Source organism: Methylobacterium persicinum, from assembly GCF_022179525.1.
In the GTDB taxonomy this organism is placed as follows: Bacteria; Pseudomonadota; Alphaproteobacteria; order Rhizobiales; family Beijerinckiaceae; genus Methylobacterium; species Methylobacterium persicinum.
In genome coordinates, this window is record NZ_BPQX01000056.1 from 1 (window position 1) to 57,671 (window position 57,671).

General features: G+C 66.6%; 42 protein-coding genes and 1 tRNA gene (1 of these 43 running past the window's edge). 7 read left to right on the forward strand and 36 right to left on the reverse strand.

Going from position 1 to position 57,671, the window contains the following annotated elements:
- Positions 1-134 precede the first annotated feature (134 nt).
- Both MFF22_RS21310 and MFF22_RS21315 read left to right on the forward strand, forming a co-directional pair.
- Positions 135-332, forward strand: coding sequence for a hypothetical protein (locus tag MFF22_RS21310; RefSeq protein ID WP_238252553.1), 198 nt, complete (start codon positions 135-137; stop codon positions 330-332).
- 65 nt (positions 333-397) lie between these two features.
- Entirely contained in the window at positions 398-595 is a 198-nt protein-coding gene (locus MFF22_RS21315; protein WP_238252554.1) for a hypothetical protein, read from the forward strand.
- Positions 596-765: 170 nt separating this feature from the next.
- On the opposite strand, the gene MFF22_RS21320 is transcribed toward MFF22_RS21315, so the two are convergent.
- The 8 genes from MFF22_RS21320 to MFF22_RS21355 all read right to left on the reverse strand — a co-directional run bounded on the left by MFF22_RS21320 (position 766) and on the right by MFF22_RS21355 (position 14,740).
- Entirely contained in the window at positions 766-1,734 is a 969-nt protein-coding gene (locus MFF22_RS21320; RefSeq protein WP_238252556.1) for a GHMP family kinase ATP-binding protein, read from the reverse strand.
- A gap of 65 nt (positions 1,735-1,799) precedes the next feature.
- The gene (locus tag MFF22_RS21325) at positions 1,800-3,107 is read right to left on the reverse strand and encodes a protoporphyrinogen/coproporphyrinogen oxidase (protein WP_238252558.1); all 1,308 of its coding nucleotides are present in this window, start codon (positions 3,105-3,107) and stop codon (positions 1,800-1,802) included.
- Between the two features lie 12 nt (positions 3,108-3,119).
- Positions 3,120-4,667, reverse strand: coding sequence for a glycosyltransferase family 4 protein (locus MFF22_RS21330; protein ID WP_238252559.1), 1,548 nt, complete (start codon positions 4,665-4,667; stop codon positions 3,120-3,122).
- Positions 4,664-6,982, reverse strand: a complete 2,319-nt coding sequence (locus MFF22_RS21335; protein ID WP_238252561.1) for a glycosyltransferase family 2 protein — start codon at positions 6,980-6,982, stop codon at positions 4,664-4,666. Before MFF22_RS21335 ends, MFF22_RS21330 begins: the two co-directional genes overlap by 4 nt.
- Positions 6,983-7,346: 364 nt before the next feature.
- The gene (locus MFF22_RS21340) at positions 7,347-7,913 is read right to left on the reverse strand and encodes an SIS domain-containing protein (RefSeq protein ID WP_238252563.1); all 567 of its coding nucleotides are present in this window, start codon (positions 7,911-7,913) and stop codon (positions 7,347-7,349) included.
- Between the two features lie 31 nt (positions 7,914-7,944).
- Positions 7,945-9,882, reverse strand: coding sequence for an HAD-IIIA family hydrolase (locus MFF22_RS21345; RefSeq protein WP_238252564.1), 1,938 nt, complete (start codon positions 9,880-9,882; stop codon positions 7,945-7,947).
- A complete protein-coding gene (locus MFF22_RS21350; RefSeq protein WP_238252565.1) occupies positions 9,882-10,841 on the reverse strand; it encodes an NAD-dependent epimerase/dehydratase family protein in 960 nt (319 codons plus the stop codon). Before MFF22_RS21350 ends, MFF22_RS21345 begins: the two co-directional genes overlap by 1 nt.
- Positions 10,842-11,644: 803 nt before the next feature.
- A complete protein-coding gene (locus MFF22_RS21355; RefSeq protein ID WP_238252566.1) occupies positions 11,645-14,740 on the reverse strand; it encodes a rhamnosyltransferase WsaF family glycosyltransferase in 3,096 nt (1,031 codons plus the stop codon).
- 384 nt (positions 14,741-15,124) lie between these two features.
- Between MFF22_RS21355 and MFF22_RS21360 the strand changes: the two genes are divergently transcribed.
- Positions 15,125-15,307: a hypothetical protein gene (locus tag MFF22_RS21360; protein ID WP_238252567.1), complete on the forward strand. Its 183-nt coding sequence runs from the start codon at positions 15,125-15,127 to the stop codon at positions 15,305-15,307.
- A 331-nt stretch (positions 15,308-15,638) separates the two neighbouring features.
- Here the strand turns inward: MFF22_RS21360 and MFF22_RS21365 are convergent, their stop codons facing one another.
- The 7 genes from MFF22_RS21365 to MFF22_RS21395 all read right to left on the reverse strand — a co-directional run bounded on the left by MFF22_RS21365 (position 15,639) and on the right by MFF22_RS21395 (position 25,118).
- Positions 15,639-18,578 carry a bifunctional [glutamine synthetase] adenylyltransferase/[glutamine synthetase]-adenylyl-L-tyrosine phosphorylase gene (locus MFF22_RS21365; protein WP_238252568.1) on the reverse strand — a complete coding sequence of 980 codons (2,940 nt, stop codon included), beginning with the start codon at positions 18,576-18,578 and terminating at the stop codon, positions 15,639-15,641.
- A 104-nt stretch (positions 18,579-18,682) separates the two neighbouring features.
- Complete coding sequence (locus MFF22_RS21370; RefSeq protein WP_238252570.1) at positions 18,683-19,225, reverse strand: DUF2721 domain-containing protein; 543 nt, start codon at positions 19,223-19,225, stop codon at positions 18,683-18,685.
- A 272-nt stretch (positions 19,226-19,497) separates the two neighbouring features.
- Positions 19,498-19,647 carry a hypothetical protein gene (locus tag MFF22_RS21375; RefSeq protein ID WP_238252572.1) on the reverse strand — a complete coding sequence of 50 codons (150 nt, stop codon included), beginning with the start codon at positions 19,645-19,647 and terminating at the stop codon, positions 19,498-19,500.
- Positions 19,648-19,878: 231 nt separating this feature from the next.
- On the reverse strand, positions 19,879-20,112 hold the full coding sequence (locus tag MFF22_RS21380) for a hypothetical protein (protein ID WP_238252573.1): 234 nt from the start codon (positions 20,110-20,112) through the stop codon (positions 19,879-19,881).
- A gap of 169 nt (positions 20,113-20,281) precedes the next feature.
- Positions 20,282-21,613, reverse strand: a complete 1,332-nt coding sequence (locus tag MFF22_RS21385) for an NCS2 family permease (RefSeq protein WP_238252575.1) — start codon at positions 21,611-21,613, stop codon at positions 20,282-20,284.
- Entirely contained in the window at positions 21,613-24,297 is a 2,685-nt protein-coding gene (locus tag MFF22_RS21390; RefSeq protein ID WP_238252577.1) for a molybdopterin-dependent oxidoreductase, read from the reverse strand. The genes MFF22_RS21385 and MFF22_RS21390 overlap by 1 nt, the downstream gene beginning before the upstream one ends.
- On the reverse strand, positions 24,294-25,118 hold the full coding sequence (locus MFF22_RS21395; protein ID WP_238252578.1) for an FAD binding domain-containing protein: 825 nt from the start codon (positions 25,116-25,118) through the stop codon (positions 24,294-24,296). Before MFF22_RS21395 ends, MFF22_RS21390 begins: the two co-directional genes overlap by 4 nt.
- A gap of 196 nt (positions 25,119-25,314) precedes the next feature.
- Here MFF22_RS21395 and MFF22_RS21400 point away from each other — a divergent pair, with 196 nt between their 5' ends.
- Positions 25,315-25,710, forward strand: a complete 396-nt coding sequence (locus MFF22_RS21400) for a hypothetical protein (RefSeq protein ID WP_238252579.1) — start codon at positions 25,315-25,317, stop codon at positions 25,708-25,710.
- Between the two features lie 55 nt (positions 25,711-25,765).
- Here the strand turns inward: MFF22_RS21400 and MFF22_RS21405 are convergent, their stop codons facing one another.
- From MFF22_RS21405 to MFF22_RS21425, 5 genes are all read right to left on the reverse strand, one after another.
- Positions 25,766-26,479, reverse strand: coding sequence for a hypothetical protein (locus tag MFF22_RS21405; protein ID WP_238252580.1), 714 nt, complete (start codon positions 26,477-26,479; stop codon positions 25,766-25,768).
- A 160-nt stretch (positions 26,480-26,639) separates the two neighbouring features.
- On the reverse strand, positions 26,640-28,910 hold the full coding sequence (katG, locus tag MFF22_RS21410) for a catalase/peroxidase HPI (protein WP_238252588.1): 2,271 nt from the start codon (positions 28,908-28,910) through the stop codon (positions 26,640-26,642).
- Positions 28,911-29,135: 225 nt separating this feature from the next.
- Entirely contained in the window at positions 29,136-29,603 is a 468-nt protein-coding gene (locus MFF22_RS21415; RefSeq protein ID WP_238252589.1) for a YaiI/YqxD family protein, read from the reverse strand.
- Between the two features lie 302 nt (positions 29,604-29,905).
- Complete coding sequence (locus tag MFF22_RS21420; protein ID WP_238252591.1) at positions 29,906-30,985, reverse strand: matrixin family metalloprotease; 1,080 nt, start codon at positions 30,983-30,985, stop codon at positions 29,906-29,908.
- Positions 30,986-31,319: 334 nt separating this feature from the next.
- A tRNA-Phe gene (locus MFF22_RS21425) sits at positions 31,320-31,395 on the reverse strand.
- A gap of 204 nt (positions 31,396-31,599) precedes the next feature.
- On the opposite strand from MFF22_RS21425, the gene MFF22_RS21430 reads away from it, so the two are divergent.
- From MFF22_RS21430 to MFF22_RS21440, 3 genes are read left to right on the forward strand one after another with little or no spacing between them, the layout of a single operon-like run.
- Positions 31,600-32,940, forward strand: a complete 1,341-nt coding sequence (locus MFF22_RS21430) for an MFS transporter (RefSeq protein WP_238252592.1) — start codon at positions 31,600-31,602, stop codon at positions 32,938-32,940.
- A gap of 42 nt (positions 32,941-32,982) precedes the next feature.
- A complete protein-coding gene (locus MFF22_RS21435) occupies positions 32,983-33,948 on the forward strand; it encodes a DUF6925 family protein (protein WP_238252594.1) in 966 nt (321 codons plus the stop codon).
- Positions 33,949-33,959: 11 nt separating this feature from the next.
- Complete coding sequence (locus MFF22_RS21440) at positions 33,960-35,006, forward strand: HoxN/HupN/NixA family nickel/cobalt transporter (RefSeq protein ID WP_238252596.1); 1,047 nt, start codon at positions 33,960-33,962, stop codon at positions 35,004-35,006.
- A gap of 4 nt (positions 35,007-35,010) precedes the next feature.
- Here MFF22_RS21440 and MFF22_RS21445 read toward each other — a convergent pair whose 3' ends face one another.
- The 16 genes from MFF22_RS21445 to icmH all read right to left on the reverse strand — a co-directional run.
- Entirely contained in the window at positions 35,011-35,790 is a 780-nt protein-coding gene (locus MFF22_RS21445) for a hypothetical protein (RefSeq protein ID WP_238252604.1), read from the reverse strand.
- A gap of 227 nt (positions 35,791-36,017) precedes the next feature.
- A complete protein-coding gene (locus MFF22_RS21450; RefSeq protein ID WP_238252605.1) occupies positions 36,018-36,524 on the reverse strand; it encodes a copper chaperone PCu(A)C in 507 nt (168 codons plus the stop codon).
- Between the two features lie 94 nt (positions 36,525-36,618).
- Entirely contained in the window at positions 36,619-38,430 is a 1,812-nt protein-coding gene (locus MFF22_RS21455; RefSeq protein ID WP_238252606.1) for a tetratricopeptide repeat protein, read from the reverse strand.
- A 3-nt stretch (positions 38,431-38,433) separates the two neighbouring features.
- Positions 38,434-39,075, reverse strand: coding sequence for a DUF3540 domain-containing protein (locus tag MFF22_RS21460; RefSeq protein ID WP_238252607.1), 642 nt, complete (start codon positions 39,073-39,075; stop codon positions 38,434-38,436).
- A gap of 2 nt (positions 39,076-39,077) precedes the next feature.
- Entirely contained in the window at positions 39,078-40,460 is a 1,383-nt protein-coding gene (locus tag MFF22_RS21465; RefSeq protein WP_238252608.1) for a hypothetical protein, read from the reverse strand.
- Positions 40,461-40,556: 96 nt separating this feature from the next.
- Positions 40,557-40,928, reverse strand: a complete 372-nt coding sequence (locus tag MFF22_RS21470; RefSeq protein WP_238252609.1) for a DUF4150 domain-containing protein — start codon at positions 40,926-40,928, stop codon at positions 40,557-40,559.
- Between the two features lie 37 nt (positions 40,929-40,965).
- Positions 40,966-42,039 carry a pentapeptide repeat-containing protein gene (locus MFF22_RS21475; protein WP_238252611.1) on the reverse strand — a complete coding sequence of 358 codons (1,074 nt, stop codon included), beginning with the start codon at positions 42,037-42,039 and terminating at the stop codon, positions 40,966-40,968.
- Complete coding sequence (locus tag MFF22_RS21480) at positions 42,032-45,190, reverse strand: DUF2169 family type VI secretion system accessory protein (protein WP_238252613.1); 3,159 nt, start codon at positions 45,188-45,190, stop codon at positions 42,032-42,034. Before MFF22_RS21480 ends, MFF22_RS21475 begins: the two co-directional genes overlap by 8 nt.
- A gap of 17 nt (positions 45,191-45,207) precedes the next feature.
- On the reverse strand, positions 45,208-46,848 hold the full coding sequence (locus MFF22_RS21485) for a sigma-54 interaction domain-containing protein (RefSeq protein WP_238252615.1): 1,641 nt from the start codon (positions 46,846-46,848) through the stop codon (positions 45,208-45,210).
- 7 nt (positions 46,849-46,855) lie between these two features.
- A complete protein-coding gene (gene tssH, locus MFF22_RS21490; protein ID WP_238252617.1) occupies positions 46,856-49,585 on the reverse strand; it encodes a type VI secretion system ATPase TssH in 2,730 nt (909 codons plus the stop codon).
- A 157-nt stretch (positions 49,586-49,742) separates the two neighbouring features.
- A complete protein-coding gene (locus MFF22_RS21495) occupies positions 49,743-50,261 on the reverse strand; it encodes an Hcp family type VI secretion system effector (RefSeq protein WP_238252618.1) in 519 nt (172 codons plus the stop codon).
- A 177-nt stretch (positions 50,262-50,438) separates the two neighbouring features.
- Entirely contained in the window at positions 50,439-50,789 is a 351-nt protein-coding gene (locus tag MFF22_RS21500; protein WP_238252619.1) for a hypothetical protein, read from the reverse strand.
- 37 nt (positions 50,790-50,826) lie between these two features.
- Positions 50,827-52,488 (reverse strand): type VI secretion system Vgr family protein, encoded by a 1,662-nt coding sequence (locus tag MFF22_RS21505; protein WP_238252620.1) that lies wholly within the window; start codon positions 52,486-52,488, stop codon positions 50,827-50,829.
- 195 nt (positions 52,489-52,683) lie between these two features.
- Positions 52,684-53,700 (reverse strand): serine/threonine-protein kinase, encoded by a 1,017-nt coding sequence (locus tag MFF22_RS21510; RefSeq protein ID WP_238252621.1) that lies wholly within the window; start codon positions 53,698-53,700, stop codon positions 52,684-52,686.
- Complete coding sequence (gene tssM / locus MFF22_RS21515) at positions 53,697-57,272, reverse strand: type VI secretion system membrane subunit TssM (RefSeq protein WP_238252622.1); 3,576 nt, start codon at positions 57,270-57,272, stop codon at positions 53,697-53,699. The genes MFF22_RS21510 and tssM overlap by 4 nt, the downstream gene beginning before the upstream one ends.
- Positions 57,269-57,671 carry the 3' end of a type IVB secretion system protein IcmH/DotU gene (gene icmH, locus MFF22_RS21520; protein WP_238252623.1) on the reverse strand. It continues 623 nt past the right edge of the window, so the window shows 403 of its 1,026 coding nt (coding positions 624-1,026); its start codon lies off the right edge, out of view; it ends in the stop codon at positions 57,269-57,271. Before icmH ends, tssM begins: the two co-directional genes overlap by 4 nt.

A 57,671-nucleotide genomic window follows, 5' to 3' on the forward strand; every position in this document is an offset into this window, starting at 1 on the left:
AAACAAGGCGGCCTTCGCCGGATGCGCACCGTGCTCAGTGGCCACCAGCCAGACAAAAAGCAAAATCAATTGACAGTTAGACCAGTTCGATTTGGTCAATCGAAGCGCAATAAGCAGTAATGCGGAGTTCAATCATGAAGGCCATCATTGAGACGGCGGGTTCTGGCGTAACCTTGAACCTGAACGGCGAGGCGAAAGGCTCGATGAGCCTGGAAGACGCCTTGGCTGCCATTCGTGCGGCGAACCAAAGCGCTCGAGATGAGTTCGACGGAGCGATTCAGGATGCCGGCTTGGATGATGGGATCGGCGTCGGGTTAAGGGAACGACTTTGAGCACCGGAACTGCACCCGGGCAATCCCGTTATCTGAACGGATGAGTCTGACCGACAGGTGGAGTGATGAAGGTCGAGGATCTGCTCAAGATGCCCCTGGGCGGGCGCGTCACTGTCACCGCAGATGCCCAAGCGATGGACTGGCTCGAATGGGCAGGGTTCTTTCCCGAACGCGTTGACGGCGACCTCTACGTCATGCGCAGGGATCACCCAGTCGGCGTGCTGTTCGCCTCTGAACCAAGCCGCCCCACCACAATAGGTTGAGCTGCGGCGTCGCCCCACAACCAGCAAGCGCTGCGAGGTGCGACGCCCGCCCTTGGCCTCCGTCCTCTCGAAGGCCAACGCCATGGGAAATCCATCAAGTCTAACACTGAGACGAGGCGTGGAGCGCAGCAACTGCGCGAAGCTCCGCAGTCACCTCGTTTTCCCTTCGCTTAGGAGAGGGCGGTGGGATTGTAGAAAATAATGCGACTTCCGAGGGCATCGAACCGGAATTGGCAGCTACGCAGCATATGCAGCGATTGCTTGATAGCCGAGTGGTGCTCCGGGGGCGCGTAGAACATCAGAAACCCGCCGGAGCCCGCACCGAGAATTTTGCCGCCGACCGCGCCTGCTCTTCTGCCAGTCTCGTACCAATCATCGATTTCTGCGGAACTCACGCCGTTCGACAGCGTTTTCTTCAAGTTCCAATTGTCATGAAGAATGTCACCAAAACTCTCAAGGTTTCCGGCCTGCAGTTCGTCTCTCAAATGGTAGGCTAACTCTACCATCCGGATCAACGTGCTACGCTTTGCGTGATCGCTGACGACGGCGTCGGATTGTTCTTTGAGAATCTTCGATGCACTGCGTGTGATGCCAGTGTAGAAGACCAGAATGCTCTCTTCCAGTTTCGTCCGAACGTCCCGTGGCATAATGACGGGCGTAACGAGGACGCTTTCGTCGGCTTTGAACTCGATCAGGTTGAAGCCACCATAGGCTGCCGCATATTGGTCCTGCTTTCCGATCGGCTCGCCGCAGCGATCAATCTCAATCTCGCAGCTCATCCGCCCGAGATCGTCTGCCGAAATGTGGCGTCCCTGATAGGCCGAAACCGCGTTCAGAAGGCCCACGGTGAACGAGCTGGACGAGCCCAGTCCCGTCCCGCGGGAGGGAATGTCGGCGATGGTCGTGATCTCGACGCCGCCTTTGATATTGAGGCACTCGAAGGCCGCACGAACGAGGCGATGTTCGATCTGATCGACCGAATCCACCTCCTCGTTCTTGGAGTATCCCAGCCGGATGCCGCCATCGAACTTCTGATTGATGTTGACGTAGATGTACTTGTCGATGGCCGTGCTGAGAACTGCGCCCCCGTGGCGACGGTAGAACTCTGGCATATCGCTACCGCCGCCGACGAAGCTCATCCTCAATGGGGTCCGGCTAATGATCATTGCGGATGTGTCTCGCTCAAAGGATGGAGGCGCTGCGGTTAATCGGCCGGAGTGGATGCATTCAGGGACCGGGCCAGCTTAAGTGTCCGCTCCACGACGCCGTCCGTATTGAGATACTCGAACTCTGCGAAGCGGCCCGCCGATCGAATCCCCTGCTCTTCCAAGTAGGATAGCAGCACATCCACGTTCTTACGGTGGTCGAGGTCGTAGATGACATACGCATACCGCTCAACCTTCACCTGAGTGTCGAGGATATCCTCCCGCTCGATGAACCCAACCTTGACAAGCCCGTCGATAACTTGATCGACGATATCGGCCTCCGACAAAGTTGCCAGGTAGCTGTTTGGACGGAATGTCACCTCTGCCATTAGGGTGCTGCCCCCATCAGGAAGACAGTAGCTCTCACCCAAGTAATTCAGCTTGGACAGACGGTGAAACACCACGTCTTTATCCGGGACATACAGCGCGAAGTGCTCTCCGATCGTATCCTTCTTCACCTGCACCATAACGATATAGATAGAATTGTAGAGGAGACGGTCCAGGGTGCTCTTAATCTCGGCCGGAGGTGAGAGCAGCTTGAACAGCTCGTGGATCGGGATGCAATTGATAAGTTGCTTGGCGTAGACCTCGTCGGTATCTGTCGTGATCTTCCAACCATTTGGTTGCTTCTCCAGGCTGCGCACGTTGACGCTGGTGCGCACATCCTGTCCTTTGGCCTCAGCTCGATCCTTATACTCGTTTACAAGGGTCTGGAATCCGCCCTTCGCTGGATAATGGTAGTAGAGCTGGTGGGTATACCCCTCCGTCGCGACGCCTTGGGCCGATGCGATCACATCCTCGCGCGGCGGCTTCGGAATACGCTCGACCATCTGCGTATCCATGCAAGAAGGATCGAATTTCCAGATCTTTTCATTGTAAGGCTGGAGATAAAGGTGCGTGATACCTTCGCCGAATACGCTCAGGAAAAACTGCAGCATATTGCTGCCATGATAATTTTCGTACGGATTATTGAGAAATTCCTGCAGACAGTAATCGCGATCCGTCGGCTCAAGTGCTGCCAGATCGTTCTCGAACGGGTACTTTACATATCGTCCCTTGAAAACGATCTGATTGGACCTGCGGATTTTATTGGTCTCCACCATCGTCGAGTGGAGATCGAGCACTTCTTTGTTCTTCGAAAATATGATGTGGGGGCCGATATCATAGTCTACACCATTCATGCTGTAGCTACGGCTCAGTCCGCCGACAGTGTCCTGACGTTCGAGGACGACGGCCTTTCCATCGAGAAAGCTGGATAGCGATAGGCCAGCAACGCCTCCGCCAAGAATTGCATACTCGAAAGTCATGTTGCCTCAACTTCAATGGATATCAGATGGTGTGCAGATCGGCCGTCCCGCAGGGATGCGAATCGCATCTAGATCGCTCACATCGACGTACCCGTAACCACGCTCAATCAAAAGCGGAATGAGATCGCCTTCGGTGACGTGATGGCGCACCCCGTCCTTGAAGAGGAACAACGCGCCATGGTTCCAGTATAAGCCTTCTCGGTGGTCAGTGATATCGAGCGGCGCCCTCTCGAAAGCGATGCCGTTGACATCGGCGAGGCCGGCGCTGATGCCCTGGTTCGGATTATAGGCAATTCGACCTTCGTGGATGTCCAACAAGAGCGCCTCGCGCTCTGAAGCGGCTCGGCTCCACGTATAGCGTTCAGCGGTCTTGCGTCCGTTGGTGGCCAATTTGCTCCGGAGCGACGGATCGGTGGCGAGGCGGCAGATCGCATCGGCCATCGCCGTGGTATCTCGCGAACCGACGACCCAGGCATTGTCTCCATCGAACGCATAGTCTTCCGTGCCAGCCCCGGTGGTGATCGTCGCTGTCCCACTGGCCATGGCCTCGAGCGGAGGCAGGGGGAAACTCTCGTACCACGAGGGGCAGAGCGCGATGTCACTGGTGGCATAGAGATCCGCCAGTGCCGCGAATGACAGCTTGGGGTGGTAGACGTAAGGCGCGTAGGCGTTCTGTTCCGTGAGAACCGGATGCTTGTATCCAAACACGTTCCATTGCAACTTGCCGCCCAGCCGAGACCGGGCCTGTGAGACTGCCGCCACGGCGTCGGCGAAGCCCTTCCAATCTTCCGGCCGGGCATACGTCACGAGCCGGATTACGCCATCCGTCTCGCTCGTCTTCGGACGCGGGTTGAAATCCCCAATCTCAATGGCGTTGGTCGAGAACGGCACATTCTGCCCGTAGCGCAACTTGATCTGGTCACGAAGCCAAGACGAATTGGCGATCTTAAACAGTGGCAATGAATAGGCACTTCGAGCCAAAATTTTGTTCAAAAGGAGGTCATTCTGTATCGGATAAAAGACCTCTTCGAGGTGCTGCATGAAGAATACTGGCTTGCCCTTCCCGGAGAAGTATACGGGGAAAGCCGTGCTCCAGAATGTCGCGATGTTGATGTCGCAGTCCGGCATGACCTCCATCGTATAAAGCCAGTTCAGGGCTTCATCGACCACGGTCGAGAGGGCCATTTTGTTGGGTACGTTGGCAGAGCTTGAGAGGACAAGCTCCCGGAGCGCTGAAGGCCCAAGAGTGATCGAAATCGCATCCGAGAGCCGCTGGAGGTCGGAACGATCAATCTTGCTCAGGTCGAGACCTTGTTCCGGACCAAGCTGTAGACCGCGAAGCCGCTTGTAGTGAAGTTCGCCCTTGAATTTGAACCAGGGGTAGGGATTGTCACCGCTCCAGTTCGTATCCGGATAGGTTGTGATACTCACAACATGTCCTGCTTCCAGGAAGCGGTTGGCATATTCCAGGATTGCCAAAGGCCCGCCCGATATGGAGGCGATTGGCGGCATCACGAAGTTAATTTTCATAGCGGCGGCAATCCCGGTGGGAACACTCAAGCGACGTTGCTTGGACTAGAAACGAGATGCGGGTAAGACCGACTAAAGTTCGGATTATAGTAGCGGTCTTTTTTAGCGTCATCTCCAAAGCGCTTTTGTAGAATGTTCTGAAGATCCGTCGGGGTATCAATTCGAGCGCGGTCTACGACGCGGCTCCATGGATTGTAGACGACACGCAAGCCATGTTTTCTGAGTTCGAGGCAGAAAGCGAGACCGGCCGCATCACCGAAATCAAATACGGGCAGGCCGCCCGCACGACGGAAAACATCTGTGCGTGTTGCCAGCAAGGCGGAGGAAACGGCCTCGACATTCGAGGCGATCCAATTGGTAAACCAATATCCCCCTCGGCAGTCGGCCTCGTCCCGATCCATCGTCATCGGTTTGTCCAGCAGGACCGTCGCACCAGCCTTGACCTTGAGCCTGTCGCTCAAGATCTTCCCACCCACGGCGCCGATATCTTCGCTGAGGGAGAGATAGCCAACGAGCTCTTTCAGCCAATCGGCCGTCATCGGACGGGCCTCGGGGCGTATGAAGACGAGGTGCTCGGCATCCGTCTCTAGGATTGTTGCATGGAGCGCGGCCTGATTGTTCACGCTGCTCGCCCGTACGGTGCTCCCTGCCACGGAAGCCGGAACAGGCTTTCCAAGGAAAATGACATGTAGCTCCGTGCCGGGGCCTTCAGCCAAGCCCTGGAGACGCGCAAGATCGATTTCATCGTCACGGCACAGCACGATGATGTCGCAGCGCTCGGTGAAATCCGGAAAACGAAGCTTGTACCCGCCCACCCGTATCTGTTGGAACGGTATTGGCCATTCGGCCCGGGCCAGTAAGCCCCGGCGGGTCAGATGCTCATCATAGATCCGGAGAGCTAGCTTCTCGATCGCAGGCTTGGCAGTCGTCCCGGAGGCGACAGAACCGGCATGCTCTCGCCAGAAGTAAAGAATTTGTGGGATGTGCCGAATTTTGGCCCCCGCCTCGTACAGACGTAGGCTTACGTCCAGATCTTGGATCACGGACGTCGATGCCCGGAACCCGCCGATCGTCCGCATCATCTCAGTGCGGACAACCTTGAAGTGAACAATATAGTTCGTCACCAGAAACAATTCCGGAGACCAGCCGGGCTTGTATGCTGGATGCAAAAAGCGGCTTCTGCCATTGATCATGGCGTGATCGGTATAGACGAAATCGGTATCGCGGTGGTCCGAGAGGAGTTCCGTCACCTCTTGCAGGGCATTCTGAGCGAGGACGTCGTCGTGGTCGAGGAATCCGACGTATTCGCCTTGTGCCATCTTCAGCGCTTGGTTCGACGCCTCGGCAATGCCACCGTTCTTGTCTGCGAAAACAATTGTGATGCGTGGGTCGGTACCGTTGTAGCCGGCAAGAACCTCTTTGCATGCCGTTTCGGTCGAACCATCATCGACGATGCAGAGCTGCCACTTCCAGTACGTCTGATTCAGGACAGATTCGATCGCCTCCCTGAGGAATCGCGGGTGCGAATTGTAAGTTGGCAGAATGATAGATATCGTCGGTTCATATGCAGCAAAGGCGACGCCCTTCGCAATCTGTCCGACCGTCTGTGGCGGAGTGAGCGTGTGGGCTGCGGCAGTCAACGCCGCGAGCTTGGCCGCCGGCGACTGCTTCAGCAGAAAAGTAAGCGCCAGCGGGGCGCCTCCATCGACAGCTCGAAAGTCGTTCAACTCTTCCGGGGTCACATGGGGGCTCGGCGCGCGGCCTTCACGCTCTCCGAAGTTGATGTAATGGACCAGCGGATTGACGCCGGCTGCTGCGACGTCCGGGTTCTGCGAGAGATACCACGAAGTCGAAAACAGGGGATTCGGATCTCTGCCCTCGCGCGCGCCGTATTCGAGATAATGCAGTATGCAATCGACTTTGGCGTGCAGAACATCTTGATATTGCGTTAAATACCAACGAGTATCGAACAAGTCGGACGCTGCAATGAGGGCATGGTCTTCAGCAAAGCGTGTGCGTTGGGTCCGGCTGTGTCCGTTGCGCCGGAGCGGTCCCTGCCATCTGGAGGGGAGGCTTGGTGTAGCAGGGTGCGGAAGATCGGCCCTGGTTTCGAGCAACGTCTCCAGTAGGTTTGCGGCATGCGCGCTGCGGCGCGCCAATTCAGCGGACAACCTGTTGACTTCACCAGCAAGTGTCGCCCGAGTTTGAATTAGGTCGTCGATCTGTCGGCGGTCGGCTTGTTTTTGATCGACGAAATCTTTCTCAAGACGCTGCCGCTTCCGCTCTGAACGGTCCAGATCTCTCTTTAATTCTCGCCAGTCGGTTCTCGTATTGTAGTCTGCCATCCGAAACCCCTCGTAGCCTCTAACGCCCTTGGTCGCCGCGCAACACCGAGAGGAGTGCTATGCCATCGGCAGCCTCCCCCCCCCAGCTCCAGGCTGTTCATAGGAAAGGGGAAAGGGCGTAATCCTTCAGCCGCTGCTGTCGTTTATTGAGAATGCGAAGCAATGTCGTTCTTGTGACGAATTGCTTCGATCTCGCGTAAGTTGCCGCTTTTCTTTGGCGCTGTTGAGCAGCCGCTTCACAGGAGCGTAGGAGTTCTTCCGGTGCCCATATCCTCCATTGAGATACGCCCCCGTCATCTCCAATTTCCCGCGTGCGGCTCAGGTCTTTAGCATATAATCCTGGCGCATATCAGAACGTGAAGGTCTACTGTAATGCCTCTGCATGACAAAGAGCCTGCATGACGATATGGCCGAACACGGAATGAACGTCTTCGACGAGCTGCATGTCGTTGGAATTGACCCAAATGACGTTTGCCGCTCGTTCCTTGAGCCGGCCGCCGCTGAACCCACAGAGGCCAAGGGTTTGGCATCCCATCTCATTCGCGACATCGATTGCGCGGATGACGTTCTCGGAATTACCGCTCCCAGAAATCGCGATCACGAGGTCGTTCTTCGCAGCGATATTGCGCAACTGCGCGCTGAACACGTCTTGATAAGATAAGTCGTTGGCATAGGCGGTGATCAGGCCCATGTTATCGACAAGGCTGCGGCCGAGAAACGGCTTGCCGTGGGCAAGGAACGTCATCTTCGTCCAGTCAGTCATAAAATGAAGTGCCGTCATGGCACTTCCCCCGTTGCCGAGGGTGATGATTTGTCGGCCCGAGATCCAAGCGTCACGCACAAGGGCAACGCCGCGGTCGAACTCCGAACGATCGACTTGTGCGAGCAGCGCCGTCAGCCGAGTAAGATAATCAGACGATTGCATCAGCATGTCGAGAATCCCGTAGAATGTTGGGTTTCGTTTAGTTTTTCGGCATCTCGACTAGAAATAAATGGTCGAGTGTGAGTTGGTGTTCAGCCTGCGCTTCACCATTGTTTATTATGGAATCCTCATCGGCCTTGCGTCTTTCGTATGTTGTTTCCGCCTGTTCGGGGCTATCGCCGCGCGCGATCATCGCCGCTATCACGCGCTTCCGACGCTCCGCCTCGTCGCCGGTCACCCAGATCCGATGGATCGTATGCCGGTCCGGTCGGTCATTGGGGATCGGCAGCGCCAGGGCTGGGACCCCTTCGATGATGAGCGCTGTTTCAGGAGTGAGCGTCATCGAATCGTTGGCTGGATGTTGTTCCTGCGAGAACCGATCGTAATAGGGTAGCGTGACGGTTGTGGTGGCCCGTTGGTCAAACCAAGGCTGCATCAAGGCGCCAGCGTGAGTGAGGTCGTATCGGCTCAGCACATTGCCGGTGCCTCGATCCGACGCGCTGCGGATGAACCGATCCAACTGGAGGATTGCAGGGGTCACGCCTTGGTTGGCAAGCGTCCACGCCAGCACGTGGGCTATGGTCGACTTGCCCAGTCCTGCCCGGCCGCCGATCACGACGATATCTCCCGGCCTGATCCGGGTGGCGAGTGGGCTCAGGCGCTCCTGCAGCGCCGGGCAGACGTCGAGGATGAAGCGGACGGCTTCCGGAACATCGGCAACGATAATGTTGGCGCTGGCACGCACACGTCCGTCACGTCCCCCTTCGCCGGTTCGAACAAGGATGGATCGCAGGCCGGCGCGCTGGGCGGTCTGCATGTCGACCGTCGAGTCCCCCACAAACCAGGACTTGGACATGTCGGCATTCAGCCTGATTTGTCCTTCGTCCACCAAGCCGGTTCCGGGCTTGCGACAATTGCAGTCGATCTTAAGTTCGGCCACCTCACCCGGGAAACCGGCATGAGGGTGGTGGGGGCAAAACAAGATCAGGTCGAGCCATGCCCGGTGCCGGCCAAGCTCGGTCTCCAGCTTGTTATGGATCGCACGCAAATCGTCCAGTGTCGCTTCACCGCGGGCGATAACGGGTTGATTGGTCGCAATGGCAACGCGGTATTCGGCATCGTTGAGGCGTCGGATTGCGTCGGCGACGCCCGGCAGGAGGCGAAGGCTGGCATGATTGCGGATGTAGCCCGACAATTCGTTCAGCGTCCCGTCGCGGTCGAAGAAGACCACTCGCTGCGCGTGTGATAGGCGCGCCCGTTCGACGGCCCCGGTCCGCAGGTGCTTCACCGCCTTGTCGAGCCTCGCCGGCGTCCCAATGTCCTTAATGTATTCGTAGGAGATGTAGCCGCGCAGACGCTCGCCTTTCTCCACCATCCGAGGAAAAAGATCTTTTGCGAAATCCAGAGGCGGGGCTGCCCCGACCCAGCCTTCGAGCGCATCCCGGCGGACGACATAGAGCGCCGCGTTCACGAGATTGGGAAGAATGGCGTCGGCAGGGTGGGGGTAGGCGTGAAAGCCGATGATGTCACCGGATCCGTCAACCTCGACCAAGTCCGAGTCATAGGGATGGTCGTTGGGATGGAGGAACAGGGTCGCCGTCGCCTTCCCTTGTTCGTGGAAGGCCCAGAAACGCGCCAGATCGACGTCGAGCAGCGTGTCGCCGTAGACGACAAGGAACTCCGGCTGGAGTGAATCCATGGCGGCGAGGACGGCGCCGGCCGTGCCCTTGGCCTCGCCATCATCCAAAGTCTTCACTGAAATGCCGAAGTCGCCCCTGCGGCAGAAATCTTCGATCTGATCCGCGGCATGATTGACGAGGATCAACGCCTCGCTGAACCCGTTCTGCGCCAGGAGGCGCAACTGCCTTTCCAGCAGCGGAATACCGTCGACGTCCACCAGCGGTTTCGGGCGGCCATGAAGACGCTCGCGGAGGCGAGTACCCTTCCCGCCTGCGAGGATGACCGCTTGTAGAGACATCAAAGCCCTTCCTGCTTTGCGATATCCCGAACGGCCTTTTCAATGGCTTCGGACGAACCCATGCTGGGAGCCCATCCCAGGGCCGCTAAACGATCGACACAGTAGCGGAAGCGCGGCACATCGCCGATCCAACCCTGGTTGCCCTCGCCGTATTGAATGGCAGCCTTCGGGTTCACCACATCGCGGACAGTTTCCGCGATATGGCGGACAGTAACCCCGTCGTCACTCGGCCCAATATTGAAGATGTTTAGTTTGTCCGGGCCCTTTTCTGCAATGAACAGCATAGCCTCAACAAGGTCTCCGACATGCAGATAGGCCTTTTGCTGTGTTCCGTTTCCAAGCACATCCAATCGGTCTGGGGTTTTGCGGAGCTTCTGGATGAAGTCGAGCATGACGCCGTGTGTTGCGGGCACGCCGACGACGTTCGGGAACCGGAAGACATTCGCCCGCTCGAGGAAGTTCTCAGCTGCCGCTGAGATTTGTGCTTCCGACGCCAGCTTCATCGCCCCATAGTTCGAGATCGGCCGGTAGGGCGCGGTATCCTCAGCGATGCGAGCGTCCTTGAAGTCGCCGTAAATCGCCGAACTCGATGCGAAGTGGATCCTTTTGATGCCAAGTTCCTTCATCACGACGAGCGTGGAGAAGGTGGTCATGAAGGTGTGCTGAAGGTCCACATAGGGGTCTGCAACCCCCGCGGGAATATCCGAATTGGCGGCGAGGTGCCAAACGTCAGTAAGCCCTTCCTCGGCGGACGGAAGCAGTGCCGTCCGCAGCGCCTCGACGTCAGAACAGTCGGCTTCGACGAACGTCACGGACCCAGAGGAGATGAATGGCTCCAGGAACTTGCGCTGTCCACGGATCAGGTTGTCGACGGCGATGACCCGATGACCCAGCTCCAACAGGCGCGGGATCAGGTTTGCCGCGACGAAACCAGCGCCGCCTGTCACGACATGAGGCATGAGGCTGTCTGTCCAAATGGGGTTTGACGTGCCCCCCATTATGGCCATCGCGGTGCAAAAACAACCCTCAGGACGGTCCCTATACGGCCCCTCCGATGCTCGCTAGGGCTAGCCCCTACGTGGGGACGAAGGGGCAATGTGCTGTCGATCGCCCTGTAGTTAAATGGAAGACCGTCACGGAATATTGGAAAGAAGAGTCTGTTATAGATTGGGCCACCCTGCGGACCGATCGTCCTCCACCGGACGGTCGCTGCCTTCGTCACCGGCGCTCAAGAGCGAGTGATCGGCAGGTCGCCGCCCTGTCGCCGAAGGGATTTTTCGAGCCGCAGCGGGGCGAGAGGCCTCGGCTTTTGGTTGTCCGGGGGTAGCCGGGGGGCCGCCCAACTGGCGACATTTAGGTCATTCTGACGGAATACGATTTTTGACAAGCTTCACCGCCTGCAAAGACCTTAGGGCGCTTTCCTGGAAACTTAGTTCACGCCATCACCACGGTCATTGCGAGCGAAGCGAAGCAATCGAGGGATCCGCTCAGTTCTGAGATGTTCCGCTACCCTGGATTGCTTCGCTCCGCTCGCAAAGATGAAATGCGCGCGATCCAACGACTTCCGAAGCCGCTTTAAGATTGTTGTATTTGGAATTAATGTAGCATAGCTATCGTGTTAGCGCGGGGCGTGATAGTCATAATGATCGATACAAAGCGTAATGCGGCAAAAATTTCTCTGACTTTGATATATTTCGGAATTCCGGAAAAAGTTCGTATTTTTGATCCTAGAAACGGCTCTCCTGAATAGCGATCGGTCATCTCAAGTCTGAGAGGCCCGGTATCCCGCAATGCGGCCGTTGACCGTCGCTCGATTGAGTAACTGACGGTGTTCGAGTGCGGTGGCGTCAGCGCCTGCCCGGATGGCATACGCCCGGTCCCGGGCATCCATGGCGGCGATGGCTGCTGTGGCATCGGGATGAAGGTCGAATCCGAAATACTGGCCCCAGAACTGGCCCTCAGTTGTGGCCGTCTTGGTGTGGTTTTCCAGGTCGAAGGCGTGGGAGTGGAAGACAATGGCGTCGTCCACGTAGGCTTTCTGGAATCCGACCCTCAGCATCTCGTCGGCCCAGACCTGATCCTCGCCCCAGGCGATCTCCGGATAGGGGATGATCTTCCACGCCTCACGCCATATGGCTGAGTTATTGTCGGAGTAGAACTGCATCAGCATGCGCCACATGCGCCCGCCTGGATAGATGTAACTTGGCAGTCCGATCTCGCGGTCGGTCACCGCCGGAAGCAGGGCGAGACCGTCGAACATCTCCGTCATGTCGCGCTTGGTGAAGACGTCGTGCGCGGGATAGGCCTCGTGCCGCCCGATGACGCCGGCCACCTTCGGGCCCCTGTTGAACCCGGCGATCAGGTTGGCAAGCCAGCGCTCATCCTTCGGGCATGCGTCCTGCGTGAGGATCGCCACGTACTCGCCGTCGGATTGGGCGATGCCGCGGTTGCGCGTCCGGCCGTGCTGGAATTCAGCGTTGGGGATCGTCTCGACGTGCAGGTTGTGGCTCGTGAATGGGCGCGCCCGGTCCAGGGTATCGTCGGAGGAGCCGCTGTCGATGATCAGGACATCGTAGGCGAAGTCGCAGACCTGCCGCGTGACGGCGTTCAGGACCCCCTGGAAATCCGGCCCGGCATTGTAGGTCGGGATGAAGACGGTCGCCTTCCGCGGCGCATGGACCGCCGGCTTGGCGAGGGCGTCGAGCGGGATCCGGGTGCAGCCGATCTCGTCGAGCCGTTCGAGAAGGCCGGCCTCGATCGCCCGGGCGCTGGTCTCCCACGAGGTGCGATCGACGAAGGCGCGCCCCTGCCGAACCTGCCGCGCCTGACGCTCCGGATCCGCGATGAGCGACTGGATGGCGTCTGCGATCTGGTAGGGCGCCTGCTTGGTGAAGGTGACTTCCCCGCCCCTGAAGATCGCCCGGGTGCTCGGCGCGTCGATCTCCACCACCGGCAGGTTGCAGGCCATCATCTCAAGGGGGATGAGCGAGTAGTTCGTCGTCGAGAACACCACGCCGAGGTCACTCTCGCGATACAGATCGGCGAGTTCGGCGGGCGTGAGTATGCCGTGCTGCGTGTGGGGGAAGGCGAAGTCGAACTTGAGGTTCGCCTCACCGAACAGCTCGACGTGGAGCCGGACCCCGCGGCGGTGCAACTCTTCGAACGCTGCGAAGCCGAGGGCGACTGCCCTGCGCGGCGTATACGGACGGGCATAGAAGGCGATCCGCACCGGGTCGTCGCCCCTCGCCCGCGGCGTGCCAGGATAATAGACGTCGTGATCGGCGCAGAGGTCCCAGCTGCGGGCCCAGAGCCCGCGATCGCGCATCAGCCCCTCGAGCCACCTCCCGGCGCAGAGGGTCGGGAAGCCGAATTCGTATGTGCTCTCGGCGATGAGCTGCATCTCACCGGTCGGGTGGAAGCTCGGCTCGTGATCCTGAACGAAGTAAAATCGTTCCTTGAAGTTGGTGGTCTGAGCCGCCGGAAACGCCGTCCAGCAATCCGTCGCGATCAGGACGTCTCCCGCCAGTTCCCGGACGTCCTCCGGCAGGAAGCGCACATGCAGGCGGTCGCTGACCGGCCGGTACCATTGCTGGATCCGCCTTTTGGCCTCGGCTTGGTCTCTGAACTGAACCGCATTCTGCAGCCACAGGGTCTGCCGGTGTCCGAAGCGTTCGAGGAGCTCTACGATCCGGAAGATCGTCATGTGGCCCCCGGCGCCGGGGCCGAAGGAGGGCAGGATCCAGTGGATGTCGAGGGCTCGCGGATTGAAGGTCCGGAAGAGAGGAGCGAGCGGTTTGGGCGCTTGCCGGGCGATCCACGGCGTATCCCGGTGCCACCGGGCGGGTACGGCGGCAGCGCTATCCTCGCGCTCAGGCAAACCCGTCAATGAGGCCGGTCCGACGCGGACCGGCGTCACGTAGCTCACCACCCGGCTGCCGGCGGCCCTGACCGCGAGGGGCAATCCGCGCTCGAGAGCGTGGGCGAAGGTCGCGTCGACCTGTTGCGCCTCGTCCTCGAAGTGCGCCAGGGAGCCGAAGGCTTCCACGAAGGGCCTGAGCGGCGCTGTGCGGTACCACGCCATCGATCCGGCGGGGTATTCGGTCGCCCCACTGCCGGGCATCCCTTGACCAAGGTGGCTCAAGATGAGCCCGATCCCTGATTGGTCGAACGCCTTGAGCGTGTGACGCCGGATTGCACAGTAGTTCCGCGGGTAGAGGCAGCCGAGGTCCGGCTCCGCCGTGAACCGGCGCAGGACGGCGTCGACGAGCCCCCGCGATCCCATCGTCTGATCGAGGAGATAGCGCCGCCACGCATCGCCCCAGGAGATGTGCGGGCTCCTCTTGGTATGGACATGCAGCAGCAGGTCGCAATCGAGCCAGAGGTCGCGGCAGCCGACGATGAACGGCGCAAGATCCCGCCCCCGGTTCGGGACGACCCGCACGTCGAGGGGGAAGGGAAAGGCCTCGCGCTTGCAAACCTGCTCGATGAAGCCGCGATCCGCTTCGGAAACCACCGTGGCGACGAAGCGGGTGCGAGGCGGGAAGGAGAGGAAGCGCGGGAGCAGCTCGGTGATGAGCTCGGGATAGTAGCAATGCGCATGGACGCCGAGCGTCAGCTGCGGCAGCTCTTCGCGATGGCCCGGGGTGGAATCGAGGACGATCGCATCCGCGGGCAGTGTCTGTACGCCCTGTCCAAGCCCGACCTTGACGAAGTGGTAGATCGGATTGGCGAGCAGTCCCGTCTGCGCGGCGATCTTGCCGCGGTATGCATGGATGTCGAAGCCGGGGGCCGGATCCCGGTTTTCGTACTGGCCTCGTTTGATGAAGTGATCGTAGCAGTCGTTTTCCTTGCCGAGCACGTCGGCATTGAACGACTTGTAGAATGCTTCATCGAAATATGGCCGGAAGGCCTCGACGACCGCCCTGGGAAGGGACGTCAGGATCGGAAGGAAGTCTTTCCAGTCGTAAGTTCCATAGCGGGCGATGCAGGCTTCAGCCGGGTTATCATGCTCGTGTTCGGGGTGAGCGGCCTTAAAGGCAAGACCATCGAATTCCGCGACCGGACGCCTCCCTTCCTTCGCGCCGTCAGTTAAATAATGGACTAAAGGATTGACACCCCTGGCTCCGACATCGGAATAAGTGGCGAGATAGAACTCGACATCGAAATGTCGTGATGGATTTAAGAGATTTCGCCATCCGATCGTACAGAAGTGCTTGGCAGTATCAACGGCGCCTTTTAGTCCATGCTGTTTCTTGTAATACGCGGCATCGAACAAGATACTATTTTTGACGATGCGTTTTTCGCGTGCGATCCGTTTCTGGCGCTTGAAGAGCTCGATTTTCCCAAGCACGTCGCGTTCCTTGAAGAGGAAAAGGACCATATTGTAAGCGAATACATGGTTTTGACGGGTGAGGCAGCGGTTTAAAAGCCTTAAAGCGTGCCAACCGTGCTCACACCGCTCCCCTCACAGCCGGAGATGCAGGACGCATAGCCAATGCCCTCCCCGTTGAAAAGGCGCAGCGATGCAACCTTAGGCTTGGGCTTCGCGGTTGTGGGGCGCAAAGTGGTCAGCCTGTAATACACGGTTCGGCGGATGTGAGGTGGGGAACACGAGCCGTGTTCAGCGTCCCCTGGGCCTTCCTCACTTGAGTATGATCCAACAGGATCTCGAGCAATTCTCAGCGATCTGCTCCGCCATGCCAACCCTGCGCAAGGGCCTGTTTGCGGGGGAACGAGACCGGGGAAGCGACTTCAACCTACTCGTGCGGCCTCCCAGATCGCGGCATCACCGCCGCCCTGATCGCGACCAGCGAGGACCTTGTCATCCGGCGGAGCTGGCGAAGCTCGGCGGCGAGGGTGCGGGCGTCGGGTAGGCCCATCGCCCGGGCGATCTGCCGCGCCGCGTTCGGTGACGGCGGCTTGGCCGGGTCATCGAGGGTCAGGCGCTGCCAATGCGAGACGGCGTCGAGGGTCTCGTAGGCCTCGGCCAGGGGCGCGGCGAGATCCTGCGGGATCAACCCGCCCTCCCCCGCCCTGCGCAGCACCGTGCCGCCGTCGCGCCCGATCCAGTCGGTCTGGCCGGCGGCCAGGACGATCGCTTGGGCCAGGAAATCGAGGTCGAAGAGCCCGCCCGGTGCGAACTTCAAGTCGTGGGGGCCGGCAATGCCCCGCTCTCGCGCCACGAGGCTGCGCATCGCGCCGGCTTCGGCGCAGACCGCGGCCGGATCGCGCGGCGAAGCGATCTGCGCCGCGATGGCCGCGGTCACCTCGGCCATGAGGGTGGCGTCTCCAGCCACGGCCCGCGCCCGGGTCAGCGCCATGTGCTCCCAGGGCTCGGCCTCGTCGCGGTGGTAGGCGACGAAACCCCGCAGTTGCACGGCGGGGGGCGAATGGCTGCCGTGGGGGCGCAATCGCTGGTCGACCCGATACAGCCGGCCGCGCCGGGTCGGGACGGTCAGTGCCGCGACGAGGCGCTGGGCGAGGCGGTTATAGGCGATGACGGCATCCACGGGTTGGCGGCCGTCGCTGGTCCGGTCCTCGGGGTCGAAATCGTAGAGGACGACGAGGTCGAGGTCCGAGGAGGCCGTGAGCTGGCGCGAACCCAGCCGCCCGAGGGCGAGGACGCAGCACCGGCCCCGCGGCACCTGCCCGTGATCCTCCGCGAAGCGCCGCAGTTCCCGATCGAGGATCAGGCCAATCGCGGCCTCGGCGATGGCGGTGTAGGATTCCCCGGCCTGCCGCGGCGTGATCAGGCCGGAGACGAGGCGTGCGCCGGTGACGAAGGTCATGCGCCGGGTCGCGTCCCGGCAATGGTCGAGGAATTCCTCGTAGGTCCCGCTGTCGCCGACGAGCGGCCGGTATTGCCCGCGCACGGTATCGGGATCGGACGCCGGCGCCACGAAATCCGGCTCCAGCACCGCGTCGAGGATGTGCGGGCTGTGCCCCACAGCCTCGGCGAGGCGTGGGGATGCGCCGAGCAGGTCGGCGAAGAGGATGCGCAGGCGCTCGTGCGAGCGCAGGATCGCGAGAAGTTCCCCCGCGGCGGGCATGCGGGAGAAGGCCCTGTCGAGGGTGAGCAGGGCCGCGTCGGGTTCCGGGGTCCCGCCCAGCGCCCGCAGCAGGCCCGGCAGGAACTCGGCCAGGATGGAGCGGGCGCGTCCGCCGCGAAGGGCGGGGTGACGGCCGAGATGCCAGTCCCGGACGATCCCGTAGGCCCGGACGGGCTCCCGGAAGCCGAGCCCGGTCAAGGCCGTGAGGGTCGCCGGCTCGGCCTCGATCGGGCCGAAGGCGAGCGACCCGTCGGCCGCGACCGCATCCCCTCCCCGCTCGAACAGCAAGGCGTAATGGGCCTGGACGCGGCGGGCATGAACGATCAGCGCCTCTTCGAACGCGGTGCCCGTGGGAAAGCCGCAGAAGCGCGCGAATGCGGCCAGCGCGTCCGCCTCGGCGGGCAGGCGCTGCGTCTGCTCGTCCCGCATCATCTGCAGCCGGTGTTCCACGGTGCGGAGGAAGGTGTAGGCGGCCTTCATTTCGTCCCGGGCTGCCCCGTCGATCCACCCTGCCCCGTGCAGCCCGTCCAGGGTCTCCAGGGTCCGGCGGCTGCGCAGGGCGGGCTGGCGGCCGCCGAAGACCAGTTGCTGCGTCTGCGCGAAGAACTCGATCTCGCGGATGCCGCCCCGGCCGATCTTGATGTCGTGGCCGGCGACGGCGATCTCCTCGTGGCCGCGCACGGAATGGATCTGCCGCTTGAGGGCGTGGATCTCGGCGATGGCCGCGAAATCGAAATGCCTGCGCCAGATGAACGGCTTGAGGTCGGCGAGGAAAGCGTCGGCGGCCGGGATGTCCCCAGCGACGGGCCGGGCCTTGATGAAGGCCGCCCGCTCCCAGTCCTGCCCGACGGTCTGATAGTAGTCGAAGGCGTAGGCCGTGGAGAGGGCGATCGCGCTGGATCCCGGATCGGGGCGCAGGCGGTAATCCACCCGGTGGACGTAGCCCTCCGCCCGCCGTTCGGAGAGGAGCTTCACGAGGCCCTGCCCCAGCTTGACCAATATCGCCTTGGCCTCGGCGCCTGCCGCCGCCGCGGCGCGCCCGGCGTCGTAGAAGAGCACGAGGTCGATGTCGCTCGAGTAGTTGAGTTCGCCGCCGCCAAGCTTTCCCAGACCCAGGACGAAGAGGCCGCACTCCCGGGCCGGATCCTCTCGGTCCTGCAGGTCCAGGCGGCCCGTGGCGGCGGTCCGGAGCAGGAGTGCGTCGAGGGCCGCCGCCACGGAGGCGTCGGCGAAGTCGGACAGGGCCTTCGTCACCTCCCCGAGTCCCCAGACGCCGCCGAGATCCGCCAGGGCGACGAGGACGGCGTGTTCCGCCCGGTTGGACCGGAGGCGCCGGCCGACCTCGGCCAGGTCGGCGTCGCTGCGGCACCCGGCCCCCACGCCCCTCTGGCGGGCGACGAGGGTGGCCCCGGCCGCCTCCGGCGATTGCTCCATGAGGGCGGCGAACCGCGCCGGATCCTTCTCGACGATCCCCCAGAGGAAGGGCGAATGGCCGGCGATCCCGAGCAGCAGGTCGCGCAGCGGCGGTGTCACGAAACCCGGAGGGAGGGCCGCCGCGAGCTCACCGAGCCGAACGGATGCGAGCGAGGCTTCGGCCGGATGCAGGTTCGGCCGGAGCCGCCCGCGCAGCGCGCCGTCGACCGCCATGCGACTCGTCTCCCTCGGGCACCGGCGCCGCCGGGACGGTTCCCCCGGCGCGGTACCGTGCTGATAGCAGGCCGGGGATCAACGCGCTCCCTCTGCGCTTCGCTTCAACCCTGAAGGAGGGGTGGCACGGGCCCCGTCCCGGATGCCGTGGTCCCTCCTATGCTGCGCTTCGAGGCGGCGTCCTGCTGGCGGGCCACCTCGACCCGCACGCCGCGCCCGGCCAACAGGATTTCCGCGAGGAAGGCGCAGATCGCGGCGATGGTGAAGACCAGGGCCGCGCCGAACAAGGCGAACAGCACCGAGGCCGCCGTCGCGTCGCGCAGGGCGCCGACATAGAGGGTCAGGATCGAACTCAGCACCAGGCCCGCGCCGAGGCAGGCCAGCACCACCGCCGCGTCGAGGAGCGTGGAGCGCCGATGCAGGAAGGCGAGCCGCACCGAGATGACCCGTGCCGCCGCATCGTCCGCGGTCCGCATATCCCGGTCGGCGGCGTTCACCTTGTCGGCGATCCGGGCGAGGCGCGTCGAGAACGTGTTCAGAAGCGTGGCGAGGGCCGAGAGCAAAAAGGCCGGCGCCAGGGAGACCTGGATGATGTGGGCGACATCGTCGGGCGAGTTTCCGTTCAGAGCCCCACCGAACAGGTCCATGCCCACTCACCCCCCACGACGCCTGCCGCCGAGCCGGCCGGCGACCGGCCGGAGCCTTATCGCATCCTTCGCCCGTGTCACCCGTGCCCCGCCGACGCCTGCGCTTCGCGGCACCCCGGGACGAGGGAAGGGTCGGGAGGGAACGGGGCAGTCCCATCCCTCCGCCCGCCATCGCGAGCGCAGCGAAGTGAGTGAGGGCTGCGGGGCGTCTTCCCGGGTTGCGTCACCGGATCGCTGCGCCCGGATCGCACTGCCGATGACGGCTTGCCCGGCTAATCCTGGTCGACGCCTTCCTTGGCCAGGGCCTTCGCCTGTGCCGCGAGGCGCGCCTTGCGGGCTTCCCGGATCATGATCTCCGCCCGCTCGGCCTCGGTCCGGATGCCCATGCGGTCGATCAACTCGGTTCCGGCTCTCTTCTGCACGGCCTGAAGATCCGATTTCGGCCGCGGTCCCTTCACCTGCCCCATTCCCCACCTCGTTCGCCAGTATGGCCACGCTTGCGTGGGGGCAAATTGGGCGCGACCGCGCTGCGTCAAGACTGGCCTTTCGGGGGATACACCGGCGGACGACTTCCGCGCCGGCCACGAAAAAACGCCCGCCGGTAGACCGGCGGGCGTTCTCGACCCCAGAATCAGGGCGTCGGGAGTTGGGTGTTACTGAAGGACTGTCCAAGCCCCGGCGCTCGTCGCGGCGACGGGCCGGTTCCAGGTTTGTCCGAACCCATCCATCAGGTGGAGTTCCGTGGCATCGGGATATTCCCGGCGCACCTTCTCGTAGGCGGCGTTGGCCTCGAACTGCGCCGAGGATTCGTCACCGGCCTGGATCGCGATCCGGCGCACGGGCTCGTCATCGCCATCGGCCATGATGCCCAGCGTAAACTTGGCCATTTTCCCTCCGACATGCATCTTCTTGCATATCGCCTTGCGAAGGGCGGCGTTGTCAATCGATCTTTTGCCGATTTCGTTCCGGAACGGTGTATTCAGTTATCCCGCAGGCGCGAGCGCGTCATATTGCGATGCAGAAACGCAGTTTGCCGGGGCGGTTGGGCGAGGTTCTTCAATGGCTCCCGCCGGTTTCGATGAACTTCGCTAGAAATACCGCGGCGATCACCCAGACGACGGGCTTCACCTCCCGCGCCCGGCCGCTCAGAAGCTTGAGCACCGCGTAGGTGATGAAGCCGAAGGAGACTCCGGTGGCGATGGAGTAGGTGAAGGGCATGAGCAGCGCCGTGACGCAGGCCGGGATCACCTCGGTGATATCGTCCCAGTCCAGGGCGACAAGGTCTCTAAGCATTAGGCAGGCGACATAGAACAGGGCCGGCGCCGTGGCGTAGGGGGGCACCGAGCCGGCCAGCGGCGCGAAGAACAGGCAGGCCAGGAACAGCACCGCGACGGTGGCCGCGGTCAGCCCCGTGCGGCCGCCCTCCTCCACCCCCGCCGCGCTTTCCAAGTAGGCGGTGGTGCTCGACGTGCCGAGGAGCGAGCCGAGGAAGATCGCCGAGGAATCGGCCATGAGCGCCCGGTCCAGCCGGGCCATCCTGCCTTCGACGAGGAGCCCCGCGCGGCTCGCCACGCCCATCAGGGTGCCGGTGGCATCGAACAGTTCCACCAGGAACAGCACCAGGACCACGTTCAGGAGCCCGCCCGACAGGGCCGCCGGCACGTCGAGGGCGAACAGGGTGGGCGTCAGCGACGGCGGCAGGGAAACGACGCCGGAGAAGGTGTTCCCGGCCACCGCGAAGCTGAGCCCGGTGACGGTGAGGATGCTGGTCAGAAGGGCCGCCTTCACCCGCCGCGCCGAGAGCACGGCGACCATCAGGAAGCCGATGACGGCGAGCACCGTGCCGGGGTTGTGAAGGTCGCCGAGGGTGACGAAGGTCGCCGGGCTCGCCACCACCACGCCCGCGTTCTTCAGGGCGATGATGGCCAGGAACAGGCCGATCCCCACCGTGAGGGCGATGCGCATGGACGGGGGGATGCCCTCCACGATGATCCGGCGCAGGCCCGTCAGGGTGACGACGAGGAAGCACAGGCCCGATACGAAGACCGCCCCGAGGGCCGCCGGCCAGGGGTAGCCCATCTGGCCGACCACCACGTAGGCGAAGTAGGCGTTGAGCCCCATCCCGGGTGCCAGGGCGATGGGATAGTTGGCGAAGAGGCCCATCACGGCGGAGCCGATGGCGGCCACGCAGCAGGTGGCGACGAAGACCGCCCCCTTCGGCATCCCCGCCTCTGCGAGGATGCTCGGGTTGACGAAGACGATGTAGGCCATCGTCAGGAAGGTGGTGAGGCCCGCGAGTACTTCCGTGCGGACATCCGTTCCGTGCTCGGACAGGCGGAAGACCCGTTCGAGAAGGCCCGGACGGACCGGATGCCGCGGCGCATCCATCACAGGATCTCCCCGCAGGCCGCCATCAGATCGCGAAAGATCCGATCGGGGGCGAAGGGCGTCGCGGTGAGCCGGGCGCCGGTGGCGTCGCGGATGGCGTTGCCCAGAGCCGCCGCGACGGGGTTGAAGGGCGACTCGCTCATGGGCTTGGCGCCGAGCGGTCCCACCGTGTCGTGGGTGTCGGCGAACAGCACCTGCGTGTCCGGCACGTCGCCGCAGGCGGGGATGTGGTAGGTGCGGAAGCTCTGGGTCTCGACCCGGCCGTCGCCGTCCAGGCGGACATCCTCGTAGAGCGCGGCGCCGATGGCCTGCGCCACCCCGCCCTCGACCTGCCCCCGGCACTGGGCCGGGTTCACCACCACGCCGGCATCGGCGGCGTGGACGCTCGTGAGGATCCGCAGCCGGCCGGTCGTCGGATGGACCGCCACCCGGAAGGCCTGCACATTGAAGGCGACCGAGCGCGGGGTGCCCTCCGCCCGGCCCCGGGCCTCCAGGGGCGCCAGGGCCCGGAGGGCGAGGCTCCCGGCCGGCGTCGCGACGGCACCGCCGACGAGGCGGCATTCCCCCGGCGAAACCCCGAGCCGCTCCGCCGCCCGCCCGCGGATCGCCTCCGCCAGCGCCTCTGACGCCCGCAGCACGGCGGTTCCGGCGACGACGGTGCCCGTCGAGCCGTAGGCCCCGGTATCGTGCCCGACGGCATCGGTGTCGGCGCCTATGACCTGCACCGCCTCCGGGTCGGCGTTGAGCGCCTCTGCGGCGAACTGGCGGTGGACCGTCGCGGCGCCGTTGCCGAACTCGGCGGTGCCGACGCAGACCCGGTAGGTGCCGTCCGGCAGCAGGGCGGCGACGGCGTCGGCGAAATGGCCATTCGGGGGCGTCGTGTCGAGCATGGCCATCGCCATACCGCTGCCGATGCGCCATCCCGGCTCCGGCTGGGGGGCGGGAGCGGCGGCGAGCGCGTCCTGCGCGAGGTCGAGGCAGCGGTCGAGGCCATAGCTGCCGAACACCACGTCGTGGGGGGCGAGGCTGTGGGCCACGAGGGGCTCGCCGGGCCGCACGGCGTTGATCCGGCGGAGATCGAAGGGATCGAGACAAAGGCGCCTCGCCACCTCGTCGAGGGCGGATTCGAGGGCGAAGATCGTCTGGCTGAGGCCGTAGCCGCGGAAGGCCCCGGCCGGGAGGGTGTTCGTGTAGACGGCGACCCCGTCCACCCGCTTGTTGGGGCAGGAATAGGCGGCCAGAACCTCGTTACAGCCGTGATGGAGCACCCCGCCGGCATGGTTGCCGTAGGCGCCCGTCTCGGACAGCACGTCGAGGGCGATGGCCGTGAGCCGCCCGTCCCGGCGGGCGCCGAGGCGCACCTTCACACGCATTGGGTGGCGGGTGGTGGTGGCGGCGAACTGCTCCTGCCGGGTCAACTCCCACTTCACCGGCCGGCCGGTCTTGAGGACGGCCAGCGCCACCAGATCCTCCGTCAGCATCTCCTGCTTGCCGCCGAAGCCGCCGCCCATCCGTCCGCAGAGGACGCGCACCTCGTCCCGCCCGAGGCCGAACAGGCTGCACAGGGCATCCCGGGTCAGGAACGGGACCTGGGTGCTGGAGCGCAGGGTGAGGCGTCCGTCCGGGTCTCGCCAGCCGAGGCAACCGTGGGTTTCGAGGGCGGCGTGCTGGACGCGTTGGGTGCGAAACACCTCTTCGTAGACGATGTCGGCCCCGGCGAGGCCGGCGGCGACGTCGCCGACCTCCCCGTGGACCTCCGCCGCGACGTTCGGCCCGTCGTGGAGGCGGGGCGCATCGGGGTGGAGGGCGCGCTCGGGATCGAGGACGGCGGGCAGGACCTCGTAGGCGACGGCGATCGCCCGGCATCCGGCTTCCGCGGCGGCCTCGGTCTCGGCCACGACGGCCGCCACCCGCTGCCCGACGAAGCGCAGGACGGGATCGAGGACCCGCGTATCCGCGGCGTCGTCCAGGGGATTCTCGTGGCGGCCGGTGGAGAAGCGGCCGGGGGGCGCGTCCTCGTGGGTGAGCACCACCACGACGCCGGGGACGGCATAGGCTGGGCCGGTGTCGATGGCGAGGATCCGGGCGTGGGCATGGGGCGAGCGCAGCACCTTGAGGTGCAGCGCCCCAGCCTCCGGCAGGTCGAAGGTGAAACGGGCCGACCCCGTGACGACGAGGGGCGCGGCGGGCGGCGGCAGGCTGCGGCCGACGGCGCCCTCCCCCGGGACCTCGGCGGCGGGCGGCACGCCCGCGATGGCGTCGCGGATCGCCCGGTAGCCGGTGCAGCGGCAGAGGTTGCCCTTCAGGGCCTCGCCGAGGTCCCGCCGACGTCCCTGGTCGAGGGCGGCGGCGGTCATGATCATGCCCGGGGTGCAGAAGCCGCACTGGAAGCCCTGCGCGGCGAGGAAGGCCTTCTGCATCGGGTGGGAGGCGGGGTGCCCCTCCCCGCGGCAGGGGCCGGAGAGGCCCTCGATGGTCGTGACCGCCCTACCCTGCGCCCGGAAGGCGGGGACGAGGCAGGAATGCACGGGCTCGCCGTCGAGGTGGACCGTGCAGGCGCCGCAATCGCCGGAGTCGCAGCCCTTTTTGACCCCGAACCAGCCGGCTTCGCGCAGGTAGGTGCGCAGGCACTGGCCGGGACGGGGCGCTCCCTCGTGGGGATGGCCGTTGACCGTGAGCTTCACGCAGGCATCTCCGCCAGCTCGTCCCGGATCTCGCCCGCGAGAAGCCGGGTCACATGCCGCCGCCAATCCGGGCGGCCGTGGACATCGTCGTAGTACAGGTCGGCGGGGATCGACGCTGCGATCGCCTGCTGGAGTGCGTCCGGGTCCGGCAGGTGCGGGAAGGCGAGGCGCAGGGGGCGTCTGACGGCGGCGGTGACGGTCAGGGCGAAGCTCCCGTCCGCATCCCGGGTGCCGATCAGCAGGGCGCCCGAGCGCCCGTGGGGGCTGAGGCTGATCCGGCGGAAGGCCGTCCGACGGGACAGGGCGGCGGCCGGCAGGGTGAGGCTGCGCAGGATCTCGCCGGGGGCCAGGGCCGTGCTTTGGGGCCCGCGGACGAACTCCGTCACCGGCAGCCGCCGCTCGCCCCCGTCCGGCGCCCAGAGCAGGCACTCGCCCTCCAGTGCCGCGGCCAGGGCGATGATCGGGCCGGCCGGGAGCGCGAGGCAGAGGTTGCCCCCGACGGTGGCTCCGTTCCACACCTTGAACGACCCGAGCAGCGCCCGGCAGCACTGGCCGACCAGGGGGGCGGCGATCCACGATCCGGGAAGCTCCAGCCGCTCCAGGGCGGCGACGGTGCAGGTGGCCGAGAGGGTCAGGCTCTTGCGTCCGACCTCGTGGGGTGCCCAGCCGAGGGTTGTGAGGTCGATCAGGCGGCGCAGGGCCGGCTGCGGCTCCGAGTACAGCCACGTGCCCCCCGCGAGCCACGCATCGCCGTCCTGCCACTCGGGCAGGTCCGCCCTGCTGCGGAGCCGGATCAGCGTCTCGATCGTGTGCAGGTCCATGGCATCCCGGCAAGACATCCAAGAGGAAGGCGTCCGGCGTCCCTTGGCAAGTTGCTTGCCGTTCTCACGGGGGCGTGACCCCCCGCCGCCGGGGGCGGCCGGAACGCTTCGTCCGGGCCCGGTGTTTCAGGCCGCGCACGAGGCAGCCTCCCTTCCGGAGGGGGCCGGATGCCCAGTTCCTGGGAGGATCCCACCAATGGACAAGACTGTCGCAGGCCTGATCGGAGCCGTCACGCTCCTGGCCGCCGCCGACCCGGCCCTGGCCGCCATGCCCGCGCCGACCGGCCTGAAGGCGGCCATGCAGGCCGAGAGCTACGCCGACCTGCTCAAGCCCATCCCGGATGCGGTGACGCTCCTCAAGGAATCCGACGAGGCGGCCGCCAAGGCTGATCTCGCCAAGGCCGAACTGCTACCGGCCGCCTCCGAGGGGGAGGCGACGGTCCAGGAGGCCCAGTACTATTATCACCACCACCATCACCATCATCACCGGTTCTATCGCCGGTTCTACCACCACCATCACCACCATCACCGGTTCTTCCGCCGGTATCACCACCACCATCACCACGGCTACTTCCGCCCCTACGGCTACTGAGCAGCCTCCCACCCACCAGCCTCGGGCGGAGGGGGGATGCCCCCTCCGCCTTCCCTCAGCGGGGGCCCTTCGCGGCGCCGAGGATGCGCCGGTAGGTGCCGTCGAACACGGTGTTGGTCGCGGAGGTCCACTGCGAATCCGCCGACAGGGTGTGCCGGCTCGCGTAGATGCGCCGGGATTGCATCTCGCGCTCGGCGGCCTCCTCCTCGGACATGGGCACCAGCTCGAAATCGGCCTCGGCCGGCACGACGGTGACCTGCATGAACGGCTCGCCCGGCCGGAACACGTGGGTGCGCCCCTCGTCGGGGGCCTTGAACACCATGAAGTACATCATCGGCCACCAGTGCCGCAGGAGCGCGGGCACCGCGACGGGCACCGTCCCGGTTCGGTCGGTGTAGAAACGCGGGTGGGGCTCGGTCTTGATCGCCCAGCCCTCGTCCACCTTCAGGTCGATGAGGATCTGGTAGGTGTAGTAGGCGTCGCCGAAGCTCCGGAACGGCGGCCATTGCAGGCCCGGCTCCGGCGGCTCGCCGAGATCGCCCTCGAACACCAGTTCCCCGTCCCGGGTGCTCACACGCAATTCGGCGTCATAGGGGTAGAACAGCTCGATCCCCCCCTTGGCGGCCTCTGAGAAGGGAAGGCAGTGCCAAGCATATTCCTGGGATCCGTCCACCCGGGGCTCCGGGTTGCCGGCCCAACCGGGGATCTCGAGGCGGGTGCGCCGGGGGCGCAGGCCCGGCTCGATCAGCCTGAATTTCACCTGTCGCATGCTCGCCCGTCCCCCGCCGTCCCGTTGGTGCGGCCCCCATAACGCGGGCCGCCTTCGGACGGTTCAGCCGCCCGTATCGCCCGCAGGCTGTCGAATCGAAAACGGCAGCCGGGTCACCCCGGCTGCCGCTGGTCGTCTCAGGGGATGAGGCCCGCCGCGATCAGCCCTTCAGATCGTAGCGGTCGAGGGTCATCACCTTGTCCCAGACCTTCACGAAGTCGCGCAGGAAGCGCTCCTGTCCGTCCGCGCCGGCATAGACCTCGGCCACCGCCCGGAGCTGGGCGTTCGAGCCGAACACGAGGTCGCAGCGGGTGGCGGTGTACTTCGTCTGCCCGGTGGCGCGGTCCTCGAGGGCGAACGCCATCCCGGCCCCGTCCGCCTTCTTCCACTCGTAGTCCATGCTGGTCAGCACGGTGAAGAAGTCGTTCGTGAGCACCCCCACCCGGTCGGTGAAGATGCCGTGGTTCGACCCGTCGTGGTTGAGGTTAAGGACGCGAAGGCCCCCGGTCAGGGCGACCCATTCCGGGGCCGTCAGGGCCAGGAGGTGCGCCCGGTCGAGGAAGACCTGCTCCGGCGAGACCCGGCCCTGCGTGATCTGACCGAAGCTGTCGTCCACGTAGTTGCGGAACCCATCGACGATGGGCTTCAACCACTCGAAGCTGTCCGCGTCGGTCAGCGCGTCGGTGGTGTCCATCCGCCCCGGCGCGAAGGGCACCGTGACCGAAGCTCCCGCGTCCCGGGCCGCCTTCTCCACCGCCGCGCAGCCGCCGAGCACGATCAGGTCGGCCAGCGACACCTTTTTGCCGCCGCCCGCCCGGCCGTTGAACCCGGCCATAATGCCCTTGAGGCTCTCGATGACCGGCATAGCCCGGCGGTTCACCGCCCAGTCCTTCTGCGGGGCCAGCGCGATGCGGGCGCCGTTGGCGCCGCCGCGCTTGTCGGTGTTGCGGTGGGTCGAGGCAGACGAGAAGGCCGCGAAGGCGAGGTCCGACACCGAATGGCCGCTGCCCAGAATCTCCTCCTTGAGGGCGGCGATGTCCGCCCCGTCGATCAGCGGGTGATCGACCGGCGGGATCGGATCCTGCCAGAGCAGGTCGTCCTCGAGCTTCTTCTCAGGGCCGACATACCGCTCCTTCGGCCCCATGTCCCGGTGGGTGAGCTTGTACCACGCCTTGGAGAACTGCAGGGTGAAATAGTCGAAGTCGTTGAGGAACTTCAGGCAGATCTCGCGATAGACCGGATCGGTCTTGAGCGCGATGTCGCTCGTCATCATCATGAGCGGGTGGGACCGGCCGGGGACGTGCGCGTCCGGCGTGCGCGGGGCATCCGAATCGACGGGCTCCCATTGCAGGGCACCGGCGGGGCTCTTCGTCTGCTTCCATTCGAACTTGAAGAGGTTCGTCAGGTAGTCGTTGTCCCACTGGGTCGGGTTCGGCACCCAGGACCCTTCGATGCCGTTGGTCATCGTGTACTCGGCGAAGCCCGGGCCCTCCGGGTTGTGCCAGCCGAGCCCCATCGCCTCCATCGGGGCGATCTCCGGCGGCGGGCCGACCTTGTCCGCCTTGACCATGCCGTGGCTCTTGCCGAAGGCGTGGCCGCCCGCGATCAGCGCGACGGTCTCCTCGTCGTTCATGGCCATGCGGGTGAAGGTGATGCGGATGTCCCGGGCCGAGCCCATCGGGTCGCCGTTGGCGTAGGGCCCTTCCGGGTTCACGTAGATCAGCGCCTGGTGGGAGGCCGCGAGCGGGTTCTCTAGGTCGTAGTCGGCATCGCCGTTCTTGCCCCGCCAGCGCTTGTCGCGGGTGACCATGCTGTCGAAGGCCTCGACGTTGGTCGGGTCCCACAGCTCCGGTCCCCAGTAGGTGGCGTTGTCCGCCTCCCAGGCGTCGCGCCGGCCGCCGGCGAAGCCGTAGGTCGGGAAGCCCATGATCTCCAGGGCGACGGTGCCGGTGAGCACCATCAGGTCAGCCCAGGACAGGGCGCTGCCGTATTTCTGCTTGATCGGCCAGATCAGGCGGCGGGACTTGTCGGTGTTGCCGTTGTCCCACCACGAGCTGATCGGGGCGAAGCGCTGCAGGCCCTCGCCCGCGCCGCCGCGCCCGTCGGCGATGCGGTAGGTGCCGGCGGAGTGCCACGCCATGCGGATCATCTGCGGGCCGTAATTGCCGTAGTCGGACGGCCACCACGCCACCGAACTCGTCAGGAACGAGCGGATGTCGGCCTTGAGCTGCTGATAGTCGATCGCCTCGAACGCGGATTTGTAATCGAAGTCGGCGAGCGGGTTCGCCTGCGGCCCGTTCTGGTGGAGCATCTCGACGCGAAGGCGGTCGGGATACCATTCCTCCAGGGTCGGCGGTGTCGTGAAGGTGCCGCCGACGCGGTCACCGCCGAACGGGCATTTGCCCGCAAGGGCGTCCTTGTAGGTTTCCATGGTCCATCCCCCGTGCATCGTGTGGGCGACAGGGGGGCGGACCGTCGCCGATCCAACCTGAACCCGCCGCGCATCGCGCGGGACAGGCCGTCACGCCTCGCTCCGCGCGAAAATCCGGAAGCCATGCTTCCGAGCGCCGTAAGTTTTGAGGGGAGCACCGGGTTCCGTGCCGCAGCGGCGCATAGGGCCGCATGTCCGGGGCAGCGGATGGGGCGGCAGGGGGCTTCAGGCGGGCGTCGCGCGCCGCAGCCGCACCACCGCCCGGTCGAGGGCTCCGAGGAAGGCGGAGCGGTCCTTCGCGGAGAAGGGCGGCGGGCCACCGGTCACCGTGCCGGCCTCGCGCAGTTCCTGCATCAGGTTGCGGGTGGCCAGCGCCATCCCGACTGACGCGTTCGTGAACGCCTTGCCGGTGGGCGAGAGCACGCTCGCCCCCGCTTTCACGCAGCGGCTCGCGAGGGGGACGTCGGCGGTGATGACGATGGAGCCCGGCCCGACCCGCTCGGCAATCCAGTCGTCGGCGGCATCGAAACTGTCCGAGACGATCACCCGCTCGATCCAGGGCTCCCGGGGGACGGGAATGAGGCTGTTGGCCACCACGACCACGGGGAGGCCGTAGCGTTCGGCGACACGGTAGGTCTCGTTCTTCACGGGACAGGCGTCGGCGTCGATGTAGATCGTGATCGGCTGCGGCACGAACGGGTTCCTCGGCTGACGGTTCTCGGTCGGAGGGCCCTTCAGCGCCGGATCAGTGCGCTGCTACGACCGGCACACCCATGCCGCCGACGGTCGGACGTCGCCCTTCGAGCAGTTGCGCCTCTAGGCCGGCGCGATGATTCGATCCGGACGACCAGGATGCCGCAAAGGCTAGCATGTAGTGGCTTTTGCCCGCATGAGGACGACGCAATCAAGTACCGACAAACATCCGTTTCGAAGGCCAGGGAACCACCGGGCGAGGACTTTCCGACAATCCTATCATCGGTAAGGAGACGCGGACATCATGCAAACAGCATGGTGTCCGTGGCGAGATGGACGGTGAAGCCAGGGCCTTCGTCGACCCAGCCCGGGCCGGCAGCGCCGTGGTTGATGCCGGAGGCCTCCGCGGCGCTGCCCGCGAAATGATGTTGACCGGTCTGGGTGTTATAGAAGCGCTCCAGGGTCAGGGCTCCAGGTGCGCTGGCGTCGGCATAGGCTTCGAAGGCGACGCCCTCATACTTGAAGCTCGGCGCGGTCTTCATGATCTGGTCGCGCTCGGACACGCTCGTCGTGAAAAAGTGGGCGTTCGAACTCGTATCGAAGAAGCGGAACACGTCGGTGGTGTCGGCGCCTTTGGTAGGCGTCGCCCATGGAGTGCCCTCATAGGTGAACCACGGGAGCGTCTGCTGGATCTGCGCCTTCTCGGCGGAACTCGTCGTATAGAAATGGTCGCCCGTCTGGGTGTCGTAGAAGCGGTAGACCGCGGTGACGTCGCTTGCGGCAGGGGTCGCGCTAGCGACGTTGGTCGCGGGGGTCGCGGGGGTCGCGGGGGTCGCGGCTGCGACGGTGCTGACGGTGGCGGGAGTGGGTGTGACTGCGGGGCCGTAGAGAGCTTGGATCCCCGCGATGTCGCCGGCAGCGAGGGTCGTCACGGAGGGGTCGAGGAAGGCATTCATCACTTCGGGCTTGGCGTTGTAGTGGTCGAGCCCAAGGCTATGTCCGATCTCGTGCAGTGCCACCACCGCGAGGTCGACGTTCTGGTTGCTGACAACGTGTACGCCGTTGGTGTGCCAACCTTCGCCGCTGTCGAAGGTCACCGTGGCCGATTGCATATGCTGACCGCTATAAGAATAATTCGTGTAGCCAAGGGTGTTCCCGAGGCCATCAATGCTTCCTACGTTGAAGTCGATTTGTGCTGTCGCGGTGGACGCGACCTTCTGGAAGGCAATATTGGCGTAGGACGCCCAGGTTGCGAAGGCGCTCTGCAGCACACTGACGAATGAGGCTGGAACCGTTGGGTCGACTGCCCAAGTGACGGTTCCGCCACTCGATCCGAGGGCGCCATTGCCCCAACGCGGGCCCTCCAGAACGTAGTCGACCATCGCCCGCTCCCCTGTCGCGCGGGAGAAAGTCGCCTGGAAGTATTTATATTTTCCTAGTTGCAACCTTACGTTTTGTCGGCGCTGCAGATCCGTGGCGAACTCACGAATGGCTTTGCTGATGTGATCAATCGAAGATATCGGCGAACCCGCAGGCGATGGCGAGCGGGCGCTGGTCGACCGGAACCCGCGAGGCGAACCATCGGCGAGATTGTTCGACCCACTGCGGGATTCAGGCGTATTAGCGCGCCTGCGACAAGCCACTCAGAAATGGCCGCGACAGCAATAAAGGCGGGTGCGATTTAGCTCACTGAGGCGAAGGCGCTTCTCAGAAAGATGGTGCCCAGGGGCGGAATCGAACCACCGACACTGCGATTTTCAGTCGCATGCTCTACCAACTGAGCTACCTGGGCGTCGTCGCGGGCCGATCTCGGCTGCGGACGGCGGGGGTATAGTGAGTGCCGGGGCTCCTGTCCAGCCTCCCGTTGGCTTCTTGTGAGCCGGGTCGAAAACGCCCTCCCCTTCCGGCGAGGAAAGCCCTAGGTCAGGCCCACTCGTCTGCGGGAACGGCGCCTTCGCGCCGGGTCCGCCCCAGCAAGGGCCGGAGCGTCATCGGAATGGAATCAGCCAGACCTGCCGCCCCCTCTCACCCCACCCTCGACCGGAAGTCGGTCGGCGCGGTCGTCTTGGGCAACGCCCTCGAATTCTACGATTTTACCGTCTACGCCTTCTTCGCCAAGCCCATCGGCGCGGCGTTCTTTCCCTCCGCCGATGCGAGCCACAGCCTGCTCGCCTCCCTTGCCCTGTTCGGGGTCGGCTACGTTATGCGGCCGATCGGCGGCGCGGTGATCGGTGCCCTCGCCGACCGGACGGGGCGCAAGCCCGCCATGCTCATCACCATCGCCCTGATGGCGCTGGGTATGCTCATCCTTGCTGCCTGCCCCAGCTATGCGCAGATCGGCGGTTGGGCGCAGGTGATCGTCATCGCCGGGCGGCTGATCCAGGGCCTCGCCCTGGGCGGCGAGGTCGGTCCCTCGACCGCCTACCTGCTGGAGGCGGCGCCCCCCGGCCACCGGGGCTTCGTGGCCAGCTGGCAGATTGCCAGCCAGGGGTGCGCCGCTCTCTTCGCCGGCCTCGTCTCGACGGTCCTGGCGCTCACCATCGGCGACGCCGCCATGGCGGAATGGGGCTGGCGGGTGATGTTCCTCCTGGGCCTCACTGTGGTGCCAGTCGGCCTCGTCATCCGCAGCCATCTGCCGGAGACTGCCGGTGAGGGCGAGGATCCGCAGGCCGCAGGCTCCGCGCGGGAAGTCGTCGGCCGGCTCCTGCGCGACCACGGGCGCCTCCTGGCGCTGACCTTCCTGGTCATCGCCGCCTCCACGGTCTCGAACGCCGTGGGCACCAACATGCCCGTCTATGCCGGGGCGACGCTCGGCCTCAGCGAGACCGCGGCGACGGCCGTGCCCATCGCCCTGGGGCTCGCCTCCGTGGGCTTTCCCCTCCTCGGCGGCTGGCTCGCCGACCGGATCGGACGGCGCCCGGTGATGATCTGGCCGCGGGCGGCGATCCTGATCCTGGCGGTCCCAGCCTTCGTGTGGCTGCTGCAGGCGCCGGGGCCGGCGGCCGTCTACGCGGTCACCTTCCTGCTCTCCGCCCTGTCGTCGATCAACGCCGCCGCGATCATCGTCGGCATCCCGGAGGCGCTGCCGCGCTCCGTGCGCAGCACCGGGCTCGCCCTGGTCTACGCCCTCTCCGTCTCGATCTTCGGCGGCAGCACGAACTTCATGATCAACTGGCTCGTGACCGCGACGGGCGACCGCTTGGCTCCGGCCTATTACCTCGCCGCCTTCAGCCTCGTCGGCACCATCGCGGCGCTGATGCTTCCCGAAACCCGGGACCGCGACCTCGACGCCGAGACCGGCGGGGCCGCCGCCCCGGTCCGGCGGGCGGCGGAGTAATCCGTCTGTCTGTACGGTGCCGGACACGGCGCGGGAGGAGTGATGGACGGGCAGGCGTTCCGGGGCTGTGACGGCGCGGTCGCGGACCTCCTTCGGCAGGCCCTGAACGATCCCGGGACGAGCTGGAGCCTCGGCAGCTTCGGCGCCCTCGCCACGTTCCGGCGGGACGGGGACGAACTGGCCGTCCCCCCGGCCGACGGTCGTTGGGGGTGGGTCACGGAGCGCGGGGCCATCGCCCTGAGGCCGGACGGTGCGCTGCGCCCCGTCGCCTACGAGACGGCCTTCTCCGGGGGCTGGAACCATGCCGTCGCCCTCTGCCTGCCGGAAGGGGCCTGCGCCATGGCGGGGCGGGGTGTCGTCACGGAACTCAGCCCGGATGCGCAGGCCGCCCGGACCGGGGACCGGGCCGCCATCCTCTTCGACCTCGGGCTCGGCCTGCGGGCCGTCGATGTCTGCGTCCGCTCGGCGGATCCGGACCTCCTGGCGATCCTGCGCGCCGCGTGCGGCCAAACGCCCTTCGCCGCCGGCCCCAGCCTCCTGACCCGCATCGCCGCCGCGAGCCCGCACCGGGTCTTCGTCACGCGCATCGGCCGGATCGAGGTGTTCGCGCCGATCCCGGGGCCGGGAGAGAGCACGCCCGCCGGACCGCGCACGCATCTTCTGCCGGAGATCCTCCGGGCGGGGCGTACGCACGCCGCCACGGCGCCGATCCCTCCGGGCCTCGTGCCCTGCGGTGCCCTGCACCCGCCCCATCCGTGCAAGGATGCCCTCGGCCGGGCCATGCCCTTCAGCCGGGAGCGGCACGAGGCCTTCCAGCGCCTCCTCGACGCCTGGGGCGACCCGGCGCTCGTGGCAGCCAAGCGCGCCGCAGAGGCGGGAGATGAACCTCCCCCTGGACCCGGCCCCCGGGGCCGCTACCTTCGGGCAGCGCGGCGGGCCGCCGAGGTCCAGGCGCCCCACCTGCGCGGCGACGGTTCCGGCGCCGCCTCCCTCAGCCGCGACGCGTGACCTTGACCCCTGTGCCTCACGAACCATTCCGCTCCGTCAAGCGGAGGATCGGTCTCCTCGCCGTGCTGCTGGTGGCCGGCAATGCCGGGGCGTGGCTCTGGGCATGGAGCGCCTTCGCCGGTCGCCCCACCCTGCTGTCGACGGCGCTCCTGGCCTACGTCTTCGGGCTGCGCCACGCCGTCGATCCCGACCACATCGCCGCCATCGACAACGTCACCCGCAAGCTGATCCATGCGGGCCAGCGTCCGGTCTCCGTCGGCTTCTGGTTCGCGCTCGGCCATTCCACCGTCGTGGTGGCCGCCGCCACGGCCGTCGCCCTAGCGACCACGAGCCTGCTCAGCGCCTCGGACGGGTTCCGGCAGATCGGCAACCTGATCGGCACCGGCGTCTCGGCCGGATTCCTCATCGCCATCGGGCTAGCGAATCTCGTGGTGCTGGCCGGGCTCGGGCGCAGCTTCCGGCAGGTGCGCCGCTCCGGCCGCTACGAGGAGGCCGATCTCGACGGGTTGCTCGCCGGCCAGGGCTTCCTCGCCCGCCTCCTGCGCCCGCTGTTCCACCTCGTCACTCGCTCCTGGCACATGTACCCGCTGGGCTTCCTCTTCGCCCTGGGCTTCGACACCGCCACGGAGGTGAGCCTGTTCGGCCTGTCGGCGGCCGAGGCGAGCCGGGGCGCCGACCCGTGGGCGGTCCTGGTCTTCCCCGCCCTGTTCACCGCCGGCATGGCCCTCATCGACACCGCCGACGGCGTGTTGATGCTCGGCGCCTACAGCTGGGCCACCGTGCGGCCGATGCGCCGGCTCCTCTACAACCTGACCGTCACGTCGATCTCGGTGGTGGTCGCCCTGCTGATCGGCACGCTGGAGGCGCTGAACCTGATCGCCGACAAGCTCGGCCTTCAGGGGAGCTTCTGGAGCTGGGTCGGCTCCGTGAACGACCATTTCGGCATGGTCGGCTTCGGCATCGTCGGCTTCTTCGCGGCGGCGTGGCTCTTGTCCAGCCTCGTCTACCGCTTCGGCGGGGCCGACAGGATCGCCGTCCCGCCCCCCGGGCCCCGATGAGGCGTCACGCGCCCTTCAGGAGGCGGGGCAGATCGCCTTGGAAATAGTACGGCCCGACATGCACGGAGCGGACCCAGGGGGCGGCGTAGACCGCGCCGCCGATGTCCCGCCACCGCTTGCAGAAGGTGATGTCTTCCGAGAGCAGCCGCCCGTCGGGCTCCCGGTCGAAGGCGAAATATTCGACCAAAGTCTCGACGCCGGGCACGAGGTGCCGGTACGAATCGGGGAACCGGCTTCGCGCCTTGGGATAGGAGCGGTCGAGTTCGGCCAGGGCCGTCCGGGCGAGGAGCATCAGACCCGCGCCGCCCGCGTGGATCGGGTTCAGCTGGTCGGGCTCGAAGGCGGTCTGGTCCTCCAGCCCGTAGAAGTTCGTCGTATAGTCCGCCGCGCGCAGGGCGACTTCCGCCGGGGGAAGGTCCGGCCGGTTCCGGGCCGTTTCGACCACCGCTTTCCAGTTGATGTGCTTGGCCGGATAGGGGCCGAGGACGACATCCTTCTGCTCATGGAACATCCGCAGGATGTCCTCACCCTCGAAGCCGAGATCGGCATCGACGAAGAGCAGATGCGACAGGTCGCTGTGGTTCATGAAGGCAGACGCCGCGACGTTGCGATGCTCGTGCAACAGGGCGGTTCCGCTCACGTAGAAGTATTCGAACCCGATCCCGGCCTCAAGGCAGGCCCGCTGCAGCGACAGCAGACCCGTGACGTAGGGCATGAAGCAGGCGGCCCCGTAGACCGGCGAGGCGACGTAGATGCCGGGGCGGACGGAAGCCGGTGCGACCATGGTTGCAGATGCTCCGTGGATCGTGGCGGCGGGCGACCTTCGAGGGGTGATCCGCAGTCCAGCGAGGTATCACGGTCGCTCTAGCGCGGGACACGAGCGAAGCCAACACACTATTGGCCTCGGTTCGGCCCAAAAACAAAGTAATTAGATTGTATTAATGAGATAGCTCATACTGGAGGTTGAAATGTCGGCGCGCCCGGTTCCGCGGGCCGGGCGCGCCCAGGGGTTCAGTGCTGGTGTGACGCGCCGTGCTCCATCTCCATGCCCCCTTGCCCCGGAGCCTTGGCGGCGAGGCTCTCGACGGTGAAGGTCACCGGCACCGAGCCGGCTTTGGCGAAGGTCAGGGTACCCTTCACGGTCTGGCCCTTCTTCAGGGGATCCTTCAGGCCGAGGAACATGAGGTGGAGGCCGCCGGGCTTGAGGGTCACCGTCTCGCCCGGTTTGACCACGAGCCCGTTCTCCACGGGGGCCATCTTCATCACGCCGCCCTCCATGGACATGGAATGGATCTCGACGCTGCCGGCCTCGTCGAAGGTGCCGCCGGTCAGGGTGTCCGGCTCCGCGCCGGTATTCGTGACGCTGAGATAGCCCCCCGCCACCTTCGCCCCGTTGGGGGTCGCCCGGGACCAGGGCTGGCCGATCTTCAGCGCGCCGGCGGTGACGTCCCCCGCGATGGCCGCTCCGGCGAGGAGGGACGAGAGGCAGGTGAGCAGAACGAGGGTCGGGATGCGCATCGGGCGTCGCTCCGTGACGGGATGAAGGCGGAAACCGGCGGTCCACGCCGCCCGTCGCCCGCGGGGCGGATCTAAGGCCGCGCTCCCGACCCGGTCAACGCGGGGCGTCGGCATCGCCGGGTGCGGGTGCCGGACCTTCCGCGGTGAGGCGGACGACCTCCGCCCGGAGGGCCTCCACCACCGCGTCCCAGGCGCCGGGCTGGCTCTGGGTGGCGACGCGCAGGGTCGGATACCAGAGGGAGTGGCCCTCCCGGTTCGCCCAGGCCCAGGGCCGGTGGCACCCGGCCGCCGCCACGCCCGGCCGGCCGAGAGCGCCGGCGATGTGGAGCATCGCCACATCCGGGCCGATAACGGCATCGAGGTTGGCGATCAGGGCGATCATCTGCGCGAAATCGGCCAAATGGCGGCCAGCATCGATGGCCTCGGGCCAGTCCTTGAGCTCATGGCGGCCCTCATCGACCATCAGGCTGACCGCGCTCCCGTCGGGGGGCAGCGCCGCGCGGATCTGCGCCATTGGCAGCCCCCCTGCCCCGCGGTTCCAGGCGACGCCGATCCACGGCCGGGGATGCTCCTCCAGGGACCGGCGCCAGCGGTCCCTAAGGGCGGGGTCCGGGCTGAGATAGGGCTTCGACTCCCAAAGCCGGTCCGGCGACAGGGTAAAGCCCCGCAGCAGGCCCACGAAGGGGAATGTCGGCTCCCCGGGAGCGGACCGGGCGACGTCGAGGCTCACGGGGAGATGGGCGGCCAGGGTTGCGAAGGCCTCCGGCGCGCTCAGCTTCACCGTTCCCGCCGCATCCGCCAGGGCCGGCAGGAAGCGGGCGAGGAGGACGAATTCCCCCGCCGGCAGGTCCCGGGGGACGACGAGGCGGGACCCCGGGGGCACCTCCGCCTCCGCCTTTTCCGGGAAGCGGCCTTCGGCCAGGGCGATCTCGTCCCGGAGGGCCCGTGCCGTCGCGTGGTCGGGTTCGAGGGCCAGCGCGTGGTCGAGGAGCGGGGTCGCCGTGCCGGGGCGGCCCGCCTGCCGCGCCGCGATTGCCAGGGCGACCATCGCTTCGGCCGAGCGGGGGTTGGCCCGGGCGAACTGGGTGAGTTCGGCGAGGCCGGCTTCGGCCCGGCCGTCGGCGAGGTGGATCCGGGCGAGCAGCCCGCGCAGGCCGATATGGTTCGGCGCGAAGGCGAGGACGGTCCGGCAGGTCGCCTCCGCCTCGCCCATGCGCCCGGCCTCGGCTTGGCAGAGGGCGAGGTGTTCGGTGGTCTCTACGTCGAGGGGGGCGGCGAGGTGCGCCCGCTCGGCCAGGGCCAGGGCTTCCGCCGCATCGCCCTCCTGCAGGCAGCAGGCCGAGAGGTTCCGCAGGATCGCCGGATCTTCCGGTTGGCGGGCAAGGGCCTGCCGGAAGGCGGCGATCGCCGAAGGCCGGTCGTCCCGTGCCAGTGCGACGAGCCCGAGCAGCCCGAAGCCTCCCGCCGAATCGGGATGGCGGTTGAGGAGGCGGGACGCCACCTCCTCCGCACCATCGCTGTCGCCGGCCATCAGCCGGGTCAGGGCCAGGGCGTGCAGGGGGGCCTCCCGGTCCGGCGCAAGGGCGGCGGCGCGGAGGAAACAGGCCTGCGCCTCAACGAGGCGGCCCTCCATCTGATGGAGCGTCCCCAAATTAGTGACGAGGCCAGAATGGTGTGGGTAGGCCGTCGTTGCCGGGCGGAGGATGGCGCCTGCCCGGGGCAAGTCTCCCGCGGCCAGGGCCAGGGCGGCCAGGGCGTTCAGGACGTCGGGATCGTACGGGCGGAGCTTCAGCACCCCGTCGAGGAGAAATCCGGCCTCATCCAGGCGACCGGCGGCCATGAAGCGCTCGGCCGCCTTGATCTTGTCGCGGATCGTCGTGTCGAGGGGCCGCAGGGCGTCGGTCACCGGTCATCCCATCGTGATGCGCTGGCCGTCGAGGCGCAGGTCGTCGGCCACGGCGACGACCTTGCTGGCCGCCGATTCCGCCGCCATGCCCCCGACCTTCACCAAGCGGGTCTCGGCCCGGAGGGTGTCGGTTTCCTCGACCACGGCCGTGCGGGTGACGGCCTTCTCGACCATCGTTCTCGCGTTGGTCTCGTGGGTCTGTGCCGAGAGCTGGAAGCGCTCGACCACGCCGGTGATGCGCTTACCCAGCCATGTGGTGGCCTCGGCGACGAGGGCGAGGCTGCGCCCCCGCAGGTCGAGCCGATCCCCCTCAAGCGACAGGCGCCGCCGGGCGGTGAGGGACAGGGACTCCCCGGCGATGGCCAGGGGCCCTCCCCCCGGCACGGACACGGTGGCCGGGCCGCCGCCGGGCCGCCGGAGCACCTGGACGACGAACAGCCCGTCCTCCCCCCCGAAGGTCAGCACGGTATCCCCCGGCCGGGGCCGGACGAGGCACCCCGTCGCCACCGCCGCGTCGAGGCGTTGCCCGTCGCGTTCGATAACGGCCCACTCGCCGGAATCGGACAGGGCGACGAGCGTCGCTGCGGTAAGGGGAGATTCATGGACGGTGTTGACAACGAGGGTTTCGAGGGCGTGATGGGACATATTCAGTTCATTATGTTGACTTCTGCAAATGAATATTTGCCGATGGACTTTTCGGTTTTGAATTTATTGATTTTTTCTTCATATTCCGCTCTCCTTTTCGCTATAAAATCAGAGCTAAAGCCAAAATTTGTTTCTTTTTGCTCGTAGATTACATTAGAATAGCTTGTCAGAGCCTTTTTGGCATCGAGTGTTCCAACGGTCTTAACATCGCTAAATGCTACTTGTTTGAAGTCGTTGAGGGTAACAAATTTACTATCGCTCCCCACAACACTTTTCGCCGACAAACCCATTATGGTTTTAACTTCACGACCTAATATAAAATCAGATTTTGAGCCGAAGAAAGAGTTAAAAACCCCGGAAAGACAAATGTTAATTTCACCCGACCCTGTAAGTGAAAATTTGGTGGCTATTTTGAGGTTGGTTTCATGCCCCAACACCAGCGAGGTCACCGCTGCCATCTTCATGCTGGTATCAGCACCGTGAATGCGTGAGGTTTTCTTGCCTATCAACAGTTCGGAGGTGTCTCCGTGCACGACCTTCGAACTGTCTCCATAGGTCCTGTCATCGAGATTTCCGAATGCGGTTTGCTTGATGTATCCAGATGCAGTAATTTCGACGTTGGCTGGATCGTTCGCGACTTGTTCACCGACCTCGCCGGTCATGCCGGCAGAGATAAAGATCCCGTTCGCGGCCGACAGGGCGTATTTTCCGTCCTGAACATGATACGACGAATCATAATCCGTGACTTCGACAGAGTGACCTCTGCCGTACTTCATCAAAGCCGAACCTATGATATTCTCTTGGAGATCATGATTGGTATATATAAGAATTCCATTATTTTTAGAATTGAGATGGGCAAATGTGCTGACATGGATCTTCTCGGTTGCTTGTGTCGTGGTCACATAATTCTTGGCGGGATCGTGGCACGTATTCGCTTTCGCGGCTTCCGAGTTTGCCTCTGCCCCAACATGCTCGTCTGTCACACGGCTGAGACTTGTGGCCAAGTTCGTGACCAGAGACGCCTCTGTATGGATATCATCGACATTCAGGTAGCTTCCCAACCGAATGTATGACGTCTGCTCGATGTAGGAATTTGGCGTATCGGCTTGAACGAACCGAAATTGCGGCCCGTTTACCAAGGCCGCTTCGGCTGTAAGGTAATCCTCTAGATCCTTGCTTTTTTTAAGATTCGGGTCATCGTTGGCCGTTGTGTCTGGAGAATTGCTTTGATTTACCGGGCTTTCGACCTTTTTATGCTTGAGATTGTTCGAATTTTCATTCGGCTCGTGGAAGATGTGCGGATCCTTGGACGTAGTTCCCTGCGAAGCCTTTGGTGGCTCTGTCGTCGCTTTGGGGGTCGTTTGATCTGTCTGAGTGTTGGCCATCGAAGCCTCCTGATGCGTTTTAGGATTCGCCGATGAGTGCGCGGCGGGGCCGGGACGAAGCGAGCCACCTCCCCGTCATTCGAACCGGTAGCCCGGTCACCGCATGCTCATGACCTTGGTCTGCGATGGGGCGATCGTCATGCCGACTGCATTAGGCACGGTGCCGTTCTGCTTCGTCGGCATCCCGAACTTCGCCACCGGTGCGCCGCAGAGGATGACGTTGCTCGATCCCATCGCCCCACAGGCCGGTCCCATCCCCGTGTGAGACACGACACCGCCCATCGTCCCCGCCTCGTCGCCCTGGGACAAAGCCGTCTTCGTCATGAGGTTGTGGCTGGGCATGCCCATCAGCATCACCTTCTGCTGGTTCGGCATCGCCATTGGCGTCTGGGCGATGTTGGGGAAGGGCATGGGGATCGGCCCGAAAGGGCCCGGCACCAAGCACACGTCCGGGAAGGCGAAATGCATCCCCGCCATCGGTCCGTTGCCATTCCAGTACATCGTCTCACACCCTCTCGCCGGGCGGTGCGACCACCCCCGGATCGTAAAGTTCACCCACGGCCCGTTCCGGCACGGTCTCCAGCATCTCGCCGGAGCACCCGTGGAAGAGCGCGCCGTCCGTCCGGGCGCAGTGGAAATCCGTCCGCAGGAACCGGGCCCGGCTGAAATCCGCGTGGTCCAGCAGCGCGTGGGCGAAGCGGGCATAGGCCAGCCCGGCCTCCCGGAACGAGGCGGCCTGCGCCTGCACGCCGGCAAAGGTCGTCCTGTCCAGCAATGCCCCGTCGAAGCGGCAGCCCGGCGCCCGTGCCTCCTGGAAAACCGCCCCCGGCAGGTTCGCCCCCGTGAAGTCGGCGCCCCCCAAATCGGCCTTGGCGAAGATCGCCATGGGAGCCCGCACGTCCCGGAGGTTCGCCCCCGTGAGGCTCGCCTCCACGAGCATCGCGCCGCTCAGATCGATCCCGGACAGGTCCGCCCGGTCGAGCTTCGCCTTCATCAGGTTGCACCGGGGCAGGGACAGGGAGCGCAGGTCCCGCCCGGTCAGGTCGCACTCCGTCAGCAGCAACATCTCGCAGCGCAGGCCCGTGAGGGCCGCCGATCGCAGATCGGCCTTGACGATGGCGGTGTTGGTCAGGGACGCCCCGGTGAGATCGATGTTGTCGAGGGTGCATTCCAGGATGCCGACGCCGGAGAAGGCGCCCTGGGCCAGGATCGCCCCCATGAGGCTGCCGCGCATCCAGGTGGTCCGGTCGAGGGTGCCGTAGGAGAGGTTCGCCCCTGCCATCGTGCATTCGATGAAGCTGGTGAGGGGCAGGCGGGCCCCCCGCCAGGAACTCTCCCCCGCGGCGCAGGAGATGAAGCTGCATTCCTCGATCACCGCATCGTCGAAGCGGCAGCCGGTCAGGTCGCACTGGACGAAGCTCAGGCCCTTGAGGCGCGCCCCGGCGAAGGACGCGCCGCGGAACGAGGTGGTCATCACCGCCCCCTCCCCGAGGCTCACCCCGGCGAGGTCGCAGCCGGCGAGGTTGCCGTCTTGGTAGGGCCAGCTATGGGCGAGGTGATCGAGCAGGTCCTCAACCATCGCTGGGATTCTCCAACCGGGTCCCGCCAAGATTTGCCCGGGTGAAATCCGCACCGGCCAGAGCCGCATCCGCGAGGTCGGCGCCGTAGAGGTTCGCCGACCGGAGCAGCGCGCCGCTCAGATCCGCCCGGTTCAGCTGCGCCTCGAACAGGTTCGCCGTGGCGAGGTCGGCGCCGCCCAGGTCGTTGTGGGATAGGAGCGCCTGCCGCAGGGAGGCGGCGCGGAAGTTCGCCCGGCTCAGGCGGGTCTCGATGAAGCAGGATCCGTCGAGCCGGGCGCGTTCGAACGACGCCCCGGTCAAGTCCGCCTTCTGGAAGCTCAGCTGCCGCGAGGTGATCCTTTGGAACCGGGCCTCCCGCAGGTCCGCCTCCCCTGCGAAGATCACGCTGCCGAGGTCGGCCTCGCCGAACTCCGCCCCCGCCGCCCGCACCTGCAGGAACCCGACCTCGAACAGGCGCGCCCCGCCAAACCCGATGCCGGTGCAATCGACATCCATGAACGACACCTTCTCGACGCTCGCGCCGGTCCAGTCCGTCCCCGGCAGGGAGCATTGCATGAAGCTCCCCTGCCGCAGGTGGACCTGCCGGAACGACGCCCCGTCGAACGCCATCCGCATGGCGCTGAAGTCTTCGATCTCCGCCCCGTCGAACACCGCCGCCGGGAAGCCGGCGCCGAACAGCGACGCACCCACGATCCGCGCCCCGGCGAACCGGGCCTCGCGCCCGTCCACCTTGCAGAGGTTGGCTTGGCCGAGGTCGCAGCCCGACAGGTCCGTCCCCACCAGGGAAGCGCCGCACAGGGTCGCCCCGGTCAGGCGGCTCCCCGCGAGCCGCGCGCCGTCGAGGCAGGCCCGTTCCAGCATCGCCCCCGACAGGTCGAGGCCGCTGAGGTCGAAACCCCGCAGGTCGGCGCCGGCGAGGTCCCGCCCCGCGAGGTTCAGGCCGCCCCTCGCCTCGGCCAGGATCAGTTCCCCAAGCGACCGGGCCACCGCCGGGGTCAGGGGCCGCTCCGGCGCCACCGGCTCCGGCGACCGCCGCCGCATCTCCGTCATGGACTCGATGAGCCTGGGCTCCGCCTCGTCGAGGGCCGCCTCCAGCGTGGCGGGGACGGCTGCCAGCTCGGCCTTGGCCTGGGCGATCGCCGCGGCCGGGTCCTTCGGGGGCGGTGCCTGCGGCCCCGCGAGCGCGCTGAGGGCCGCCAGGGCTCCCCCCGGCCCGGCGCCGAGATTCGGGAACGATCGCCGGAGGCCGTCGTCGATGTCGGCGAAGGCGCCCACGATCGTCTCCCCCGTTCCCGCCGGCACCTCCGGCGTCTCGGCGATGAGGTTCAGGATCCGGTCGAGGGCGGCATCGGGGGGCTCGGGCGGCGGAAGCTCCGCCCCCTCGGGCAGGGCCGCGAGATCGAGGAGGCCGTCGATGTCGGGGAAGGCGATGTCGCCCGCTTGGCTCCGGAGTTCAGCGAAGGGCCGCCCCTCCGGCAGGCCGAGAAAGCGCGCCCGCGCCAGCTCCAGCTGCCGCACCTCGTCCACCTTCGGGTTGGCGGCGTCCAGCATGGCCGTGCGCCAGTCCGCCAGCGCCTCGACCTTGTCGAGGACATCCGACCGGGCATCGCCCTCGGGCAGCAGCTCCGACAGGTCGGGCATCCCGGCGAGGCCGGCATCGATCTCGGCAGCGGTCCCCGGCTGGCCGAGGGCGGCGAACAGGCGGTCGATGGCCTCGGGCCCGGCCTGTCCCGACGTGATCTCCGCGCTCGCCGCCAGCAGCGGCGCGGCCTGCTTTTCCATGTCCCGCATCGACGCCTCGATCCGGGCCGAGGCTGCCTCCATCGCGTCGAGGATCTCGGCGAGGTCGATCTCACCGCTCGCGAGTTCCTCCGGGAGCGGCATCGGGATGCCGTGATCCTCCGGCTCCGGCATCTCCATCGCCGGCCAGAGTTCCCGGGGAAGACCCGAGTCCTTGAGCATTTTCTCCTGGAGCCAGGCCTGATCGTCCCGCCACTTGGCGAGGCGGGCGGCGGCGATCTCCTTCCGCCGGGCCGCGCGTGCCTCCAGCTCCTCCGGCGCCAGGGGCGGAGCGAGCTGATGTTCCGAGAAGGCGTGCTTGTGCCCGTTCTCCGGGTCCAGGCGCAGGTCCCTGATGCGCAGGTAATGCGCCGCGGGCAGGGGCTCGTCCTCAGCGCTCTCGTAGACGAACAGGGTGTCGGCCACGTCCCTCGCCTCGAAATCCTCCACCGGAAGGGCGCCCCGGTAGACGAGGATCCCCCGCCGGGCCCCGGCCACGAGCCACAGCGTGTCGATCCGCAGGGGCACCTCGACCACCGGCTTGCCGGGGTCGACCCAGCCCACGAAGCAGCGCACCCGGAACCCCGGCAGCGTGGCGCTGATCTCCGGCGAATCCGCCGCGAAGTGGCTCAGCGCGTAGGCCTCGTCGCCGGCGAGGTGGCGCGGAAGGCGCTGGTCCTCCGGCGCGAACAGGAAAAGGCGGGGGTCGGCGTCGGCCGCCAGCCCCGGCGCCCGGGTCTTCAGCCATTCGGACCCGTAGGTGCCCGCGTGGCGCAGGCGCCTTGGGTCGTCCGGGGCCATCGGCCCGAAGGCTGCGCTCGGCGGCACATCGCCGACCGCGCGGATGGCGGCGTCGGGGATCTCGATGTTCGGCAGCGCCACGGTCTCCTGCGCCAGGAGGCGCTCGGAGGCCCGGAAGCCCGTCCCTTCCGGGTTCCCGGCATGGCCCGGGCCGCCGAAGCAGCGGGCGGGGATCAGCGGCATCTGCAGGAACGGCCGCGGCTCCGTGCTCACGGCGGTCCCGTCGGCCATCCGCCAGAACCGATCCCCGGTGACGAGCAGGCTCTTGCTGCGGCCGCCGAAGGTCCAGCTCAGGCCCATCCGGGGCACCGGCCGGCCGGCGGCAGCCGCCGCATGGCCCGCCACCAGCACCTCCGCCTGTGGCTTCGGCAGACCGATGTCGAACACCCGGCCCGGCGGCAATTCCTTGGCCACCAGCATCCACAGGGCCTGCTCGCCCTCGAACCGCCGACGGTCCGGCGCCGCAAGATCGAACATCCCGAAGGCCGAGAGCACGAGGCTCGCCCCCGGCGGGCGCCTCTCCGCCTTGGTCATCACGCCCAGGGAGCGCGGTTTGATGAGAAGGGCCATGGGCGTGCGCGATCCCCTCAGGAGGCCTTGATCGCGTAGCGCTGCAGCTTGTCCACCAAGCTGCGGCGGGAGATCTGGAGCAGCTCCGCGGCGCGGCTCTGGTTCCAGCCCGCCTCGCGCATCCGGCGCTCGATGACGATGGCCTCGTAATGCTGCACGGCCGACCGCAGGCTCCCGTCCCCCTCCGCCGGGAGCGACGCCTGCTGAGGCATGATCTCCGGCGCCGACCGGGCGAGGTGCGGCGGCAGGTGGCGCAGGTCGATGCGCTCGTCGCCGTCGATGAGCAGCGCCGCGCGCTCGGCGATGTTCTTCAATTCCCGGATGTTGCCCGGATAGCGCCAGCGGCAGAGCGCCTCCAGGGCGCGGGGCGTCAAGGCGAAAACCGCATGGCCATGGCTGCGGGCGATCCGGTGGAGGAAGAAATCGATCAGCAGGGGAATGTCGGACGGGCGCTCCCGCAGGGGCGGGATAATCACCGGGAAGGTGCTCAGGCGGTAGTAGAGGTCCTCCCGGAACAGGCCCTGGGAGATCTTGAGCGGCAGGTCCGCGTTGGTCGCCGCGACGATGCGCACGTCGACCTTCTCCATCCGGGTGTCGCCGAGGCGGCGCACCGACCCGTCCTCCAACAGGCGCAGGATCTTCGCCTGGAGGGGCAGCGGCATGTCGCCGATCTCGTCCAGGAACAGCGTCCCGCCGTTCGCCTCCTGCACCAGGCCCTTCTTGTCCGCCAGGGCGCCGGAGAAGGCCCCCTTCCGGTGGCCGAAGAGTTCGCTCTCCAGAAGCGTCTCCGGCAGGGCGGCGCAGTTCTGCGCGACGAAAGGGCGGCCGCTTCGCTTGCCGAGCCGGTGGATCGCGTTGGCGAACACGTCCTTGCCCGTGCCCGTCTCCCCCAGGAGCAGCACCGCCACGGAGGAGGAGGCCGCCCGCCGGGCGAGGTCGAGGGCGGCCCGGAAGGGGGCGCTCTCGCCGATGATCTGCGCATCGGGCGGCTGGGCGGCGATCGCCTTCAGGCGGGAATTCTCCCGGGTCAGGTCGGCGTTGCGGCGGTTGAGCTGGCGGATGAGTTCGCGGTTCTCCTCGAACAGCCGGGCGTTGGCGATGGCCACCGCCGCATGGGCCGCGAAGGAGGCGACGACCCGCTCGAACACCTTCGGCAAGGGGCCGGCTTCGCCGGCCGCCGTGATCCGGACGTTGATGAGCTGCAGCACGCCCAGGGTCGCCCCCTCGATGCTCCACAGGGGCGCTGCCACGAAGGAGCGCGTGCGATAGCCGGTCCGCTCGTCCCAGCGGTGCAGGTCCGTGAAGTCGAAGGGGCTGTAGGCGTAGATGTCGGCGAGGTTGACGATCTTGCCCGTGACGGCGGCGAAGACGTTCGCGTCGCGCAGGTTGAAGGCATGCCGATTGTCGTAGACCGGGATCTCGCCGGCCAGGGTGGCGGCCTCCGGCGCAGCCTCGTTCTGGCCGACCATCCCATGGAAATGGCGGCCCGTCCGGTCCAGCACCAGAGCGCGCCCTCCCTCCGCCCGGGTGAGGCGCCGCGCGGAGGTGACGACGGCCCCCAGCAGCGCCTCCAGCCGGCGCTCGGTGGAGAGGGTCTTCGTGAGCTCGATCAGTTCCTCGGCGACCGCGAGGGGGTCGAGCAGGGGTTCGGTGTCCACGGCGGTCCTACCCGGCGGCCAGCGCGGCGGGGCGGGGCGCCGGGGCGTGCCCGAAGTCGAACAGGAAGCCCCCATCCGCATCGGCATCGACGTGCAGGCTGTCGATCACCTCGTCGCTGCCCATGGTGCGGATGATGCCCGTTGCGATCTCCGGCAGGAGGGTCCGGTCGATGATATGATCGACCTTGCGGGCGCCGGACTCGATGTCGGTGCAGCCCGCCATGATGACCTGCACCACGGCGTCGGTGTAGCTGAAGGTCAGTTTCCGGCTCTCGCGCAGGCGCCTCCCGACCTTGTCCAGCTTGATCCGGACGATCTCGTCCAGCACCTCCGGCATCAAGGGATACAACGGCACCACGCGCATCCGCGCCAGCAGGGCCGGCTTGAAGTGGCGCGACAGGACCGGCCTGATCGCATCGGCGAGGGCCCCGGCGCCCGGCCGGTCCGGCCGCGAGCCGAGATCGGTGATCAGGTCGCTGGCGAGGTTCGAGGTCAGGACGATGACGGTGTTCTTGAAGTCGATGAGCCGCCCCTCGCCGTCGGCGAGGCTGCCCTTGTCGAACACTTGGTAGAATAGGTTCAGGACTTCGGGGTCGGCCTTCTCGCATTCGTCTAGCAGCACCACCGAGTAGGGGCGCTGGCGCACCGCCTCGGTCAGGAGGCCGCCCTCCCCGTAGCCGACATAGCCCGCTGGCGCTCCCACGAGCTTGGAGACGGTGTGCTTCTCCTGGAACTCCGACATGTTGATGGTGATGAGGAAGCGCTCACCGCCGAAGAGCAGGTCGGCGAGCTTGGTCGCCAGTTCCGTCTTGCCGACACCGGACGGGCCGACGAACAGGAACACGCCCATCGGTTGGCCGGGATTGTTCACCCCCGCCTTGGCCGCCCGCATCCCCTCGTCCAGGGCGGCGATGGCGTGGTCCTGCCCCCTGATGTGGGCGCGCAGGTTCGCACCCAGGCCCAGGATCGCGGAGGCCTCATCCTTGACCATGCTGCCGACCGGGATCCCCGTCCAGTCGGCGATTACCTGCCCGACGGCGTCGGCGGTCACCTCGTACTGGATGGTCGCGACGCCGCCCCGCGTGTTCTCCAGGACGGCAACCGTCTGCCGAAGCTCCCCCTCGGCGGAGGCACGCTCGGCTTCCGTCAGGCCGTCGCGATCATCCTCTCCGGCCGCACGACTGTCGGGGCCGAGGCCGAGGCGGTGCCGCAGGGCCACGATACGGTCGACCAGCACCTTTTCGTGCTCCCACCGGGCCATCGCCGCGGTCCTGTCTTCCTCCTGCCGGGCGATCTCCCCTTCCACCTCGGCGATCCGCGGATCGTCCAGGCCGAGGGTACCCCGGTCCCGGGCCAGGGCCTCCCGCTCCCGCCGCAGGGTCGCGATCCGCACCTCCTGGTCGTCGATGGCCGCAGGCTTGGTCGAGAGCGAGAGCTTCACCCGGGCGCAGGCCGTATCGAGGACGTCGATCGCCTTGTCGGGGAGCTGGCGACCCGTGATGTAGCGGGCCGAGAGCTGGGCCGCGGCGGCCACCGCGTCGTCGCGGATATAGACGCCGTGGCTCTTCTCGTAGGCAGCCCGCAGGCCGCGCACGATGATGGTGGCCTGTTCCGGCGAGGGTTCGTCGAGCTTCACGAGCTGGAACCGGCGGGCCAGGGCCGGGTCCTTCTCGAAGTACTGCTTGTACTCGGACCACGTGGTGGCCGCGATGGTCCGCAATTCCCCCCGTGCGAGGGCGGGCTTCAGGAGGTTCGCCGCGTCCCCGGCCCCTGCCGAAGGACCGGCGCCCACGAGCATGTGCGCCTCGTCGATGAACAGCACGACCGGCCTGGGGGCGGCCTTCACCTCCTCGATCAGGTTCTTCAGGCGCTTCTCGAACTCGCCCTTCACCCCCGCGCCCGCCTGGAGCATGCCGAGGTCGAGGCTGAGGAGATCCACGTCCCTCAGGAAGTCCGGGACGTCGCCGCTCACCATCTTGAGGACGAGGCTCTCCACGACCGCCGTCTTGCCGACGCCGGGGTCGCCCACGCAGATCGGGTTGTTCTTCCGCCGCCGGCCGAGGATGTCGATCATCTGCCGGAGTTCCCGGTCGCGGCCGAAGACCGGGTCGATCCGCCCCTTGCGGGCCTCCTCGGTGAGGTTGACCGTGAAGCGTTCGATGGCGCTGTCCGAGGCCGACGAGCCTGCGAACGCGCCGGGATAGGGGCCCGGGGCCGCCGCGCTCCGCTCTCCCCCCGCGCTGCTCCGGGGCGGCACCGCCTCCTCCGACGAGGCGGCGACGATGGTGCGGAAATCCGCCTTGAGCTCGGCGACGGGCACGGCGCGCAATGCGTCGAACCACTCCGTCATGGCGTAGCGGCTCGGGTTGGCGAGCAAGGCCGCCAGGATGGCGCCGGAGCGGATCTGCGGCTGGCCAAGTTCCACCGAGGCGATGAGCCACGCGTCGGTGAGGAGTTCGATCAACACCGGTGAGAAGACCGGCCGGCCGGCATTGCCCGACCGGAACGAATCGGTCGCCCGCTTCAGCCCCTGCTCGAACTGCGCCGCGTCCAGGCCGAACCGCCGGACGATGAGGCCGAGGTCCCGCTGGTCGTCGTGCGTCATGGCCAGCAGCAGATGCTCGACGGTGACCTCGTAGTGGGTCAGCCCGACGCTGAACCCCGCAGCCGTTTCCACGGACCGCTTCACGTAGGAGTTCAGCCGTCCAAGCAGCTGCTTGAGATCGATCTGGATCATCGAGGCTTCACCGGGGGCCCGAAGAAATGCGGTCGCGGAGGTGCGGAGCAGTCAGCCGGCTTCGGTCACATGCGTGCCCGATCGCTTCAGAAGTGTGACGATTTGCCTCATCAAGGGGGCGGGACAGCCATTTATTGACGCTGTCCCGCCCGATGAATTAGGCGGCCTGCCAGGAATCCTCACCTTCCGTGGAAGCCTTGGTGTGCTTCCAGGTCACCTTCTCGTAGGTGAACGACCAGTCTTCCATCGGACGCAGGTGGTCGTTCGACGCATCGACGGTCAGGGGAAGATACGACTTGCCCTCGCAGAGCTTGGCGTTCTCCCACTTGTACTCGAAGAATTCCTCCGGCTCGCCGAGGCCGGCGGTGTCCGGACGGTACAGCTTGCAGCTGATCTCGGTGAGGGTCTCGCCCTTGGCGAGGGCCTGCCACAGCAGCGGCGAGGACCGGTCCGTCAGCTTGGTGAAGGTCACCGGCTGGTGGACACGGGCGCCGCTCGTGACGCCGGACTTCGGGTCACGGGGATTCACCACCGCGCCCACGAGGGCCAGAACGGTGATCTCGTTGCCGTGCTTGTCGAACTTGGCGCCCGCACCGGCGCTCTTGATCGTGCTGGCCTCACTGGAGATGTCCCCCTGCTTCTGGCCCTTGATGGTCATGTATGCGTCGAGCGCCATCTGTCTGTCCTCGCAATCGTTCTTGCCGGTTCAGCCCGGCGGACTCCCTTCGGCAAGCCCCGTACCAAGGCTTCGAAGTGTATTAAAGCTATGTTTTGATTCAGGAAATTAGATTCACATCATTCGTGTGACTGCGCAGCTTCCCGCGCGTTCCGGGCCGGCTGCGCAGGTCTCTGCTCAGGGCGAGACGGCCTCGATCCGGGCGTCGCAGGACAGGACGGCCCGGGTGGCGAGGTCGATGCAGACATCGGCCGCGACTCGGTAGCCCGTCCGGTCCACGGTGAGGACGCCGGTGACGCGGATTCCGGCGCAGGCCCGCGGCCCGTGCCGGCGCTGCGTGGCCGGGCTGGCCGCGAGGTCGGCCCGCACCACCGTTCCATCGGGAAGGACGGCTTGGCGCCAGCTCTCCCCAGGCACGGGGCGGAAACCCCTTGGATCCAACTCGCCGGGGAAGAGGTGAGCCCGCACCGAGTCGTGCACGAGGGTGGCGAGGGAGTCGGGCTCCCGCACCGCCGGTTGCCAGGTCATGGTGCTTCATCCCCGCGGGATGGCCGGCGGGGCTCGGTCATGCCCCCTGCGTTCCCGACTCGGGATCGAAGGCCTCGCTCGAGGCCGGCGCATTGCCCATGTGGCTCGCTTCCATGAACGCGCCGGAGCGCGTGCGGATGCGGTGGTGCGTGGCGTTGTCGAGGGTCACCACGCTCTTGTTCGCGCCATCGAACAGGGCGCCCAGGATGACGGGCCGGTCGATGTCGCCATTCACGCAGGCGAGCATCACTTCTGTCCCCCTCAGGAGGGGGAAGTGCATGCCGATGTCCGAGGGGCCGGCATAGGGTTCGGCCTTGCGCACCGTGTCGCTCGCCTTGCCGTCGACCTTGCCGCTGTCGTCGAAGCTCAGGCGCACCCGGTACCCGCCTCGCGGGTCCAGCTCGACCATCTTGTCCTGAGCCGCCGTGTCGACCTTGGCGGTGAACAGGCCAGCGGCCACCGGCCGGGGCGTGCGGCGTTCGGGACGGAAGGGGGTCTCGAACGGGATCGCCGTGAACCGGTTGCGGAACGGTGCGCCCTCTGGCCAGCCCGCCCCGGTGAAGCCCTGCGGCGCGGGCGTGGTGAATTCGTGCTCGGCCGAGACGACAACATACTGCCCCGACAGCGTAGGATGATCATGCAACTCGAAGTAGACGCCCGGCCGCAGCAGCGGTGAGTTGCTTTCCCCCTGGTAGGTCGTACGGCGGCAGGCGATCTCCTCGGCCCGCACCGTGGCGAGGCCCTTACCGTCCTTCTGCGTCGCATAGTTTTCGCCGTATGCGACGATCTCTCCGATTCCGCGACTCGTGACGTCTGCTTCCGCGTTCAGCTCGGTGGCGGGGTTGTTGTAATCGTATTCCTGCAGGATGATCTTCTGCGGGACGATCCGTGCGACGAACCGGAACGACGTCACGGAACCTGCGGCAGGACTGGTGTGAGTGGTCGCCCTGTCCCAATATCTCAGATGAGACGGCGCGGCCTTGAAGGCGGTGTTCGTATCGCTGAACATCACCTTTTCGACCAGCTTGAGGCCGGTGGCGTCCATCTCCGGAATATCGTTTCCGGCTTTATCCTTGCTTGCCACAGGGTAGCGGTGGAAGAAGTAAAATATTCCGTAGTGCTCGCACCAGCGCGAGAGGAAATTCAGGTCGGACTCGTCATATTGGACAATATATCTTCTCTCGTCGTAGCTTGTCACGAAAACCGTCTGATGCTCGACCGAGACGTTACGGCGATGGGTGCTCAGCGTCCCTGAGAGGGATTTCTCGATGAGGTCCGTGACGGACATCGCCGCGTCCGTCCCATAGACCTGATTCTGCTTCGTGTAGGCGAGCAGCTTCAGCTGCGGCACGATCAGGGCTTCGTAGGAATAGTCCCTGTCGCCGAGGGGATCGAAGGCTTGAAACTCCGCCACGACGCCCTGGACCTGCATCCTGGCGTCATCGACCCGGATCGTCAGGTCGGCGTTCTGGCCCAAAACATCGTCGGCCTTGATCGTCGCATCGGAGTGGAACGTCACCCGGAATTCGTAGGTCTCCGAGATGGCCTCGCGGCCAGCGACGCGCTCCACATAGAGCTTCGAGGAGAGGGGCCCGTTGCCCAGCTTGAGCGTGATCGGGCTGCGGTCGTCTTCCGTGGGTTCCGCCGTTCCGGTGGGGGAGGACGCGGAGGCGAGATCGTACGTGGATGTCGAGGACATGGCCTTCATCTCCGGTGCTGGAAAAGGTCGGACCCCCGCCTCCGGCGAAGACCCGTTTCGGCGGGAGACGGCGCCGCGTCGTCTCCCGTAGCCCGGACCGGCCGGGCGATGCCGGGATCGCCCGGCCGTCGAGTGCCCGGTCTCTGCGCCGTGGGGCGCGCGCCGGCTCGGAACACTGACCCGTCGCGGCGGTGCCTAGGGCACCGGCCCCTGCGCGGCGGCGAGGCTCGGGGCGCTGGAGAGGACGAGGCCGCGCCAGCGGAGGGGGAGCGGGCTTGCCGCGGGCCCTCCTGCACGGAGCGAGGGGCGAAGCAAGGGACGAAGCAAAGGACGAAGACGGTCCAGCCGGCTCGGCCGCGCAAGATGCGCCGCGAAGGCCCCGATATCCGCGGGCCTCTGGGCGGGATCGCGGTGGAGACCCTGGCGGAGGACAGCCCATCGTGCGTCGTCGAAGACGGGCGGCCGCGCGGGCGCGGGGTCATCCTCTGCGGCGGGAGACCCGCCCGTAGGGTGATCGCCGGTCAGCAGGACATAGGCGAGGGTCGCCAGGGCGAAGACGTCATCGCGGGGATCCGGGGCGTGGCCGTCCAACAGGGAAGGAGAGGCGTAGGCGGGGGTGATCCCTCCGGCCTGCCCGGAGGCGACCTCCCCCGGCCCGAGGCCGGCGGCTGCGATCGGCCGCGCCGCGCCGAGATCGATCAGCTTGGCGCAGCCATCCCGGGTGAGGAAGACGTTTCCCGGCTTCACGTCGCCGTGGATCAACCCTGCCCGGTGGAGGGCGGCAAGGGCCGCCCCGATCTCACGGAGGAGGGACAGGGCCATGGGAAGGTCGAGGGCCCGGCAGGAGGGCCGGCGGAGGATCTGCGCCAGGGTCTCGCCGCGGAGCAGTTCCATGACGAGGAAGGGCCGGTGTCCATCGCTGCCGGCCTCGTAGGCCCGCACGATGTGGGGGTGGCGCAGGCCAAGCAGGCACCGGCCCTCCCGTCGCAACGACAGCGCCGCCTCCGGCTCGCCGGATTCGACGATCTTCACGGCGACCTCGAAGGGGGGTGACCCGGACCGCACCCGGTGGTGATCGAGGGTTCGGTAGACGGTGCCCACGCCGCCTTGCCCCACGATTCCCGCGAGGGCGAAACGCCCGGCCAGGAGCGGACCCGGGGCGGCGATGCCCGGACCGCCGGGGGGCCGGCGCTGGAGGCGCGGCCAGATCACAGGGCGTCCGGGCATCGGAAGGCGCGCAGGGCGCCGAGGTTGAAGGGGTTGTTCACGCTCGCCGCCCTGAGGCGGTAATTCGCGCTCGCGCCGTCATCGGCCTTCACCGTGATGCCGAAAACGTCGGACCCGCTGCGGGCCGAAAGCTCGGCCGTGTCGACGAAGCGCAGGAGGGCCCAGGCGCCGTCGCGCTCGATGCGGGTTTCCTTCCCGTCTAGATCGGTGAGCGACACCGCGACGGTGCTGGCATCGGTCCGGGTCGGCCAGTCGATGTCGTGGGCGCGGGTCGCCTCGTGCCGGTAGACGATGTCGCGGCCGTCGATCGTCAGGGTCGCGCGCATGAGGCGGGGATCGAGGAAGGACGGCTTCACGCTGAACTTCAGGGCCGGCGCCGAGCCCGTCCCGCCGAAGAAGGCGTTCCGGATGGCCCGGGCCCGGTGGAATTGCAGCAGCGCCTCCAGCCTCAGTGGCAGGGGCTCCCCGTCGAGCCTCACGGGCGCGAAGCCGTTCCGCTGTTCGACCACGAACGGCGCGAGATACTTCTTGAAGTACTCGTCCAGGATGCCGCCAGGGCGGAACATGTCGCTGAAATCGCGCAGCGAGACCTCCTCGCGGGCATCGGCGAAGAGGGGGTAGCGCTGGTCGAGGGCCGACAGGCATTGCGGCAGCACGTCCCGGCGCCACACGTCGTTGATGTGGTCGATCGCCTCCCCGATCACCGACGAGGTGCCGAGGGCGGCGACGCTGCGCAGGACCCCGCGCACGGGCTCCGGCCGCAGGGCCGAATCCGCCCGCAGGAGAGCGAGCCCGTCGGCGCCCGATCCACCCCGCTGGGTCACGATCCGAAAGGCCGCCTCATGCGGGTCCGGGGCGGTCGAGACCGCGCTCAAGGTGCTGTAAGCCCCGCCGAGCAGCTCGCGGATCCGGGCCATGGCCGCCTGTCCGCCCCCCGGGGGTGCGGTCAGCTCGGTGAGCGGCCGGAAAGGCGCCGCGATGGTGGTGCCGGGCCAGGGCCCTTCCCCCAGGGCCGACACCGCCGCAGCGTTGGCGGCGCTGGCCGCCGCCCCCGCGACGAGGCCCCCGGCGATCGTGCCCAGGGGCCCGGGCGTCGCGGCCGCGGCCGCTTGCCCGGCTTGGTCGCCAGGGAGGGGAAGGTCGGTATGGGTCCGCAGGAGGCCGATCAGGCGCTCCAGGGGTGAGTCGGGGCCGGCGAGGGCCTGGACCTCCGCCAGGGCCTGCTGACGGTCGGCGGCCGGGGAGAGGCGAACCGCGAGCACGGCGGTGCGCCACCGCCGGATGTACTCCGCCGCGTACCGGTCCATCACCTCCCGGGTCCCGGTCTGGACCAGCCCGTCGCCGGTGCCCTGCCCGGCGGTAACCCAGTCGATCCCCACCTCCTCCCGGATCAGCACGGGCAGGCGCGGGAGCACGAAAGTGTAGAAGGCCTCCCGGGTGAAGGCCTGGGGGATGACCGAGACCGCTTCGTTGCCGGGCCCCGTCGTGAACCTAAGGACCCCGGGGCCGACGGAGGTGGCGAGATCCACCGGCCGCAGCCTCGGATGGGTGGCAGCCTCCCGCAGCAGCCGGGCGTAGACCTGCTCGCTCCGCGGCGTCCGCATCAGCCGGCTGCGGGCCGCCTCCACGAGGCGCCAATCCAGGGGTGATGGCTTGGGCAGGAGGGTGATCAGGTCGTCGAGGTGGTGGTTCAGCCGGGCCGCGCCGTCTTGGTCCGCCGCGAAGGCGAGGCGTGCCTCGTCCCGGGCGGTGGCCCGGACGACGGACGCCTCGAACCGTTCCGGATCGCCCAGCATGAGGTAGCTGCGCAGCAGGGCACGCAACGCCTCGGCGTCGCCGCCCCGGAGCAGCAGGCCGGCGATGCGCTCGCCCAGCCGCTCCACGAAGACCGGATGAAGCCGCTCAAGGAGCAGGCGCCGCCGCAGGTCCTCGGCGGCCGGCACGAGGGACAGGGTCGCGCTCAGGCCGAGCCCGTCGAGGGCGGCGAGGATGTCCCCCCGGCCGCTCTCCGACCTGACAGCGTCGGCGGCCTGGAGGACGGGCAGCAGGGCCGCCGGCCCGACCTGCGCGGGGAGGTCGTGAAGTCGGGCCTGGACCTCGTCCAGGGCCTTGGAGGTCGCGGCGACTCGCGCCTCGCTCCGGGATTCGGCCGCCCACCACAGGGTCGCGAGCCCCACGACCGTGAGCGCCGCCGCCGCATAGCCGGCGTTCTGGATGAGGAGGAGCTTGCGTTCGAGCCTCCGGTCCACCCCCGCCAGACCCTGCTCGGCGAAGGCGACCTCAGTCAGGACGCGGGTGATGAAGTAGGCCCGGCTCGGCCCGGTCGGCGGCGAACGCCGGGGGTTCGGAAGGCCGAAGCCGCGCCCGAAGGCCGCCGCCGTCCGGTCGAGGGGCGCTCCCTGCTGCGTCGCGCTGGTGAAGTAGATTCCCCTTAGCCGTGTGGTCGCCTCGAAGCGGTTCGGCCGGAAGACGTCCTGGATGAAGCCCGCGAGGTCCTTCCCCAGGGCGGCAAATTCCTTGGGGAACAGGTAGATCTGTCCCCGGCGGGAGAGGTCGCGCTCGGCATGGGCCCGCTCGCGCAGGCCCGCCTCCAGGCGCTCGGCGAGGTCGTGGAAGAGGCGCTCGAAGGTCTCGGGCAGCCTCACCGCCGGATCCCCGTCGGCCGGGAACGTCATGCCCCAGACCTGGCTGCGAGCGGCCTCGTCCAGATCGTCGAAATACGCGGCGAAGCCCGGCATCAGGTCGCATTTCGAGACCACGAGGTAGACCGGCAGCCCGATCCCGGACGTCTTCGACAGCTCGTGGAGGCGTGCCCTCAGGGCCGTGACGTGGCGCCGGCGCTCGGGCTCATGCAGCAGGATGTCCCGGAGGCTGACGACCAGCAGCACGCCGTTCAGCGGCCGGCGGCTGCGGTGGGTCTTGAGGAGGTTGAGGAAACCGCGCCACTCGGCGCCGTCGACGCTGTCCTGGTCCTGGGTGACATAGCGTCCGGCCGTGTCGATCAGGACGGCCTGGTCGGCGAACCACCAGTCGCAGTGCCGGGTGGCGCCGAGCCCCGCCACCGGTTCCGCGCCGAGCCGGGGCGCCAGGGGGAAATCCAGGCCCGAATGGCGCAGAATCGCCGTCTTGCCCGATCCGGGCGGACCGATCACGGCATACCACGGCAATTCGAAAAGGTAGGCATCCCCCGACCGGCCGGGGAAGATCCTGTCCTTGAGGGTGGTGAGCGCCTCCTCGAAGCGCGCCCTCACGATCGACACCTCGTCGCCGCCGCGGGACTCCGCGCCGGCGGACAGCCCCTCGGCGTCCAGCAGCGACTTGATCATCCGGGCGTTGGCCCGGCGTGCCAGGGCCAGGCGCAGGAGCGAACCGCCGAAGAACAGGGTCAGGACGGCCGCCACCGTGCCCGCCCGGGCCCCGTCGCTCACGAGGGGCGCCCAGCCGAAGGCCGACAGGTGCGGGCCGCCATACACGATCACCGCGCAGAGGGCGGCGATGCCGGCAAGGGCCAGCAGGCCCCGCAGGGTGAGGAAGCCGAGAAGGTAGACGCGGATCACGGGCGCCTCCCCGTTGCCGAGGCCGCGTTCCCGATCGCCTGCATGCGTTCGACCACCGGCCCGACCGCCCCGGCCAGCCGGAAGCGCTCGTAGCTGTACAGGGCGACAAGGAGCAGGCCTGCCCCGGCGAAGACGATCCACAGGGGGAAATAGGTCCGCAGGGTGCCTTCCGCGTGGACCCCGCGCCATTCCCGCGACAGGGGCGCCGGCACCGGAGGAAGGTTCTGGCCGATCAGACGCCCGAGCTCGGCCGAGAGTCCGGCGAGACGCTCCCGCCCGTCATCGAGAACCCGGTGCACGCCCTCGAACCCTAGGAGCAGCACGAGGTCGATGAGCTTCAGCAGGGCGATATGGGTCCCCGGTTCGGCCTTCAGCCGGGCGAGGATCTCGAACACCTTC

Coding starts and splice junctions, on each gene's coding strand:
- MFF22_RS21310 (WP_238252553.1), top strand. CDS start 135: ATGAAGGCCATCATTGAGACGGCGGGTTCTGGCGTAACCTTGAACCTG.
- MFF22_RS21315 (WP_238252554.1), top strand. CDS start 398: ATGAAGGTCGAGGATCTGCTCAAGATGCCCCTGGGCGGGCGCGTCACT.
- MFF22_RS21320 (WP_238252556.1), bottom strand. CDS start 1,734: ATGAGCTTCGTCGGCGGCGGTAGCGATATGCCAGAGTTCTACCGTCGC.
- MFF22_RS21325 (WP_238252558.1), bottom strand. CDS start 3,107: ATGACTTTCGAGTATGCAATTCTTGGCGGAGGCGTTGCTGGCCTATCG.
- MFF22_RS21335 (WP_238252561.1), bottom strand. CDS start 6,982: ATGGCAGACTACAATACGAGAACCGACTGGCGAGAATTAAAGAGAGAT.
- MFF22_RS21340 (WP_238252563.1), bottom strand. CDS start 7,913: ATGCTGATGCAATCGTCTGATTATCTTACTCGGCTGACGGCGCTGCTC.
- MFF22_RS21345 (WP_238252564.1), bottom strand. CDS start 9,882: ATGTCTCTACAAGCGGTCATCCTCGCAGGCGGGAAGGGTACTCGCCTC.
- MFF22_RS21350 (WP_238252565.1), bottom strand. CDS start 10,841: ATGCCTCATGTCGTGACAGGCGGCGCTGGTTTCGTCGCGGCAAACCTG.
- MFF22_RS21360 (WP_238252567.1), top strand. CDS start 15,125: ATGCTGTTTCTTGTAATACGCGGCATCGAACAAGATACTATTTTTGAC.
- MFF22_RS21365 (WP_238252568.1), bottom strand. CDS start 18,578: ATGGCGGTCGACGGCGCGCTGCGCGGGCGGCTCCGGCCGAACCTGCAT.
- MFF22_RS21370 (WP_238252570.1), bottom strand. CDS start 19,225: ATGGACCTGTTCGGTGGGGCTCTGAACGGAAACTCGCCCGACGATGTC.
- MFF22_RS21380 (WP_238252573.1), bottom strand. CDS start 20,112: ATGGCCAAGTTTACGCTGGGCATCATGGCCGATGGCGATGACGAGCCC.
- MFF22_RS21385 (WP_238252575.1), bottom strand. CDS start 21,613: ATGGATGCGCCGCGGCATCCGGTCCGTCCGGGCCTTCTCGAACGGGTC.
- MFF22_RS21395 (WP_238252578.1), bottom strand. CDS start 25,118: ATGGACCTGCACACGATCGAGACGCTGATCCGGCTCCGCAGCAGGGCG.
- MFF22_RS21400 (WP_238252579.1), top strand. CDS start 25,315: ATGGACAAGACTGTCGCAGGCCTGATCGGAGCCGTCACGCTCCTGGCC.
- MFF22_RS21405 (WP_238252580.1), bottom strand. CDS start 26,479: ATGCGACAGGTGAAATTCAGGCTGATCGAGCCGGGCCTGCGCCCCCGG.
- katG (WP_238252588.1), bottom strand. CDS start 28,910: ATGGAAACCTACAAGGACGCCCTTGCGGGCAAATGCCCGTTCGGCGGT.
- MFF22_RS21420 (WP_238252591.1), bottom strand. CDS start 30,985: ATGGTCGACTACGTTCTGGAGGGCCCGCGTTGGGGCAATGGCGCCCTC.
- MFF22_RS21430 (WP_238252592.1), top strand. CDS start 31,600: ATGGAATCAGCCAGACCTGCCGCCCCCTCTCACCCCACCCTCGACCGG.
- MFF22_RS21435 (WP_238252594.1), top strand. CDS start 32,983: ATGGACGGGCAGGCGTTCCGGGGCTGTGACGGCGCGGTCGCGGACCTC.
- MFF22_RS21445 (WP_238252604.1), bottom strand. CDS start 35,790: ATGGTCGCACCGGCTTCCGTCCGCCCCGGCATCTACGTCGCCTCGCCG.
- MFF22_RS21450 (WP_238252605.1), bottom strand. CDS start 36,524: ATGCGCATCCCGACCCTCGTTCTGCTCACCTGCCTCTCGTCCCTCCTC.
- MFF22_RS21460 (WP_238252607.1), bottom strand. CDS start 39,075: ATGTCCCATCACGCCCTCGAAACCCTCGTTGTCAACACCGTCCATGAA.
- MFF22_RS21465 (WP_238252608.1), bottom strand. CDS start 40,460: ATGGCCAACACTCAGACAGATCAAACGACCCCCAAAGCGACGACAGAG.
- MFF22_RS21470 (WP_238252609.1), bottom strand. CDS start 40,928: ATGCATTTCGCCTTCCCGGACGTGTGCTTGGTGCCGGGCCCTTTCGGG.
- MFF22_RS21475 (WP_238252611.1), bottom strand. CDS start 42,039: ATGGTTGAGGACCTGCTCGATCACCTCGCCCATAGCTGGCCCTACCAA.
- MFF22_RS21480 (WP_238252613.1), bottom strand. CDS start 45,190: ATGGCCCTTCTCATCAAACCGCGCTCCCTGGGCGTGATGACCAAGGCG.
- tssH (WP_238252617.1), bottom strand. CDS start 49,585: ATGATCCAGATCGATCTCAAGCAGCTGCTTGGACGGCTGAACTCCTAC.
- MFF22_RS21495 (WP_238252618.1), bottom strand. CDS start 50,261: ATGGCGCTCGACGCATACATGACCATCAAGGGCCAGAAGCAGGGGGAC.
- MFF22_RS21500 (WP_238252619.1), bottom strand. CDS start 50,789: ATGACCTGGCAACCGGCGGTGCGGGAGCCCGACTCCCTCGCCACCCTC.
- MFF22_RS21505 (WP_238252620.1), bottom strand. CDS start 52,488: ATGTCCTCGACATCCACGTACGATCTCGCCTCCGCGTCCTCCCCCACC.